The sequence below is a fragment of the Kitasatospora sp. NPDC048540 genome (assembly GCF_040651175.1).
Taxonomy (GTDB): domain Bacteria; phylum Actinomycetota; class Actinomycetes; order Streptomycetales; family Streptomycetaceae; genus Kitasatospora.
Genome location: NZ_JBEZIR010000076.1, coordinates 1 through 41,307 on the forward strand (window position 1 = coordinate 1; position 41,307 = coordinate 41,307).

Consider the following 41,307-nt stretch of genomic DNA (forward strand, 5'->3'; position numbering starts at 1 on the left):
CGCCGCCCCCGGCCCGCACCGGCCCACCTACAAGACGCTGCCCGGGGGCTAGACCGCCGGCCCGCCGGCCGTCGGGATCCGGACGGCCGGCGGCAACGCCGACGCAACAACGGCCCGGCATGCTGCCCGTGCGGCGCCCTGCCGGGCGGCCGCCCGTGAGCCGCGAGGCTGTGCGGACGGCAGACGGGGCCGGTCGCCGGCCCTTCGATCGGAGGAGATTCACCGTGGCCCGCCACATCTACGCCTGCCCCATGAGGTGGTCCGACATGGACGCCTTCGGCCACGTGAACAACGTGGTCTTCCTGCGCTACCTGGAGGAGGCGCGGATCGACTTCATGTTCCACCGGGCCGCCGAGGCCGGTGCGGGTGAGTTCGCGGGCGGCTCCGTGGTGGCCCGGCACGAGATCGACTACAAGCGGCCGCTGACCCACCGGGCCGCTCCGGTGACGGTGGAGACCTGGGTGACCCAGATCGGCGGTGCCTCGCTGACGGTCGCGTACGAGATCAAGGACGTCGCCGAGGACGGCGCCGAGACGGTGTACGTCAAGGCCTCGACCGTCGTCGTCCCGTACAACCTGGCCGAGGGCCGGCCGCGGCGGATCAGCGCGGTGGAGCGCGAGTTCCTCAGCCGCTACACCGACGACGCCGACCAGGGCGACAGCGCCGACAGCACCGGCAGCGCCGGTGATGCGCGGCAGGTCCGGGCCGGCGAGCGCGTCCCGGCCGGCCGGGGCGTCCAGGGCGAGGCGGCCGGTACCGCCAGGGCCGTCGCGGCCGTCTGATGCGCGTATCGGTGTGCGGGCCGGCTCCACGGCCGGAGCGTCGCACCGGTTCCGCGTCCGGCCGCCAGACCCCCGCGCGGACCGAGCACCCCGTGCGCACCGAGCACCCCGCGATCCGAGTGAGCTGACCTGCGTTGACCACCACCACCCGCCTGAGACTCGTCGACACCGGTGAGGCCGCCGACCTGGCCGCCTTCCTGGTCCGGCTGCTGCGCTTCGACCGGGCGGCCGCCGTCCGTCTGCAGGCGGTGGCCGCGGTGGGCGGGGCCGGCGGCGAGGGTGTGCTGGCGGTGTTCGGACGGCTGCCGCTGGGCGGCTCGGGCGTGCTCGCCATCCGTACGGCACGGCTGGCGGAGCTGGACACCCCGGTCGACGTGACGGTGTCGGCGGGCCTGCTGCTGGACCTGGTGGACGAGACGGACGGCTCGTTCGCCGTGCCGGCGCCGGTGACCGGCCCGGCCTGGGCGGGTCTGCTTCCGCCGCGGACCGGCTGGCAGCCGGCCGGGGAGCCGTCCGCGCACCTGGTGTACCCCGAACTGATGGCTGCGGTACGGGAGTTCAAGGAGCGCAGCGAGCAGGTTCCGGCGCACCACCGGACCCGGCAGGTGCTGGACCAGCTGGCCGACGAGATCTGGACCCGGCCGCTCGGTGCGGCGCCGGAGCTGCCGCTGCGGGCGGCGCACGCGGCCTATGTGATCGGTTTCCTGAAGCCCGGCGCACCGCTCACGGTGCACCGGGCGGGCAGCTGGCTGCGGTTGAGCGCCCCGGCGGGTTCGGTCGCGGTGCGGCGGGCGGCCGCACCCGGTGCCGGGCTGGGCCTCAGCCCGCTGATCTGAGCGCGGCCGCGGACGGCGGCCGCTCGCCGGCCTGGGTCAGCCGGCCGTGTTGATCATCGACGCGGCGGCGTAGGTCAGGTAGTCCCACAGCTGCCGCTCGGCCTCGGCGGGCAGCTCCAGCGAGTCGAGCGCCGTCCGCATGTGCCCCAGCCACGCGTCGTGGGCGGCCCGGTCGACGGCGAACGGTGCGTGGCGCATCCGCAGCCGCGGGTGGCCGCGCTGCTCGCTGTAGGTGCGCGGGCCGCCCCAGTACTGCATCAGGAACAGCGCGAAGCGCTCCTCGGCCGGCCCGAGGTCCTCCTCCGGGTACATCGGCCGCAGCAGTTCGTCCTGGGCGACGCCCTGGTAGAAGCGGTGGACCAGCAGCCGGAAGGTCTGCTCCCCGCCGACCGCCTGGTAGAAGGTCTCCTCGCTGAGCGTCTCGCGCCGGATCTCGTTCACCCGACCATGGTCCCAGACGGCCCCGGGGGCCGTACACCGGGACTTCCGGCGTACGACCCCCGGGCGGGGTCCCTCGGGAGGGAGCGGCGGGACGGCCCGTTACGCGTCGTCCCAGTTGAAGAAGCGCCACGCGATGGCGCACATCACGGCGGAGAAGGCGAGCAGTCCGCCCATCGACGGCAGGACGTCCATCACGCCGCCGCCCCGGCTGAGCACCGCCTGCGCGGAGGTCACCAGGTAGCGCAGCGGCAGGAAGTGGGACACGGTCGTGAGCCAGCCAGGGGCGCCGTCGAGCGGGATGAACGCGCCGCCGAGGAACGACATCGGCAGGATGATCATCTGGTTGATGCCGTTGGCCGCCTCCTCGCTCTTGGCGGCGGCGCCGGTGACCAGGCCGATCGACATGAAGGCGATGGTCGCGCACAGCACCAGCGGCACCACCAGCCACCAGTTGCCGGTGAGCTTCAGCCCGAAGAACGGCGTGGTGGCCACCGCGAGGAAGATCGCGGTCTGGGCGAGGGCGATCGCCAGGCTGACCGCCACCCGGGCGCCGACCACGGTGCCCGGCGAGACCGGGGCCAGCCGCAGCCGCCGCAGCACCCGCTTCTTGCGCCAGCTCACCAGGGTGAACGAGGCGCCGTAGACCGCGCCGGTGGCGATCGCCCAGCCGAGCAGGCCCGGCGTCAGGTACTGGATCGGCTTCAGCGACTCGTCCTCGACCTGGCTGGGCACCAGGGTGAAGACCGGAGCCTTCCCGGAGGCCGCCTGGTTGGCGCCCTGCACCAGCGAGTTGACGATGCCCTGGACGCTGCCGGCCTTGACCTGGTCGGTGGCGCTGTAGCGGAGGTTGACCGTGCCGTCGGCGCCCTCGCTGAGCACGCCGTCGAGGTCGCCCTTGCGGAGCTTCTCCAGTGCGGACTTCTCGTCGTCCGCCCGGCTGATGGTGAGGACCTTCTCGAGCTCGGCCCGGCCCTCGCCCTGTACCGAGTCGAGGACCCGGACCTGGCCGACCTCGGCCACCTTCACGTGCGGGGCGCCGGTGTTCTTGAACAGCGCGCCGAACATCAGCAGGAACATCAGCGGCATCAGCAGCACGAAGAACAGCGCGCCGCGGTCGCGGACGAAGCCGAGCAGCATCACCCGGGTCAGGCCGGCGAAGGCGCTGACCCGTTCGGTCCCGGCGCTCTCGCTGCCGGACTCCGGCCGGCGTACGGGGGTGGAGGTGGTGCTCATGCGCGGTACTCCCGTCCGGTCAGCTGGAGGAAGACGTCCTCCAGGGTGGCTCCGCGCACTTCCAGGCCGCGCAGGGCGTTCTGCTCGGCCAGCACCGAGAGCACCGGCGCGGGCAGCCGGGTGGAGAGCGAGAGGGTCGCGCCGTCGTCCTCCAGCCCGGTGATCTCGGCCCCGGCGGCGGCGAACAGTTCGCGCGCCCGCGCGGCGGTGAGCTGTCCGGACTCGACGCCGACCCGGACGGTGTCGTCGATCTCGCGCACCAGCGCGGCCGGGGTGCCGGTCTTCAGCACCTTGCCGTGGTCCATCACCGAGACCCGGTCGCAGAGCACCTCGGCCTCGTCCAGGTAGTGGGTGGTGAGCACCACGGTGCGGCCCTCGGCGTTGATGTCGCGCAGCAGGTCCCAGAGGTTGCGGCGGGCCTGCGGGTCGAGGCCGGTGGTGGGCTCGTCCAGGAACACCAGTTCGGGATCGTGGACGAGGGCGCAGGCGATGGACAGGCGCTGCGCCTGGCCGCCGGACATCTTGTCGGTGAGCACCCCGGCCGAGTCGGTCAGGCCGACCCGCTCCAGCATGGCGTCGGCGCGCTTGGGCCCGATGCCGTAGAAGGAGGCGAAGGTGCGGATGGTCTCACGGGCCGTCAGCTTCACGAAGAAGGCCGAGGCCTGGAACTGCACGCCGATCCTGGGCAGCAGCGCGGTGTTGCGCGGCCAGGGTGCGAGGCCTAGCAGCTCGACCCGTCCCTCGTCCGGCTCGCGGATCCCTTCCAGGATCTCCAGTGTGGTGGTCTTGCCGGCCCCGTTCGGGCCGAGAATGCCGTAGAACTCGCCAGTCGCGACGGAGAGTGACACTCCGTCGACGGCCTGGACATCCCCGTACCGCTTCCGGATCCCGTCAGCGGATATTGCTTCAGTCATGACTCCAGACCCTAGGGCCAGGTGTGGAGATCTTGACAGGTGCTTGAGCAAAGCATGAGAAAAACCCGCGGCCCCGGTGGAGCCGGAGGGCTCCGCCGGGGCCGGGACAGCCGGTTCAGGCGCTGCGGTGCACCGTGATGGTGGTCCAGGCGCCGATGTGGATCCGGTCGCCGTCGTTCAGCGGGATCGCGGTGTGCGGGGGCACCGGGTCGGGACTGCCGTTGACGGTGGTGCCGTTGGTGGAGTCCTGGTCGACCAGCACCCAGCTGCCGTCCGCCTGCTCGGCGAGCATGGCGTGGTTGTGCGAGGCGCCCGGGTCCTCCGGGGCGACCGACAGGTCGATCTCCGGGACGGTGCCGCGGTGCTGGCTGCGCCGGCCGATCCGCAGCTGGCCGCGGCCGGTCAGCGGGATCCGCCGGTCGGGGCAGTACGGCGGGAAGAACAGCCCGGCCGCCTCGGGGCCGCTGCGGATCATCATGTCGGTGAAGTACTCGCGGTCGGCGCTCACCACCGCGATCCAGTTGGTGCGCACCGGCGCCGCGGGCGGGGCCTGGCCCGGCGTCCGGCCCGGAGCGCCGTCGCCGGGCGGGGCGAGCCGGAACGAGGTGCCGAGGTCGTCACCGGGCTGGGCGTAGACCGGTCCGCTGCGCTCGTAGCCGTCCTGGTCCGGGAACGGCTGCGAGGGCTGGGCTGGCGCCGAGGGCCGGGAGGGTGCCGGGGGCGGCGGCGGGGCCTTCTCGAACGACTGCGGCTCGAACGACTGCGGCTCGAACGGCTGCGGCTCGTAGCCGCCCTGCTCGAAACCGCCCTGCTCGAAGCCACCGGGCTCGTAGCCGCCGGGCTCGGCGGGGCGCCCCGGCTCGTAGCCGCCGCGCTCGGGACCGCGGCGCTCGTAGCCGCCCCGCTCGTAGGGCTGCTCGTACGGCTGCTGGACCGGCTGCTGGAACGGCTGCTCGTAGGGCTGCTGTCCGTAGGCCGGCGGCGGGTAGCCGTAGCCCGGACGGCTGCCCGGCTCCGCCGGGTGCTGCGGGGGCTGGGGAGCCTGCTGCTGGGAGTGCTGTGAGTGCTGTGCCTGCTGGGAGTGCTGAGGCGGCTGGTGCAGGTGGTGCGGCGGTGCGGGCGGGGACGGCGGCGGGGGAGCGGCGGGCCCGGCCTGCGGGTGCGACGGGGCCTGCGGCCGGCCGGCGGCGGGCAGCTGGTAGTCGTAGCCGCACTCCTCGCAGTACCGCCCGGTCTGCGGGGTCCGGCAGATCGGGCAGGTCACCAGGTCCGCGGTGAAGTCGGGCCCGGCCGGGGACGGCGAGACCATGGTCGGCGAGCCGTACGGCTGCCCGGGCGGCGGTGGCGGCGGCGGTGGCGGGGCGCCGTACGGGCCCGCGGGGGCGGCCGGGGCCGGCGGCGGGCCGGGCGGGCCGGCGAACGACCCGGACCCGGCCGGGCTGCCGGGGACGGCCAGGCCGGGCGGCGGAGTCATCGGGAAGCCGCAGAAGTCGCACCAGTCCTCGGCCTGCGACTCATGGCCCCTAGGGCAGATCGGCATCAGTTCCCCCACTTGTCCAGCTGGTCGGCCCCGGGCGGTGGCCGGTCAGGTCTCGGTCGGTCGATTATTTCTTCACCCGGACGGTCTTGGTCGACCGGGTCTCGAGTGTCATCGAATCGGCCTCGCTCACATCCTTGCGGAACCGAACGGTACCTTCCTTCGCGTCGACGACGTCGACGACCTTCTGGAGCAGCTTCAGGGTTCCCTCGTTCCCCGTCCGGTGCGCCAGCCGGACGGCGGCGCCCAGCTTGGCGGTGGCCCGGTCGACGTCCCCGGCGCGGTGGGCGGCCAGGCCCTCCTGGATGGAGTCGGCCAGCTCGGCCTGGCCGGTGTAGTGCGCGACCTGGGAGTTGATCCGGGTGGAGGAGGCCAGGTCGTCCGTCCAGACGGCCTTGACCAGGCCCTGGGACAGCACCTCGGGCGTGGCCTCGCCGGGCCGGGGCAGGACCAGGCTGATCCGGGCGGCGAGCATCTCGTTGCCGACCGCGGCGGCCGGGACCTCGATGCAGACGTGGTAGTCGCGGCTCTCGTCGCCCCAGGAGCCGGTCGGGTAGTCGCCGGCCCGCGGGCCCGCCTCGGTCCGCCGGCCGGTGAGGTCCTCCACGCTGGGGGCGACCTGCTTGACGTACTTGAGCACCGCGTTGGCGGGGGTCCAGACCCGCAGGGCGACGTCGGCGACCTGCTTGCCCATGGCGGTGGACATCATCGCCCGGAAGTCGTCGGCCAGGCCGTTCGGCTCCGCGACGATGTCCACCGTGCCGAGCAGCGCGGAGGAGATCCGGCGCAGCTCGGCGACCTCCCAGTCGGTGCCGACGCCGCGGCAGTCGGCGGTGAAGTACCCGGTGGCGAGGTCGAGGGCGCGCTGCAGTTCGGCGGGCTTCTCGTGCTCGTTGCGGCCGTCGGTGAGCAGGATGGCGTGCCGGATGGCGAGGTCGGGGCGGCTGGTGAAGAGCGCGTGGGCCTTGGTCAGCCAGGTGCCGATGGCGGTGCCGCCGGCCGCCTTGAGCTTGCGCAGTGCCAGCTTGGCCTCCTGCCGGGTGTGCGGTCCGGCCTCCGCTAGGGTGCCGTCGCCGGGGTAGACCTCGGTGGCCTCGTGGGTGCCGGCGACCACCGCGAAGGCGACGCCGTCGCGCAGGGTGTCGATCGCGGCGGCGGTGGCCTCGCGGGCGTTCTTGGCCTTGGCCGCCGGGTAGTCCATCGAGCCGGAGCAGTCGACCATCAGCACCACGCCGGCGGCGGGTCCGTCGCCGGGCGTCAGCGGGCGCCCGCCCGAGGTGCCGCCGCCGGTGGCGGTCACCGTGACGATCGCGTTGACCTCCCGGGCGCCCTCGGCGAGGTACTCGTTCTGGAAGATGTCGACGTCGAACCGGGGTGCGGTGGGCCTGGACAGACTTGCCATGACTGAGAGCTCCTGTCGAGCGGTCAGATGAGTGGTGGTCAGTCGGTGCTGGGTGCGTAGGCGGGCATCGGCGGGGCGGCCGGGGCCGGCGGGGCGAGCGGTGCGCCCGGGGGCGGCGGGGCGGCGGATGCGGTGGCGGCCGGGGCGGCGGCCGTCACCCTCGGCAGGTCCGGGAGGGTGTCGTCGTGCCGCGGCAGCTGGACCGGCAGGTCGAGCATGGTGGCCTCGTACTCCTCGGCCTCCTCCGGGCGGGCCTTCGGGGTGATCGGCAGCACCGCGACGGTGATGTTGTCGTGGCCGCCCGCCGCGACCGCGAAGTCCACCAGCGACCGGGCGGTGGCCAGCGGCTCGGTCCGGGCGTCGCGGCGGACGAAGGTGGCCAGGTCGGTGGCGGCCTCGGCGTAGTTCCACAGGCCGTCGGTGCAGATCAGCACCACCCCGGGGACGTGCGGGGTGAAGCTGACGGTGTGCGGGTCCAGGTCCTCGGCGTCGGCGCCGAGCCAGCCGGTGATGGCGTGCGCCCGCGGGTCGGCGTACGCCTCGGCCTCGGCCATCAGCCCGGCGGAGACCATCCGGGCGGCCCAGGAGTCGTCCTCGGTGAGCCGGTAGGGCTCGGCGGCGTCGCGGTCGTCCGGGATCCAGTAGGCGCGGGTGTCGCCGACCCAGCCGATGGTGACCACGCCGGCCGCCGAGACGGCGCTGACGTAGGTGCAGGCGGGTGCGTTGAGGTGGCCGCCGGGCCGCTCCGGCGGGGTGCCGTCGTAGGCCAGGTCGGTCACGGCGCGGGCCGCGGCGGCGATGGCGCCGCGCATCGCCAGGGTCGGGTCCTGGCCGTGCTCCAGCGCGGTCAGCAGGGACTCGGAGGCGGCGTCGACGGCGGTGGCGGAGGCCTCGTCGGGGCGCGCCGAGGAGGAGACGCCGTCGCAGACCACGGCGATCACGGCGGGTGCGCCGTCGGGCAGCGCGGTGCCGGCCACCGCGAACGCGTCCTCGTTGCGGTGGTGGCGCAGGCCGCGGTCGGAGACCCCGGCGACGCCGGTCAGCGCCCGTTCCTGGTGGTCGCGGGGGCGCGGCTGGACCTTGCCGCAGGCCTCGCAGTAGCCGTCGGCGGCGAGTTCGGCGGCGCCGCAGTGGACGCACCCGTGGGCCGCCGGTGCGGCGGCGGGAGCGTCGAGCACGGTCGGCGGTCCGTTCAGGTTCGCGCCGCAGGCCCCGCAGAACGCGTCCTGAGGGTCCATCGGTTCGGCACAGCTGGGGCACCTGGTCTGCTGCGGCATTGCGTCACACCCACGTCCGGGGGCGGGCCCGGTTCGCCCGCTCCACCATCTCGATCCTCGTTTCGGCCCGGTCGGACAACCGCGCCAACACCCGGTAGGAGTGTTCCAGAGCGAAGCGCAGTTCCCGTTCCGCGGGGGCATGTCCGAGGACCTCGGGTCCGCCCTCCGGTCCGTCGCCCGCCTTTCCGGCCAGTACCCACTGCAGGGCGGTGTCCAGCACCTCGACCGCGAGTTCGGCGCGGCGCCGGGCGTCCAGGGTGAGCGCGCCCAGCTGGTCGGAGCAGCGGCCCAGTTCGGGGCCGAGGTGCTCGGCGGCCGTGCGGCCGCGCAGCCTGGCCCGGACGGTGCCGATCCGGGCCGCGGTGAAGTGCGCGGAGGACTCCGGGACGGTCTCCAGGGCGTGCACCGCGCCGTCCCGGTCGCCGGCCGCGAGCCGGACCCGGGCCAGGCCGAAGGCGGCGCTGACGTAGCTGCGGTCGGTGGCGCCGACCAGCCGGTAGAACTCGGCGGCGTCCTCGCCGTGGCCGAGCAGTTCGGCGCAGACGGCGAGGGCCAGCTTGGGCGCGCTCTCGCCGGGGAAGGCGTCGTAGAGCGCGTCGAAGGACTCGGCGGCCGCCTCGGTGCGGCCGGCGGCCAGGTCGGTCAGGCCGCGGTACCAGACCACCCGCCAGTCGTCGGGGTACTCGGTGGCCAGGGCGTCCAGGGTCCGGCCGGCGGCGGCCGGGTCGCCGAGTTCGAGTTCGGCGCGCAGGGCCCGCAGCCGCAGTTCGACCGAGGGGGCGGGGGCGGCGAGCAGCGTGGTGAGCACCTCTGCGGGGCCGCCGGCGGTCAGCGCGGCGAGGAACCCGGCGCCGGGGTCGGCGGGGTCGACCCGGGGTACCGGCAGGGTCAGCGCGGCCTGCACCGCATCGAGCGGCTGCTCGGTCAGCTCGCTGTCCAGCAGGCGCAGTTCCGGGCCGAACAGGGTGGAGGCGGCGGGCCGCGGGCGGCCGTCCTTGAGGCTGAGCACCTCGCGCAGGACGCCGGTCAGCTGGTCGGCCATCTCGGTGGCGGAGCCGAACCGGCGGGCCGGGTCCGGGTCGGTGGCGCGGACCAGCAGGCGGTAGAAGGACTCGTACTCGGCGAGGACGGCCACCTCCTCCGGGCCGGGCAGCTCGTACCGGTGGGTGGTGGCGTAGTGCGGGAAGTCGAAGGTGAGCACGGCCAGCGTGCGGGCCACCGTGTAGAGGTCGGAGGCGGGGGTCGGGCCGTCGGTGCCGATCTCCGGGGCCTGGTAGCCGACGGTGCCGTAGATCGGGCCGTCGTCGTCGGAGCGGCGGACCGCACCCATGTCGATGATCTTGAGCGAGTCCTCGCTCTGGATCACGTTGTCGACCTTGAAGTCGCAGTAGACCAGGCCGCGGCTGTGCAGGTAGCCGAGTGCGGGCAGCGCCTCCAGCGCGTACGCGATGGCCTGCTCGACCGGGAGCGGGTCGCGCCGTCCGTCCGGGGTGCGGCGCTCGTTGGCGATGTCCTTGAGGGACTTGCCGCCGACGTACTCCATCACGATGTAGCCGTCGGTGGAGCCGGTGCGGGTGTCCGGGTGCTCGACGAAGTTGATGATGCGCACGATGTTCGGGTGGTCCACCTCGGCGAGGAAGCGCCGTTCGGCGACCGCGACCGCCAGCGCGTCCTCGTCGCCGGTGTCCAGCAGGCCCTTGAGCACGACCCACTTGTCGTTCACCCGGCGGTCGACCGCCAGGTAGATCCAGCCCAGGCCGCCGTGTGCGAGGCAGCCGAGCACCTCGTACTGGCCGCCGACGAGGTCGCCGCGGACCAGTTTGGGCGTGAACGAGTAGGCCGTGCCGCACTTGGTGCAGAAGCCGTCCGGGCGGCCGGGCCGGCCGTCCTTCTCCCGGCCGACCGGGCTCTCGCACTTGCTGCAGTAGCGCTTGCGCTCGGGCACCCCGGGGTCGGCCAGCACCGCGGAGGCCGGGTCCGGCGCGGGCACCGGCGGGACGGCCACCAGGCCGGCGCCGAGGTTGCCGCGCCGGGCGGTGCCGCCGGTGCCGCCGGAGCTGCGCACCGAGATGGCGGAGCCGCGGCCGGTGCGGGCCGAGGAGCGGTGCGAACGGGAGCGGCCGGACATCGTGCGCACCGAGCCGGAGCGGGACACCCCGGAGCCGGACCGGGCGGCGGGTACCGCGACGGGCCCGGCCGTGGCGGCCCGCGCGGCCAGGCCGCACTCGTCGCAGTAGCCGTCCGGGTCGATCGTGCCGGCGCAGCCGTCCCGCCCGCACGCCCCGTCCGGTGCGGCGGCCGGGCGCGGGCTGAGCCCGCACTCGGTGCAGTACCCGTCGGCGTCGATCTCGCCGGTGCCGGAGCACTCCGGCCGTGTGCACACCTCAGCAGCCATCAGAACCGTTCCCCCTGACCGTGTCTCATCCCTGTCCACCGGGCCGTGCGTCCTGCGGCCCGCCCGCCGGGCCGGCGGCCTCCGGCGGCCGCAGCGCCTGCTGGAACCGCGCCACCGCCTCCGCGCCCGCCCGCAGGTCGCAGGGCGCGCTCCACAGCAGCCACCTGGCCTTCTCGAAGCGCTCCACCACCTCCGGGTCCTCGGCGAGGCCCAGCCGGGCGGCCATCGCCTTGTACGCCTCCAGCCGGCCGCGCAGCTCGGCCCGGACCGCCAGCGGCTGGGCGACCTCGGTGAGTGCCTGCCGGGCCCGGTTCAGCTCCTTGGCGGCGGCGTCCTCCAGGGCGTCCAGCAGCGGACCGAGCCGGTACCACTGGCCGGTCTGCTGGCACTCCACCGCGTGCCGGATCCGTTCGCGCAGCGCCGAGGTCGGCCCGGGCACGGCCGGCACCTCGGTGGCCGCGATCTTGGCCAGCACCTCCCCGCGGGCCCGCCGGGCCTCGGTCAGCGTGGCGTCCGCGCGCTGCAGCAGGTCGGCGATCTGCTGCAGCCGCTCGTGCGACTCGTCGCGCAGCCGCAACAGCCCCTCCAGCTCGACCCGGACGTCGTCCAGTGCCCGCCCGGCCCGGTCGAAGCGCCCGGTGTCCACCGTGCCGCCGGGGGCGGCGAACGCCGTCCCGTCGGGCACCGTGCCGCGCTGGGCCGGGACCCGGACCGGCCGCCACAGCGCCAGCGGGTCGGCCCGTACCTCGTCGCGCAGCGCGGTCAGGTCGGTGGCCAGGGCGTCCAGGTCGTCGGCGAGCGGGTGGCCGCCGGGGCGGACGCCGACCGAGACGGCGAGCATCTGCACCCGGCGCAGCTCGGCCAGCAGCAGGTCGATCCGGGCGGGCAGTGCGGACCACACCGCGTCGGCGGCGTCGACCACCTCCAGCACCGTCTCGTACCAGCCGTTCATCCGGGTCATCAGCTCGGCCAGGGTGACCTGTTCGGCCAGGCGCACCGGGCCGCCGAGCAGGCCGGCCGGCTCGGGCAGCCGGCCGCCGGAGACGGTCACCGCGGGGCCGGTGAGCAGTTCGGTGAGCTGCGCCAGTTCGGCGCCGCCGGGCCGGTTGCGGCGGGCCCGGACCGCGCGGGCCGAGGCCAGCGCCTCCGAGTAACGGTCGAACAGGGCCCACAGCTGTCCGAGGCCCTGTCCGGCGACCGACCAGCGCTCGGCGGTGCGCCCGCTCAGCTCGGCGCCCTCCAGCAGCCGGCGGCCCGGGTGGTCCTGGAGGGCGAGCAGCGCGGACTCGACCGCGTCGCGCTCGGCGCCCAGCCGGGCCAGCGCACGGTCCACCTCCTCCCGGCTCATCGCCGGGCCGGCCGATCCTGCCACGCGGGGTCCTTCCTCTCTGCCTCGTCGGGCAGCGCAGTTGACGGGGCGGCCGGCTGTCCGTCGCTCCGGCAGGTGCCGGCGGTGGGCCGCCCGGCGGCCAGTCTTCCGGATGGCGCCGCTCCGGTCGACGCCGGTGCCGTCACCGGCGCCGGCCGGGCGGGTGCCGGCTACTGCTTGAACTCGTACGGGTCGGGCGACGTGCCCATCGATCCGGCCAGCCAGTGGTCGTAGCTGCGCCGCCAGCCGCCGTCGGCCCTGTAGTCGAGCAGCGCCTGGTTGACCCAGGCGACCAGGTCGGTGTCGGCCTGGTTGACCACCACGCCCATCCAGCCGGCCAGCAGGGTCTCGCCGACCACCTCGACGGTCGGGTCCTGGGCGGCCTGGGCGGCGGCCAGCACGGCGTCGGTCAAGGTCGCGTCCACCTTGCCGAGCTGCATCAGCACCAGGCAGTCCAGCTGGTTCTCCACCACGGTGACCTCCGAGGCGCCGTGCCGGTTGGTCTTGAGCTCGGTGTCGGAGGAGGACGAGGCCGCGGTGCAGACCCGCTTGCCCTTCAGCCCCTGGTCCACCGAGGTGGCCTTGGCGGACTTCGGGACCACCAGCCGCTGTCCGGCGGCGAAGTACGGCCTGGAGAAGGCGACCTCCTGCATCCGGGCGCAGGTGATGGTGGTGGTCCGGACGACCAGGTCCACCTCGCCGGCCTTGACCGCGTCGATCCGGCGGGCGGTCGGGACGGCCTTGAACGTGATCTTGTCGGGGTCGCCCAGCAGGGACTTGGCGATGGCGTGCGCCAGGTCGATGTCGAAGCCCTCGATGGTGCCGGTCTGCGGGTTGCGGTAGCCCCAGTGGTAGCTGTTCTGGTCGATGCCGACCACCAGGGTGCCGCGCTCCCGGATCTTCTTGATCTTCGGGCCGCCGGGGTCCTTGGCCGGGGGCACGCTCCTGGTCGTGTCGCAGGTGTCCGCCGCGGGAGCCAACTCCGGCGCCCGGGCGGCGCTCACCGGTCCGGCGCCGCCACCGGCGGCCCCCGCCGAACCGCCCGCGCCGAGCACCCCGGCCGCCAGCGCGACCGCGGCCACCAGGGCCCTGGCCCGTACCTTGCGCATCATCGTCCCCACCCCCTAGCGGTAGTCGGCCAGTCGGCGGCCGATGCCCCGGAACACGCCCGCGGCGCAGGCGACCGCGAGCACCGCGGCCCCCACCGCCAGTGCGGCGAGTCCGGTGTCGACCCCGTCGACCGCCGTCCTGAACGCGGCCTGTTCGACCGCCGCGGCCTGTCCCAGCTGCTGTTCCAGCGCCTCGAACGCGGCCTGCGCCGAGTCGCCGCGGCCCGCCCCCACGGTGCCCTGCAGGGCGGCGTCGTAGTCGCCCGCGGCCTCCGTGTCGGCCGCCTGCCCGTGCCGGGCCTGCCAGGCGTCGAGCTGCCTGCGGGCCTCGTCCAGCGGCCCCGCCGCGCCGGCCGGGGCGAGCTGCCGGGCGCGGCCGAGGGCGCCCCCGGTCCGGTCCGGCTCCTCGCGCCGGCCGGCCAGGTCGGCCAGGACGGTGTCCCACTGCGCGGTGTACTTGTCGCTGGACCCGCGGGAGACCAGGTTGAGGTTCTCGGCGGCGCGGGCCTGGAGCACCTCGGTCCTGGCCTGGTCGAGGGCGCGCAGCGGCTGCGCGCCCGCGGTGCGGCTGTCGGCCAGCGAGGAGGATGCCGACAGGCCGCCGGCCAGCAGCCAGACCGTGGCGGCCAGCATCGCGCTGGTCGCCGCGACCAGCCCGGGGTTGAACACCCGGTTGGTGCGCCGCAGCAGCAGCACCTGGTGGCGCAGCAGCGCCGCGAGCGTCAGCACGGCGAGGGCGAACGCCGCCCACGGCACCGACCCGGCGTCGTCGTAGTCGGCGTCCAGCCGGGCGGATTCGGCGGCCACCAGCTTCTGCGCGTTCGGCAGCATGGTGTCCTGCATCAGGCCCGAGGCGTACCGCAGGTAGGCGCCGCCGAGCGGCAGGCCCTGCCGGTCGTTGGCCCGGGCGGTCTCCACCAGCCCCGCGTACTGCGGGAGTTGCTGGTTCAGTTCGGAGATCCAGCGCTGGGTGTCGGCCGAGTCGCCGCCGTGGGCGGCGGCCTGGGCGAGCAGCCGGGCGGCGGTGGCCAGGTCGTCCTGGTAGCGCTGGCGGACGGCCGGCGGCTCGTTGCCGGCCAGCAGGAAGCCGGTGGCCGCGGTGGTGTCCGCGTCCGCCAGCGACCGGTAGATCTCGGCCGTGTCCTGGCTCAACGGCCCGCTGCGGTGGGCCACCCGGCCCGCGGCGGTGGAACGGTCGGCGACCTGCCAGGCGGCCACCAGGCCGAACAGCAGGGCCAGCGTGGCCAGGACCGCACCGGCCAGCCGCAGCCGCCCCGGCGGGTTGTCCACCGCCTGCCGCAGGAACCCGAGCCGGCCCGGCCCGCGTTCCGTCGTGCCGGCTTCCGTCGTGCCGGGCTCCGCCACCTGCACGGACGCCCGTTCCCCCGCGATCACTGGTGTCGCCACCGCCCCGCCCTCCCCTGTGGCCGCCCCGCGCGCGGGGCCGGACCCGATGCCAGCAGTATGTCTGCGGGCACCGACGAGTACACGTGAGTTGTGCCGGACTTGAGCTTCGGGCCGGTCCGCCCGCCGCTCGGGCCGCCGGGCCGGGGCCGTTGCCGCTCCGCCTGCTGTCGACGCGGTGCCACCCCCCGGTGGTTCCGCCCCCTGGCCATCGCCCCTCCCTCGGCGCCCTGCGTAGCATGGGGCGCATGCAACTGATCGGTACCGTCGCCGCTGACCGCCCGCTGCTCGTCGTCGCAGTCCAGGAGGAGGCGGCCCACCTCGACGGCCGCTTCCCGGTCCTGCTCACCGGGATGGGGAAGATCAACGCGACCGCCGCGCTGGCGACCGTGCTGGCTCGCGGCGACCGCCCGTCCGAGATCGTCAACCTCGGGACCGCCGGTGCGCTGAAGTCCGGCTGGGCGGGCACCCACCAGGTGACCCGGGTGCTGCAGCACGACCTCGACGCCCGGGTGCTGCGGCAGCTGACCGGCCGCAGCTTCGGCGGCCCGATCGAGCTCGGCGACGGTCCGGGTCCGGTGCTCGCCACCGGTGACCTGTTCGTCTCCGACCCCGAGGCCCGCGACCGGCTGGCGCAGAGCGCCGACCTGGTCGACATGGAGGGTTACGCACTGGCCAACGTGGCCGAGCGGGCCGGGGTGCCGATCCGGCTGATCAAGCACGTCAGCGACGAGGCCGGCGCGGGCGCCGACCGGACCTGGCGCGAGTCGGTGGACGACTGCGCGAAGATCCTCGCCGACTGGGCCCGCACCCGGCTCTGACCGGTGGCCGGCCCGGCACCCCGGCGCCCTCGGCCGCGTCCGGCTCAGGCCGCGATCTGCTCGCCGGTCAGGGCCGGGACGAACTGGTCCAGTTCGGCCCGCCAGTAGCGGGCGACGTTGAGCCGGGTCGGCTTCTGGTCGCCCGGGAAGCTGAACCGCAGCGAGCTCCACAGGGTCCGCCGCCGTACGTTGCCGACCAGGCCGCGGGCCTGCTCCAGCGGGATGACGTGGACCAGTTCCTTGGGCTTGTTGGCCAGCCGGCCGGCCCGGTGCACCACGACCACGCGCTCGGTCAGCGTGACGAAGTAGTACTTCACGAAGAACTGGCCGATCAGGCCCAGCTCGTTCATGATCCACGGGCTGGGCCCGGTGATGGTGTGGAAGGTGACCACGGGGCGGTCGTTCGGCTCGATCGCTGCGATCGCCTGGGCGACCTGCTCCTGCATGGTGGACTTGCGGATCGCCATCTGGCGTGTGCTCCTGGGCTGTTCGGGCACCGGAGGCGGTGCTGCTCGGAGCGGGGACAGTACCGGTGGTCGAACACCTGCCTCAATGGCCAAAGCGGGCATCTTGCCGGAACATCCAAAATTCATCCGGCCGCAACCGGGCGGTGGGGTGTCACCCACCGTCCCGGGTGCGGCCGGACGGACCCTCGCGGCACTTCCGGCGGACCGTCAGCCGACGGTGACCGGCCGCGCGGCGGCCGCCAGCACCGCCTCGGTGGTGACCACCTTGGCGAAGCGCATGGTGTGCAGGGCGGCCGCGGTGGCCCGGGAGAGCTCGGCGGCCGGGATCAACTCGCCGTCCGGGCCGGCCATCGCGAAGGTGTGCATCGCGTCGATCGGGAAGATCACGTCGTAGCCGAGGTTGCCGCCCATCCGCGCGGTGGTCTCGTTGCACACGTTGGTCATGATCCCGACCGTCACCAGCTGGGAGGCGCCCCGCGCCCGGAGCCAGGCGTCCAGGTCCGGGGTGCCGTAGAAGGCGCTGTTGACGGTCTTGGTGACGTGCAGGTCCGGGGTGACGGCGGCCGCCACCGGCTTCAGCTCGTAGCCCGGCGTGCCGGGGGTCAGCGGGCCGCTCGCGGAACGGTGCTGCACCGTCACCACCGGACGTCCGGTCGCCTGCCAGACCTCGATCAGCTCGCCGATCCGCTGCTCGGCGCCGGGGTTGTCCCGCTCGCCCCAGTACTCGTGGTCCTCGAAGCCCTGCTGGACGTCGATCACCACCAGGACGGCGTCGGCGGCGAGTTCGAGCGGGGCGTTGAATGCGCTGGTGTTCGTCATGGCTCCATCCTGCGGGCGGCGCCCGCCCCGCCGTGATGGGCAGAAATGACTACCATCGATATGATCCTGCCATGCGCACCGTGGGCTGTCCGATCTTCGACGGGGTACGGGCCTTCGACTACGCCGTGATCGGCGAGGTCTGGTCCAACCGGCTCTCCCCGACCGGCCTGCCCGTCTTCGACCTGCGGGTCTGCGGGCCCGACCGGCAGCCGGTCCGGCTCGGCGGCGGCCTCGAACGCCGGCCCGACGACGAGTTCCCCGGCCTGCTCGACTGCGACCTGATCGTCGTCCCCGGCGTCACCGACCCGTTCGCACCCGCCGACCCCCGGCTGCTCGACGTGCTGCGCGAGGCCCACACCCGGGGCATCCCGGTCGCCTCGCTGTGCGCCGGCGCGTTCGTCCTCGCCGAGGCCGGCCTGCTGGACGGCCGCAGGGCCACCACCCACTGGTGGCTCACCGACGACCTGGCCCGGCTCCACCCGGCGGTGAGTGTCGACCCCGAGGTGCTGTTCACCGGCGACGGCGAGGTCTGGACCTCGGCCGGCGTCGCCGCCGGCATCGACCTGTGCCTGCACCTGGTGCGCACCGCCCACGGCCAGCAGACCGCCGCCGCCATCGCCCGCTCGATGGTCACGGCCCCGTTCCGCTCCGGCGGACAGGCCCAGTTCATCCCCTCCCCGGTCCCGGTGGCCGACGCCGACGACCCGCTCGGCGCCGTGCGCACCACCGTGCTCGGCGAACTCGACACCCCCTGGACGGTGGCCCGGATGGCCCGCCTCGCGGTGATGTCGGAACGCACCTTCGCCCGCCGCTTCGCCGCCGCCACCGGCAGCCCGCCACTGCGCTGGCTGCTGGAACAGCGGGTACTGGCCGCCCAGCGGCTGCTGGAAGAGAGCGACCTGCCGGTCGACGAGATCGCCGTCCGCTGCGGCTTCGGCTCCGCCGTCTCGCTGCGCCCGGTGTTCACCCGCCGGGTCGGCCTCGCCCCGCGGGAGTACCGGCGCTCCTTCCGGGGCCGCGATCAGGCCTGACCGGGGACGGCCCCGCCGTGGCCCCTGGAGACGGGTACCCGCCGCCGGCGCCGGGGGTGTGCGGACCCCGGTGGCGCCGGCGGCGGGTGGTTCGGGCGGGTGGTCCGGGCGGGGCCGCGGACCACCCGGGTTCAGGCGGCGACCGGGGTGGTGGTCGGGTACGCGGCCCGCAGGCGGTGCTGGATCTCGGGGCCCGCGCCGAGGTGGTCGAGGCCGAGCAGGGCGGCGCCGAGCACCGGCGGGGCGACCACGATCCGGGTCTCGGCGACCGGGGCGGCCGCGGCCAGCCGGGCCGTGAGGTTGTCGATCAGCAGCGGGTGGCGGGCCGCCAGCACACCGCCGCCGAGCACCACGGGGGTGGGTTCGCCCAGCAGGCCGAGCCGGGTGAGGGCGACGACGGCCAGCCGGGCGATCTCGTCGGCCTGCCGGTCGACCAGGTCGAGCGAGGTCCGGTCGCCGGCCTCCGCGGCGGCGAACAGCACCCGGACGATCTCGTGCAGCCGCCCCCGGTCCAGCCCGCCGAGGTGCATGGTCTCGGCGACGGCGGTGGCGCTCGGCAGTCCGAAATGCCGGGCGATGGCGCCGGCGAGCGCGGTGGGCCCGCCGCGGCCGTCCTCGGCGCGGGTGGCGTGCCACATCGCCTCGGCGGCCAGCCCGCCGCCGCCGCCCCAGTCGCCGGTGAGGTGGCCGAGCGCGGGGAAGCGGGCGGTGCGCCCGTCCGGCAGCAGGCCGACGCAGTTGATGCCGGCGCCGCAGACCACGGCGACCCCGCGCGGGCCGTCGGTGCCGGCCCGCAGCAGACCGAAGGTGTCGTTGGCGACGTGGCCGGTCAGCCCCCAGCGCCGGGCCTCGATGGCGGCCTGCAGCCGCTGTTCCTCGATCGGCAGGTCGGCGTTGGCCAGGCACGCGCTGACGTGCGTGGTGAACGGGGTGCCCGGTCTCAGCCCGGCCTGCAGGGCGGCCTCCTCGACCAGCGGGCCGAGCCCGTCGACGGCCTGTTCGGCGCCGTCGAGCTGGGGCTGGAAGCCGCCGCCGCGGGCCGAGCCGAGGACGGTGCCGTCCGCGGAGACCAGGGCGACGTCCGTCTTGCTGTTCCCGGCGTCGATGGCGAGGACGCCGGGGAGCTGTTCCTCCTGACGGTGGTTCATCGGTTCCCCCCAGGGTGGTGCGCGGTGGTCATCTGCCCTCACGCCCAGCTCAGGTGGGGGCGGTTGTGGGCGATCAGCCGGTCGGTGAGCCGCTCGGCCAGGTCGAACTGCCCCACCAGCGGGTGGGCGAGCAGCGCGTCGAAGACCCGGTCGCGGCCGCCTTCCAGCGCGGCGTCCAGGGCGAGCCGCTCGTACGCGGTGACGCCCGCGATCAGGCCGGCGTACAGCGGTTCGACCGGCCGCTGGGGGAGCGGGCGCACGCCCGCGGGGTCGACCTCGGCGGGGACCTCGATCACCGCGTCGTCGGGCAGGAACGGCAGGATGCCGTCGTTGCGGGTGTTGACGACCTGGACGCTGGTGCCGCCGCCGGTGCCGAGCAGGGCGGAGATCAGCTGGACGGCGGCCTCGGAGTAGAACGCGCCGCCGCGCTTGCCGAGCAGTTCGGGCTTGGTGTCAAGGGCCGGGTCGGCGTACATCTCCAGCAGCTGCCGTTCGATGGCCGCGACCTCGGCCGCGCGCGAGCCGGTGGCCTTGAGCTCCTCCACCACCTGGTCGTGCTGGTAGAAGTAGCGCAGGTAGTAGGAGGGCACCACGCCGAGGCGGCGGATCACCGGCAGCGGCAGGTGCAGGTCCTCGGCGATCTGCCCGCCGAAGCCGGCCAGCAGGTCGGGCAGCACCTCGCGGCCGCCGGTGGCGCCGGGCGCGTCCAGCAGGGTGACGCCGCGCTCCCAGGTGAGGTGGTTGAGCCCGACGTGGTCCAGGCGCACCAGCTCCGGGTCCACGCCCAGGTGGGCGGCGAACTTCCGCTGGAAGCCGATGGCGACGTTGCACAGGCCGACGGCCTTGTGGCCGGCCTGCTGCAGGGCCCGGGTGACGATGCCGACCGGGTTGGTGAAGTCGACGATCCAGGCGCCGGGGCTGGCCCGGCGGACCTGCTCGGCGATGTCGAGCACCACCGGGACGGTGCGCAGCGCCTTGGCGAGGCCGCCGGCGCCGGTGGTCTCCTGGCCGACGCAGCCGCACTCCAGCGGCCAGGTCTCGTCCTCGTTCCTGGCGGCCTGCCCGCCGACCCGCAGTTGCAGCAGGACGGCGTCGGCGCCCTGGACCCCGTCGGCGACCCGGGTGGCGGTGGTGACGGTGGCGGGGTGGCCCTGCTTGGCGAAGATCCGGCGGGCCAGGCCCGCGATCAGCTCCAGCCGGTCGGCGGCCGGGTCGATCAGGACGAGTTCGCCGACCGGGAGGGTGTCCCTCAGCCGGGCGAAGCCGTCGATCAGCTCCGGGGTGTACGTGGAACCGCCGCCGACGATTGCCAACTTCAGTGCGGACATCAGCCCTTGACCCCTGTCAGTGTGACGCCTTCGATGAAGGCCTTCTGCGCGAAGAAGAACAGCACGAGCACCGGGGCCGTCACGAGCAGCGTGGCGGCCATGGTGAGGTTCCAGTTGGTGTGGTGGGCGCCCTTGAACGACTCCAGGCCGTAGCTGAGCGTCCAGGCGCCGGCGTTCTCGCTGGCGTAGATCTGCGGGCCGAAGTAGTCGTTCCAGCAGTAGAAGAACTGGAACAGCGCGACCGCCGCGATGGCGGGCTTCGCCATCGGCAGCACCACCCGCAGCAGGGTCCGCAGGTCGCCGCAGCCGTCGATCCGGGCGGCCTCCAGGTACTCCCTGGGGATGGTCAGCAGGAACTGCCGGAGCAGGAAGATGGAGAACGCGTCGCCGAAGGCCATCGGGATGATCAGTGGCCAGAGCGAGCCGGTCAGGTGCAGCTGCTTGGCCCAGAACAGGTACATCGGGATGACGGTGACCTGCGGGGGCAGCATCATCATCGAGATGACCGCCATCAGGGCCAGGTTGCGGCCGCGGAAGCGGAACTTGGCCAGCGCGTAGGCGACCGGGAGGCTGGAGACCACGGTCAGCGCGGTGCCGGCGGCGGCGTACAGCAGGGTGTTGCGCCACCAGCTGAGGAAGCCCGGGGTCTGCCAGACCTTGCTGTAGTTGCCCCAGTGCCACTCGGTGGGCCACAGGTCGGCGGTGAGCGCCTGCCGGTCCGACATCACCGAGGTGAGCAGCACGAAGACGAAGGGCAGCAGGAAGAACAGCGCGGCGGCGATGGCCAGCGAGTGCACGGCCACCCAGTGCAGGGCGGCGCGGCGCCGGGCCACCTTGGCGGCGGCGGACCCGGCCCGTACGGGCAGGCGTACGGCGGAAGTGAGGGTCATGGCTCAGTCCTCGTCGATGAAGCCGGACTTGCGGCGCAGCAGCAGCGACGTGAAGGCCATCGAGATGGCGAACAGGATCACGGCGACCACGCAGGCCGAGCCGGTGTCGAAGCGCTGGAAGCCGAGGTTGTAGACCATCTGCGGCAGGGTCCAGGTGGATCCGTGCGGGTAGCCGGGTTCGAACTGCTGGCCGGAGCCGCCGATCACGCCGCTGGCGACCTTCCCGGCGACGATCGCCTGGGTGTAGTACTGCATGGTCTGGATGACGCCGGTGACCACGGCGAACATGACGATCGGCGAGATGTTCGGGAAGGTCACGTAGCGGAACTTCTGCAGCGGCCCGGCGCCGTCGAGCTCGGCGGCCTCGTACTGCTCCCTGGGGACGTCCAGCAGCGCGGCCATGAAGATCACCATCAGGTCGCCGATGCCCCACATGGCGAGCATGGTCAGGGCGGGCTTGGACCAGTCGGGATCGGTGAACCAGCCCGGCTGCGGCAGTCCGAGTTCGCCGAGCAGGTGGTCGACCGGCCCGGTGCCGGGGTTGAGCAGGAAGGCGAAGGCCATCGTGGCGGCCACCGGCGGGGCCAGGTACGGCAGGTAGAAGGCGGTCCGGAAGAAGCCGGCGCCGGTCTTCACCTTGGTGATCAGCAGGCCGATGCCGAGGCCGAAGGCGACCCGCAGGGTGACCATCACCAGGACCAGCCAGAGCGTGTTGCCCAGGCCCGTCCAGAACGACGGGTAGTGGTTCAGGACGTAGTCCCAGTTCTTCAGGCCGTTGAAGGTCGGGGCCGTGAAGCCGTCGTACTTCATGAAGGAGAAGTAGACGGTGGAGACCAGCGGGTAGGCGAAGAAGACGCCGAAGCCGATCAGCCAGGGGGAGAGGAAGGCGGCGGTACGGGCCGCCTCCCGGCGGCGCTTGGTGCGCAGCGCCGCCGGGACGGGGGTGCTAGCGGTGGCCATCGCGGGTCACTTCGCCTGGTCGATCGCGGCGTCGATCTCCTTGGCCGTGGCGGTCAGGCCGGCCTTCAGGTCGGTCTGCCTGCCGGCCTCGAACTCGTAGCCGAGGTTCTGCATGGACACCTGGTAGGCGCCGCCGTTGACGCTGGCGGGGGTGGTGCTGGAGTTCGGGTTCTTGGCGATGTCGATGAAGGTGCGGAAGTTGGCGTCGGCGTCCAGCTTCGGCGAGTTCAGTGCCTCGAGGGTGCTGGGCACGTTGTGGATGGCGTTGGCGAAGGAGACCACCGCGTCGGTGTCGGTGGTCAGGTACTTCACCAGCTCCCAGGAGGCGGTCTGCTTCTTGCTGCCCTTGGCGATGCCGATGATGGTGCCGGTCTGGTAGCCGCGGCCGTAGCCGGCGGCCTGGTCGTCCGGCACCGGGAACGGCGCGGTGGCCCACTCGAAGTCCGGCTTGTCCTCGGCGAGGGAGGCGGTGCGCCACTCCCCGTCGATGGCCATCGCGACCTGGCCGGTGGTGAAGGGGTTCTTGGCGCTGAACTCGTCGCCGAAGCCGGTGCGGTACTTCTCCAGCTTGTCGAAGCCGCCCAGCCTGTCGACCAGGCCCTTCTGCCAGGTGTACATCGCGGCGACCTTGGGGTCGGTGGCGATGTCGGACCTGCCGTCCGCGCCGAAGTAGCCGGGGCCGTACTGGCCGAGGAAGTGGCTGGGGGTGGACTCGTAGCCGTGGTAGTTCGGCATGAAGCCGAGCTGCTTGAAGCCGTCGCCGTCGGCCACGGTCAGCTTGACGGCGTCGGCCTCGAACTCGCTGAAGGTCTTCGGCGGCGCGGTGATCCCGGCCGCGGCGAAGGCGGTCTTGTTGTAGTACAGGCCGTAGGCGTCGCCGAGCAGCGGCAGCGAGCACTGGTTGCCCTGGAACCGGCTGTACTGGAGCATCGCGGGCGGGAAGGTCTTGGCCGGGTCGATGCCGTCCTTCTGGAGCATCGGCCCCAGGTCCGCCCAGACCCCGGCCGAGCAGAACTTGCCGACGTTGTCGGTGGTGAACGAGGAGACCACGTCGGGGGCGGCGTCGCCGCCGGCCCGCAGTGCCTGCTCGCTCTTGTCGTCGGCGATGTTGCCGACCACCTTGACGTGGATGTTCGGGTGCAGCTTCTCGAAGGCGGCCACGTTGTCGGCGATCGCCTTGACCTCGTTGTCCTGGCTCCAGCCGTGCCAGAAGGTGATGGTGACGTCCTGGCCGGCGGCCGAACCGTCCTGGCCGCCGCCGGAGTTGGTACCGGTGCAGGCGGTGGCGAGCAGGGCCAGGCAGGCGGTGGAGGTCAGGGCGGCGAGCGCGCGGCGCGTTCTGCGGGTGATGTCCACTGGTGGGTTCTCCTGGAGGTACGGGGGCAGGCGGCATGGCCCGTCGGCCCGTGCGTGGGGGTGCCTTCGGTGGTGTTCGGGTGGGCCGCGGCCCCGAGGGGGAGCCGCGGCGGCTGCGGCTTCATGACTGGTCGGCGGTGGCCCGGGGTCAGTGCGTCGAGAAGGCGGCGTCCCGGGCGGTGGCGAGGGCGAGTTGCAGGGCGCCGTGCAGGACGGGGGAGCCGGGCACGCTGCTGGAACGCACCTCCGGCCGGGGGATGGAGATCCGGGCGAGCGACTCCTGGACCAGCTCGCGCAGCCGTTCGCCGCCGGCCGTGGGGATGCCGCCGGCCAGTACCAGCAGCTCGGGGTCGACCACGGAGACGATGGCGGCGAGGCCGACCGCGAGCCGGTCGGCGAGGACGGCCAGGAAGTCCTCGCCGCCGCCGGGTGTCCCCAGCGCCAGGGCGACCGCCGCCTCGGCGGTCGGTGCGCCCAGTCCGTGCTCGCGGGCCAGTGCCAGGACGGCGGGGGCGCCGGCCAGCTCCTGGAAGCCGCCGGAGTTCTTGCGGCGGACGTCGTGGACGACCGGGGAGCCGGGCACCGGCATGTAGCCGACCTCGCCGGCGCCGCCGGTGAAGCCGCGGTGCAGCCGGCCGGCGATCACGATCGCGGCGCCGATGCCCTCCTCGGCCCACAGCAGCACGAAGTCCTCGCTGCCCCGGGCGGCGCCGGCGGCCTGTTCGGCGATGGCGGCCAGGTTGACGTCGTTCTCGATGGTGACCGGCGCGCCGATCGCCCCGGCGAGTTCCGCGACCAGCCGCGGTGAGTGCCAGCCGGGCAGGTGGGAGGCGTACCGCAGCTTGCCGGTGACCGGGTCGAGCGCACCGCCGATGCCGAGCACCACCTGGTGCAGGCTGCCCTCGGCGAGCCCGGCCGCGGCCACGCTGCGGGCGAGCGCCGCGGCGACCCGCGGCACGGTGTCGGCGGCGGGCCAGCCCTTGGTGGGCACCTGCTGCTCGGCGAGCGTGTTGCCGGTGATGTCGGCGACCGCGATCCGGATGTGGGTGGTGGTCACGTCCAGTCCGGCGACGTGCCCGGCGGCCGGGTTGACCTGGTACAGCTGCGCGTTCGGCCCGGGGCCGCCGGCGGTGGTGCCGACCGGGACGACCAGCCCGGCGGTCTCCAGCCGGGCCAGCAGCTGGGAGGCGGTGGGCTTGGACAGGCCGGTCAGGGTGCCGATCTGGGTGCGCGAGAGGGGGCCGTTGGCCAGCAGCAGTTCGAGCGCGGCGCGGTCGTTGATGGCGCGCAGCAGGCTTGGGGTGCCGGCCAGCGGCGAGCGGGAGCGGGTGTTGTCGGTCACGGCCCGATCCTCCTCTGCCGACGGGGGGCTGTGCTGCCCGGGGTTGGTTGCCAGGTGAACTGTTAGGAAAGTTTCCAATTCCTTGGGAGGACCGTAGATCCCGGCCCGGCCGGGTGTCAATGGCCCCGCCGCGCCCGGATCCGCGAGCCTGCCCGGAAAAGCCCGGAGCCCCGCTTCCCACCAGGGGAACGGGGCTCCGGGCCGGCAACCCGCGGCGCTCAGCCGCCCGCGGGCGCGGCGCCCTCCGGGGCCTGCGGCGGGATCGGCTTGGCCGCCAGCGACCGCAGCGAACCCGGATCGGCCAGCACCGACGGCGGCAGGATGTCCACGGCCGGCGCGGCAGCGGCCGCGGCCACCGGCGCCGGCTCCTCCTTCAGCTTCACGCCCGCGAGGTCGAACGCCGCCTTCAGCCGCAGCCGCAGCGTGCGCGAGATCAGCGCGGCGTTCCCCGGCGAGCAGCGCGCCTCCAGCCGCAGCACCACCGAGTCCGCCGCCACCGACTCCACGCCCAGCACCTTCACCCGGCCCCAGATCAGCTCGTCGAACGGGGACTCCTTGGTCAGCTGCGCCGCGGTCTCGGTGATCAGCGCCTCGACCCGCTCCAGGTCCTCCCGGTAGCCGACCTGGACGTCCACGGCGGCGGTCGCCCAGCCCTGGCTCATGTTGGCGATCCGCTTGACCTCACCGTTGCGGATGTACCAGATCTCGCCGCCGGTGCCGCGCAGCTTGGTCACCCGCAGGCCGACCTCCAGCACCGTGCCGGTGGCCACCCCGGTGTCGATCTCGTCGCCGACGCCGTACTGGTCCTCCATGATCATGAAGACCCCGGACAGGAAGTCCGTCACCAGGTTCCGGGCGCCGAAGCCGATCGCCACACCGGCGACACCGGCACTGGCCAGCAGTGGTGCCAGGTTCACCCCGAGGGCGGAGAGCACCATCAGCGCGGCGGTCCCCAGGATGGTGAACGAGGCCACGCTGCGCAGCACCGAGCCGATCGCCTCCGAGCGCTGCTGGCGGCGCTCGGTGTTGACCATGCCGCTGTTGGCCAGCAGCCCGCCCAGCCGGCCGAGCTCGGCCTCGGCCTCCGAGGGGCGGCCCATCCGGGCGATCAGCTTGTCGATCAGCTTGCGGACCATCGCCCGCAGCACCAGGGCCAGCAGCACGATGAACAGGATCCGCAGCGCACCCTCGACCCAGCCCTGCCAGTTCGCGTCCAGCCAGCTCGCGGCCTGTTTGGTCGAGCTGCTCACCTCGTCCGCGCTGGTCGGCAGGGTGAACGTCAGCGACGGCGAGGCGGGGGCGGGCGAGGGGGTGGCGTCAGCGAGCAGGCTGACCGGGGCGGACCGAACCACGTGCAGGGCTTCCTTCCGGGCGGGAGCATGAACGGGCCGCCCGGCCGGGGCGGACCGTCACCGCAACCCTAGCGGCCAATCCTCACCCGGGCGGACGCGCCGTCAGCCGGCCGGACTCCCGCACACCTGCTCCCACCAGGCATCCCGGGTGCAGCGGAGGCGACGGTTGGGCATACCGGGTATGACGGAACGCACACCGGCGTGCGTGGATAGCAGCACTGTCCGTTACCGAACGATCTGTTAGGAAGGAAATGGTGGCGCCACACGAAGACGTAAGGCGACACTGGGGGAGATCGCGCTCAAAATGCGCGGTCGCCCGCTCGTCCCGGCGCGAGCCACGCGCCGCAGGCGTCCAAGGAGGCCTCCGTGCCGCATGTCCTGGTCCTCAACGCGTCGTACGAGCCACTCGGCGTCGTATCGATGCGCCGCGCACTCATCCTGGTCCTCAGTCACAAGGCGGTCTGCCTGGAGGACTCCGGAATCACTCTGCACAGCGCCACCAGCGCCGTCCCGGCGCCGTCCGTCGTCCGACTGACCCGTTTCGTCCGGGTCCCCTACCGCGGGCCCGTCCCGCTCACCCGCCGCGCACTGTTCGCCCGTGACCACGGGCGCTGCGTCTACTGCGGGGCCGCCGCCACCAGCGTCGACCACGTCATCCCGCGCAGCCGGGGCGGCCAGCACCGGTGGGACAACGTGGTCGCGGCCTGCCGCCGCTGCAACCACACCAAGGCCGATCGGCACCTCACCGAACTCGGCTGGCGGATGAAGCACCCCCCGGCCGCGCCGAGCGGCCTCGCCTGGCGGGTGATCGGCACCGGGATCAAGGACCCGCGCTGGCGCCCCTACCTGGAGCCGTACGGCGGTCTCGACCAGCTGCACCAGCAGCTGAGCGGCTTCGAGCACCACGACCATACCGACACCGGGGGCGTCCTGCCGGGCCCGCACGGCCGGTCCCGCCCCATCCGCCGCGGTGAGCAGCCCGAGCCGCTCTCCGCCTGACAGACAAGGGCCTGCCCGACACGTCAATCGGTACGCCTCATGGGCCGCCTGTGCACCCCCAGCGGGAGCGCAGGCGGCCCGCCGTCTGTCCCGGGGACCCTGACGCGGCGGTCGGGCACAGCGCCCGGAAGCTCACCGGGGCGCGCGGAACCTCCCACGCGCCGCAGCCGGCCCGCCGACGGCCCGCCGGAGGGCCGCCCGGGTGTCACGGCGTGACCGCGTAGGCCTCCACGCCCCAGAGCGAGTAGCCGTAGGCGGTCGCCCTCGACACCCCCTGGACCCGCAGGTACTGGGTGTCCGGGGCGTCGAAGCGCACCGTCTCGGTGCCGCCGGTGCTGTCGTCCACCGCGGCCACGGTGGTCCAGGTGACGCCGTCCGGCGAGGTCTCCAGCCGGTACGCGGAGGCGTACGCCTCCTGCCAGTGCAGCACCGCCGAGCCCAGCCGGACCTTCTGCGGCAGCTTGATCTGCACCCAGGCGTCGTCCGCCGCCTTGGCGGACCAGCGGGTCTTCGGGTCGCCGTCGGTGACCGCCGAGGCGGGCTGGGACGCGGACGCGTCGCCGGAGGAGCTGGCGGTGGCGGTCCTGGCCAGGTCCGGGCCGCCGGTCGGCGGCACCACGTGCACCTGGAGCACCTGGCGTACGGTCAGCGTCCCGACGGTGAAGGTGATCGGCACCTGGTAGGTGCCCGAGGGCGTGGTCGCCGCCGCGGTGACCAGCACCGGGGACCCGACCTTCGCGCCGCGCGGCACCGTGACGGCCCCCGCCGGGGTCACCGTCAGCCCCTGGGCGACGGCCGGCACCTCGGCCTTCAGCTGGCCGGCCGCGCCCTCCGGGCGGCCCGCCTCCAGCACGGCCTTGGTCTGCGCCGGGGCCGCCTGGCCGGCCACCACGTCGAGGGTGGCGGCGGACAGGCTGAGCCGGGCGGCCGGCACGTCGGCGTACCAGGGGATGATCTGGTTGACCACGGGGGCCTCGCCGCCCGGCTCCCAGACCAGCCGGATCGCCTCGGCCGGGCCGCCCCCGCCCGGCAGCTCGTTGTAGCCGGGCTTCACCGCGCCGATCGCGACCCAGCTGCCGTCCGGGCGCCGCACCTCGGCGGTGGCCGCGGCCCGTACCGTCGGGTCGGTGAGCACGGTCACCCGGTCCAGCGGGCGCGCCGCGCCCAGCTCCACGGTCAGCGGTGTGGTGGCGCTGTTCGGTGCGCCGGCCGCCCGCCAGGCGGTGTCCGGGTCGCCGTCCAGCACGGCCGCCGGGGAGGAGCCCGGTGCGGCGGGCGGCGCGCTGACGCTCGCCGGGCTGTCGCCGGGCGCGGCCACGGTGAACTCGCGGATCGCCACCGCGGTCTTCTGCCCGGCGGTGGCCCGCAGCCGGACGGCCTTGGCGACCGTGCCCGCCGGGGCGTCCACCGAGATGCTCTGCTGGTTGTGCACCCGGGCCAGCTGCCGCCAGCCGCCCGACCCGGTGGAGTACTCCAGCACCGCGTCGTGCAGGTAGTCCCCGGCCGCGGCGGCCGCGTCCGGGCCGTCGCCCCACGACCCCATCAGCACGGTGACCCGCCCGACCGGCCGGGCGGTGCCCAGGTCCAGGCCGACGGTGTCGCCCGCGGTCGGCGGACCGGCGCTCCAGTAGAAGGTGGCGGCGTCGCCGTCGGTCATCAGCCCCGGCACGTGGTCGTGCGCGCTGCCGAAGGTGGTGGTGGCGGTCGCGCCGCCGGCCGTGATCCCGGACCAGGTGTCGGCGGACAGCACCGCCCGTTCGAGGAAGCCGTCCAGCACGCTGCCGCCGATCGTCACCGGGCTGGCGTCCAGCTGCTCGCGCAGGCTGCGCAGCCGGATCCGGTCGTCCCAGGCGGCGTTGCCGTCACCGCCGCGCTGGGCCACCAGCATGTCGACGGCGGCCTGCCCGGCCTGCCCGTACGCGGAGAGCTTGGCCAGCCACGGGCCGGTCTCGGGGCCGATCGCGTCGCCCGACAGCACCTGCGGGGCCGAGGTCATGGTGGCGAACGCGTCCCGCAGCGGGCCGGCCGCCTCGGTCAGCTTGGCCAGGTCGGGCGGGGTGCCACCGGTCGGCTCCAGGACCGCCCAGAACCGTTCCAGCAGGGGTGCCAGGTAACCGGACTCCTCCCGGGACAGCGGGGAGGAGGAGCTGTTGCCGGCCAGCGCGGTGAGCGCCGCCAGCTCGGCCGGGTCGGCGGCCAGCGCGTGCAGCGCGGCGCGCCAGGAGTCCAGCGGCTGGTAGCCGTCCGGCTGCCAGCCGAAGTCCGCGGCGGTCGCCAGCGGGAGCCGGGAGGCGACCGGCTGGCTCATCGCGGCCGTCAGCAGCACCGCCGAACGCTTGGCCACCGCGGCGTCCCGCCCGGTGTAGGCGCCCAGGTAGAGCCGCTCGGGGGTGGAGTCGTTCACCGGGTAGTTGTCCATCGTCACCAGCGGCCGGCTGAACAGCGCCGCGGTGTCGTCGAGCTGGCTGCCCGCCACCTTCGCCGGGATCGCCGCCCCGCCGCTCCACGCCACCAGTACGTCCACCGGCAGCGCCGCCGCCAGCGCGCTGCGGTACGGGGTGGCGCCCTGCTTCTGGTACTCCGTCGGCATCACCGACAGCGGCGCCATCTCCGGCTGCTTGGACAGCCGCTCGCGGACCTTGCCGACCAGCCCTGCCTGCGCCTTGGCGGCGGCGGCCGGGCCGGTGCCGAAGAGCTTGCGGTCCGCCCCGCAGTGCCACTCGTCGTAGCTGGCGTCCAGGAACTGCAGCTGGAAGGAGCGGAAGCCGAGCCGGCGCAGCGACTCCAGCTTGGCCAGCAGCGCGTCGACGTCCTTGCCGGAGCTGTAGCAGAACGACTGTCCGGGGTCGATCGCGTAGCCGAGGGTGACGTGGTTGGCCCGGGCCCGGGCGGCCAGCTCGGCCAGCTCCTGGGCCTGCGCCGCGGGGTAGGCCTCGCGCCAGCGCGACAGCCGGTACGGGTCGCCGCCCGGCGCGTACAGGAAGAAGTTCTGCTTGGTGCGGCCGAGGAAGTCGATCTGCGCCAGCCGCTCCGCGGCGGTCCACGGGGTGCCGTAGAAGCTCTCGGCGGTGCCGCGCACGGGGGCGCCGCTCGGCCAGTCCCGGACCGCGATGCCGGGGAAGCCCTTGGCGCCCTCGCCCTGCCCCTGGCCCGGGGCGAGCGGGGAGAGCAGCTGGCGCAGGCTCTGCGCGGCGTAGAAGGTGCCGGGGCCGTCCGCGCCCGCCAGCACCACCGCGCCGTACGTGCCGCCCCCGGCGGCGGGCAGCTGCCCGGCCGCCAGGACGTAACCGCCGGCCGGCAGGCCCGAGCTGTCCTGGCCGGCGCCGCCGGCGGCGGCCAGGTCGTGCAGGATCCGGTCCGCCTGGGCGCCCGCACCGCCCACGTACACCACCAGCGAACCGGCGGCGGGCGACGGTGCCTCCGGCATCGGCGTCACGTCGGCGGCCCCGGCGGTGCCCAGTACCTGCCGGACCACGTCGAGCGCCGCCGGGTCCGCGCCGTCACCGGTCACCAGACTGACGGCCTGCGGTACCGAGACGGGCCGGCCGGCGGACTTGAGCTGCTGCGGGCGCGGGTACACCTGCGGGTCGGCGATCGAGCCGAGCGGGGTGACCTCGGCGGGCGCGCTGGCCACCCGCTGGTCGCCGGGCGGGGCGGCGTACCCGGGCGGCGCGGTGATCAGCAGGCCGCCGACCACGGCGGCGGCCGAGAGCGTCGCGGCCAGCTGCAGGGTGCTGCTGCGGCGGCCGGCCCGGCGCTCCGCGCGCACCGAGGCGAGCAGCGGGGCGGTGCCCTTGATGTCGGCGATGAACCGGTCGGCGGCCCTGGGGGCCAGCTGGCGGGCGGTCCGGGCGGCCGTCCTGCGGGCGGCCAGCGCGGCCGGGTGCCACAGCACCTCGCGCAGGGCCGGGCTGTGCTCGATCCGGTGCCTCAGCCGCCGTCCCGCCGCCTCAGAAACGCGCGCCTGCACAGGAGCCTCCTCGCACCGAAAGCGCAGCTCACCGACCGCCGCCGCGGATCACCGAACTGCCGCACCACTCTGACCCGCCTCGGCGGCCCAGCCCACCAGCTACCTCGTCCGGTGTCAACGCCGTTGGCTCCATTGCGAGGAATGTCGGGATTGTCGTCGACCCGGCCCTGACGAACCCGCTGACGGACCCGTGTCCGAGGGGCCATAGTTACCGTCACTGACGGATGTTCACGACCGGCGTGGACACCGGACCTCCCGGTGGACGGTGCAACGCGATGGGTCGACGGGTCCACCGGGCCGCCTACGCGCGCAGCCGCGCCCTGCCGGGCGTCCCGTCCGGCTCCGCCGGGCCGGCGCTCGCCGCCCTGGTCCCCGCGCCCGTCTGGTTCGGCCGGATCTCCGTCGTACTGGCGGCCGTACTCGGCGCGGCGACGGCCGCCCTGCTGGTGCGGGCCCGCACGGCGCTGCGGATCGGTCCGGCCGGTCTGGTGCTCGCCCTCCCGGGCGCCCGCTCGGCCGCCGGTCGGATGACACTGCCGTGGCGGTACATCAGGTCGCTGTCCTTCCAGGAGATTGGGCTCTCGGGCGTCCGGGTCCCGTTCCTGACCGTCGGGTTCGCGGCCGGGGACGCCACCGCCCCGCCCGACCTCGACCTCGGCTCCGCGGACGGGATCGCTCTGGCCGGCCTCCCGGTGCGGGGCTGGGCGCCCGACCTCGGCCGTGTCTCGGCCCTGCTGGCCGTGTACGCGCCCCGGGCTGGAGCTCCGCGGGCCGGTACCGGCGGAGGTTCGCCGCCAGGAGGAGCGGCGGGCGGTCGACGCGAGCGACCGGGCGTCCCACCCCTTGGGGGCCGACGTCGCGGGGGTCGCCCGGTTCGGCTGGGAGTACCTCGGCGGAGCCGTCGCGTGGGTCCTGCTGGCCCTGGTGTTCTTCGGCCTGGCCCGGCCGGACCTCTCGGCCCGCTTCGGCCAGGGGCGGCCGGGCATCTGGACGGTCACCGGCAGCCGCTGCGGTGCCAACGGGAGCTGCCACACCTGGGGCGACTTCGCGAGCACCGACGGCGGGCCGACCCGCGGCCACCTCGCCCTGCGGGGCGCGCCCGGTCCGCTACCCCCGGGGCAGCGGTACGCGGCCGTCGACGTCGGCGCGCCCGAGCAGGTCTACCCGCCCGGGGGCGGTGACGGCTGGCTGAGGAGCGGCGGGCTGACGGTCCTGCTCGCCGCCGTCCTCACCGCCTGGCTGTGGACGGTCCCCGTCCGGGCGGCGAAGCGTTTCCCGGCCGGCACCCCGTCCGGCTGACCCGTCGATCACAAGGAGCAGGTCCGGTGGATTCCGGCGCATTGGTGTTCACGCAGTCCTGCGGCCACCGGCTGCGGATCCTCGGTCTCTCACTCGCGGCCGGAGCCGTCGTGGCCCTGATCGGGTACGCGGTCCCGGCCGGTCGGGGAGCCGCCGCCGCGGCCGTGGCACTGCTGTGCGGCGTGGCCGCCCAGGCCGGGGTGTGGATGTACAACACGGGTTCGACGTCGCTCGATCCGGGTGGCGTCCGGATGAGCCAGGGAGGCCTGGTGCGGCGCTCCGTGGCCTGGGACCAGGTCGGGTCGATCGACGTGCAGGAGTCCGCCCATCCGGGCTTCGGCGTCATCAGGACGGTACGGCTGCGCACCCTCGACGGACGCGACCTGCGGCTGCCGCCGCTGGAGGACGGGATCCGGCGCAGCGATCCCTCCTTCGACGACAAGTACGCCGCGATGGTGCGGTACTGGCAGTCGGTCAGGCCGGGATCCTGACCGCGGAAGGAGAGGGAACATGATGTCCGAACCTGGGTCGGGCTCCGGGCGGCTGCTGGTGTTCCTCGGCCGGGTGCTGCCCGCCCGCAGGGCCACCGTGCGCACGCTCAGGCTGGTGGGTGCCGGCTGGACGGTCATCGGCGTGGTGTTCACCGTGCCTGCCCCGCTGGGCTGCTGACGACGGGTCACCTTTCTTCGGGGCGCCGTCGCCCCGTGTCGGTCGGGGTCGCGGGCCCCCGGTGCGGGTAGGACTGTGGCTGTCCGCAGCATCGGGTGCCCTTCAGACCTGTGGGAGCCGCAGAGTGGCAGCATTCCTGGACCGTGACGAGACCGGTGGCAACGGGCAGCAGGTGCCCGCCGAGGACAGTCCGGCGCCGCCGCCGGAGCTGGTCGCGCTGGCGCACGCGTACGGGGTGGACAGTACCTACGACCCGGGCAGCGGGCCGGTCCCGGTGGCGCCGGACACCCTGGTCGCGGTGCTGGCCGCGCTCGGCGTGGACGCCGCCACCCCCGAGTCGGTCGGGGCGGAGCTGGAGCGGCACCGGGCCGCGCAGGCCGCCCGCCTGCTGCCGCCGTGCATCGTGGCGCGGGCCGGCCGCCGTACCGCGCTGGACGTGCCGGCCGGCGTCCGCCTGAGCATCGAGCTGGAGGACGGCGGCACCTGGACCCTGCCCACCGGCCACTCGCACTGGCTGCCGGCCGACCTCCCGCTCGGCCGCCACCGGCTGACCGCCCGGCTGGGGGAGCGCGAGGGCGCCGCCGCGCTGATCGTGGCGCCGCAGAAGGTCCCGGAGCCGTCCGGCCGCAGCTGGGGCTTCCTGGCCCAGCTCTACTCGGTGCTGTCCGAGCGCTCCTGGGGGATGGGCGACCTGGGCGACCTGGCCGAGCTCGCCCAGTGGGCGGGCAACGAGCTGGGCGCCGGCTTCGTCCAGATCAACCCGCTGCACGCGGGCCTGCCCGGGGCCCCTTCGGACCCGTCGCCGTACCGCCCGTCCTCGCGCCGCTTCGCCGACCCGGTGCACCTGCGGATCGAGGCGGTGCCCGAGTACGCGTACGCCGAGCTCGGCGACCTCCCGCGCCGGGCGGCCGCGCTGCGCGGGGAGGTGCTGCGGCACGACGGCCTGATCGACCGGGACGCGGTCTGGGCGCTCAAGCGCCAGGCGCTGGAGATCCTGCACACCGTCCCGCGGGGCGTCGGCCGTGAGGCGGCGTACCGGGCGTTCGTCGCCCGCGAGGGCGAGTGGCTGGAGCAGTACGCTACCTGGTGCGCGCTGGCCGAGGTGCACGGCAGCGACCGGCACCGCTGGCCGAAGGGCCTGCGCCACCCCGGCAGCCCCCAGGTGGTCAGGGCCGGACAGGAGTTGGCGCCGTCGGTGGAGTTCCACCGCTGGCTGGCCTGGCTGGTGGACGAGCAGCTCGGCCTGGCCCAGCAGGCGGCCGAGCGGGCCGGGATGGCGGTCGGCCTGATCCACGACCTGGCGGTCGGCGTGCACCCGGACGGCGCGGACGCCTGGGCGCTGCAGGACGTGCTGGCCGAGGGCATCTCGGTGGGCGCCCCGCCGGACGCCTTCAACGCGCACGGTCAGGACTGGGGCCTGCCGCCCTGGCGCCCGGACGCGCTCGCGGAGGCCGGCTACGCCCCGTACGCCGAACTGCTGCGGGCGGCGGCCCGGCACGCGGGGGCGATCCGGATCGACCACGTGATGGGCCTGTTCCGGCTCTGGTGGGTGCCGGCCGGGCACCCGCCGACCCGGGGCGCGTACGTGCGCTACGACGCGGAGGCGATGCTCGGCGTGCTGGCGCTGGAGGCGCACCGCGCGGGGACGGCGGTGATCGGCGAGGACCTGGGCACGGTCGAGCTGGGGGTGCGCGAGGAGCTGACGGCCCGCGGCATCCTCGGGACCTCCGTCCTGTGGTTCGAGCGCGACTGGCAGGACAAGGGCGCGATCCTGCCGCCGGAGCGCTGGCGGTCGGGCTGCCTGGCCACCCTGACCACCCATGACCTGCCGAGCACCGCCGCCCGGCTGACCGGCGAGCACGTCGAGCTGCGGCACCGGCTCGGGCTGCTGGCCCGTCCGCTCGGCGAGGAACAGGCCGAGGCGGCGGCCGAGCTGACCGAGTGGCACGCCGAGCTGATCCGGGCCGGGCTGATCGGCGCCGGCGAGGACCTGACCCCGGAGGCGCTGTACGGCTTCCTGCTCGCCACCCCGGCCGACCTGGTCGGGGTGTGGCTGCCGGACACGGTCGGCGACCCGCGCCCGCAGAACCTGCCCGGCACCTGGGACCAGTACCCGAACTGGCGGCTGCCGGTGGCGGACGCCTCCGGCTGCCCGGTCACCCTGGAACAGCTGGCCGCCGCGCCCGGTACCGCGCGGCTGGCGGCGCTGGCGCCCCGGCACTCCGGAAGGCGGACCCCGGCGCGCGGGGCCCGGTAGGCGGCCGGTACCTTGGGAAACGTGGACAAGAGGAACGCAATGCGCGCTGGTGCGGTCTCCGCAGCGGCCACGCTGATGATGCTGATGTCGTCGCCCGCCATGGCGCTGGTCCGGGACGACGGTGACGACCCCGGCCAGAGCCTGAGCGTCGCCCAGACGCTCGGTCTGTTCGTGGCGCTCCCGATCGTGCTCTTCGCGGTGATCGCCGGCCTGTGCCTGCTGCCCACGCTCGGCAAGAACAAGAAGTAACGGCAGCCGGTACCGACGACCCCCGTCGCCTCCTCGGAGGCGGCGGGGGTCGTCGTGTCGTACCGGGCAGGTTCGGGCGGTGTCCCGGATGCTGACCGGGGTGGGGCCGGACGGTCGTCCGGCCCCACCCCGGTCACTGCTGCGGGGTTCGGCCCCGGGTCAGCGGGCGCCCGCCGCGCGGTCCGCCGCCTGGGCCTTCAGCGCGCGCTCGATGCCCGCGCGGGCCTCCACGACCTGCCGGCGCAGCGCCGGCGCCGGGTCGGCCGAGGCCAGCCAGGCGTCGGTGGCGTCCAGGGTGGCCTGCTCGACCTGCGAGGACGGGTACAGGCCGACGATGATCTGCTGGGAGATCTCGTGGCTGCGGGTCTCGTAGATCCCCTTGACCGCCGCGAAGTACTTGGCGGTGTAGGGGGCGAGCAGCTCGCGCTGGTCGGACTGCTGGAAGCCGCCGATGACGGCCTCCTGGACGTAGTTGGTGAGCTCGTCCGACTCCACCACCGAGGCCCAGGCCTCGGCCTTGGCGGCCGCGGTCGGGCGCGAGGCCCGGCAGCTGGCGGCGTGCTCCTGGCCGGCCGCGGTGTGGTCGCGGGCCAGCTCGTCGTCGATCGCCTTGTCGTCGGCGCGGCCGGTGGCGACCAGGCGTCCGAGCAGGCTCCAGCGCAGTTCGGTGTCGACGGCCAGGCCGTCCAGCACGGTGGAGCCGTCCAGCAGGCCGTCCAGCAGGGCGAGCTGCTCGTCGGTGCGGGCGACGCCGGCCAGCGTCCGGGCCCAGGCCAGCTGGTGGTCGCTGCCGGGGGCGGCGGCGCGCAGCTGCTCCTCGGCGGCGGCGGCCCAGCGGGCCAGGCCCTGCTCGCGCCAGGCCGGGTCGGTGTAGGCGTCCAGGGCCAGCTTGACCTGGCGCTGCACCGACTGGACCACGCCGATGTCGGACTCCCGGCCGAGGCCGGACAGCGCCAGCGACAGGTAGTCGCGGGCGGCCAGTTCGCCGTCGCGGGTCATGTCCCAGGCCGAGGCCCAGCACAGGGCGCGCGGCAGCGACTCGGTGAAGCCGCCGAGGTGCTCGGTGACGACGGCCAGCGAGCCCTCGTCCAGGCGGACCTTGGCGTAGGACAGGTCGTCGTCGTTGAGCAGCAGCACGGCGGGCTTGGCGCGGCCGGCCAGCTGCGGGACGTCGGTGCGCGCGCCGTCGACGTCGAGCTCGATCCGGTCGGTGCGCACCAGCGCGCCGTCCTGCAGCTCGTAGACGCCGATGGCGATCCGGTGCGGGCGCAGCACGGCCTCGCCCTTGGCGCCGGCCGGGAGGGCCGGGGCCTCCTGGAGGACCGCGAAGGAGGAGATGGTGCCGTCGGCGGCGACCTCGAGGGCCGGGCGCAGGACGTTGATGCCGGCCGTCTCCAGCCAGGCCTTGGACCAGGTCTTCAGGTCCCGGCCGCTGGCCTTCTCCAGGGCGCCGAGCAGGTCGCTGAGGCGGGTGTTGCCCCAGGCGTGCTGCTTGAAGTAGGCGCGCACGCCCTCGAAGAAGGCGTCCTGGCCGACGTAGGCCACCAGCTGCTTGAGCACCGAGGCGCCCTTGGCGTAGGTGATGCCGTCGAAGTTGACCTGGACGTCCTCCAGGTCGTTGATCTCCGCCATGATCGGGTGGGTGGACGGCAGCTGGTCCTGCCGGTACGCCCAGGTCTTCATCTGGTTGGCGAAGGTGGTCCAGGAGTTCGGCCACTTGGAGCCCGGCGCCTCGGCCTGGCAGACCGCCTCGGCGAAGGTCGCGAACGACTCGTTCAGCCACAGGTCGTTCCACCACTCCATGGTGACCAGGTCGCCGAACCACATGTGGGCGAGCTCGTGCAGGATGGTGGCGGCGCGGCCCTCGTAGGCGGCGTCGGTGACCTTGGAGCGGAAGACGTACTGGTCGCGCAGGGTGACCGCGCCCGCGTTCTCCATCGCGCCGGCGTTGAACTCCGGGACGAAGAGCTGGTCGTACTTGGCGAACGGGTAGGGGAAGTCGAACTTCTCCTGGAAGTAGTCGAAGCCCTGCCGGGTGACCTCGAAGACCGCGTCGGCGTCGAGGAACTCGCGCAGCGACGGGCGGCAGTAGACGCCGAGCGGCACCCGCTGGTCGCCGTCGGCGTACTCGTCGAAGACGCCCACGTACGGGCCGGCCACCAGCGCCGTGATGTACGAGGAGATCCGCGGGGTGGGCTCGAAGGACCACACCTGGGTGTCGCCCTCGCCCGCCGGGACGGGGGTGGGGGAGTTGGAGACCACGACCCAGCCGGTCGGGGCGGTCACGGTGAACCGGAAGGTGGCCTTCAGGTCGGGCTGCTCGAAGCTGGCGAACACCCGGCGGGCGTCCGGCACCTCGAACTGGGTGTACAGGTAGGTCTCGCCGTCGACCGGGTCGACGAAGCGGTGCAGGCCCTCGCCGGTGTTGGTGTACGCGCAGTCGGCGACCACGCGCAGTTCGTTCTGCGCCTTCAGGCCCGGAAGGGCGATCCGGCTGTCGGCGAACAGGGCGAGGTCGAGCGACTCGCCGTTGAGCACGATCTCGGAGACGCTCGGCGCCACCAGGTCGATGAAGCTGTCGGCGCCCGGCGTCGTGGCGGAGAACCGGACCACGGTGGTGGACCGGAACGTGCCCCCCGCCCGGGCGGTGCCCAGGTCGAGGTCGATCTCGTACGCGTCCACGTGCAGGAGCTGGGCCCGGGTGCGGGCCTCCTCACGGGTCAAGTTGGTGCCAGGCACTCGCAGGACTCCTTTGTCAGGCTCGGATGCAGAGGCATCCTCCCATGCCGGGTCCGGCGTGGACCTGCGTATATCCGGGGTCGTGCGGGGGCGCACGCAGGTTTCGGAACGGTCCCGGTTGGCGTTTGACCCGGCGCCGGGTGGGGGGCTGAGCTTAGAGTTCAGAAGTTGAAGCTGAACAGCTGGTTGAGGGATCAACACCACCGGGTGACGACCACCGAAGCCACGGAGCTCCGCCGCAATGGCGCGGCAGGGGCGGGGACGGTCGAGTCCCCGTGCCCTGGGAGGGTGAATCATGTCGATGGACACACCGGGATCGCAGTCGTCGCTGCACCGGGCCAACCTCGAAAGGGTCCTGCGTGCGGTGCGGATGGCCGGCTCGCTGACCCAGGCCGAGATCGCCCGTGGCACCGGACTGTCGGCCGCCACGGTGTCCAACATCGTCCGGGAGCTCAAGGAGAGCGGGACCGTCGTGGTCGCCGACACCTCCTCGGGCGGCCGCCGGGCGCGCAGCGTCTCGCTCAGCGGGGACGCCGGGATCGTGGTGGGTGTCGACTTCGGCCACACCCACCTGCGGGTCGCGGTCGGCAACCTGGCCCACCGGGTGCTGGCCGAGGAGAGCGAGCCGATCGACGTCGACGTCTCGGCCCAGCAGGGCTTCGACCGGGCCGAGGCCATGGTCGAGCGGCTGCTGACGCAGGCGGGCTTCCGGCCGGACAAGGTGATCGGCGTCGGCCTGGGCGTGCCCGGGCCGATCGACCTGGAGACCGGCGCGCTCGGCTCCACCGCGATCCTGCCCGGCTGGACCGGCATCGCCCCGGGCAAGGAGCTGGCCCAGCGCCTGGGCATGGAGGTGCACGTCGACAACGACGCCAACCTCGGCGCGCTGGGCGAGCTGGTCTGGGGCGCCGGGCGCGGGCTGGGCGACCTGGCGTACATCAAGGTGGCCAGCGGTGTCGGCTCCGGGCTGGTGATAAACGGCCAGATCTACCGGGGGCCCGGCGGTACGGCCGGCGAGATCGGGCACATCACGCTGGACGAGGCCGGACCGGTCTGCCGCTGCGGCAACCGCGGCTGCCTGGAGACCTTCGTCGGCTCCCGCTACCTGCTCAACCTCTTGAACGCCAACCACCCCGGGGAGTTGACCCTGACCAAGGTGGTGCAGCTGGCCCAGCAGGGTGACCTCGGCTGCCGCCGGGTGATCGCCGACGCGGGCCGGCAGATCGGGATGGGCGTGGCCACCCTGTGCAACCTGCTCAACCCGCGTCGGATCATCCTCGGCGGGGACCTCGCCGAGGCCGGTGAGCTGGTGCTTTCCCCGATCCGGGACTCCGTGGCGCGGTACGCGATCCCGAGCGCGGCGCGGCAGCTGTCGGTGGTCCCCGGCACTCTCGGGGGCCGCGCGGAGGTGCTCGGCGCGCTCGCCCTGGTGATGAGCGAGATGGGTGAATCCGGCGCAATCCGGCAGACCGGCCCGGCGGTGGCGGCCCAGGCCTGACCGGTCGGCAGAGGCGGCGCCGGGGCCGGTTGGTCTCGGCTTCGCCTTCAGGAAGATAACGAAAGGGTTCGAATCCCCGGAGTTCCGGTTTTACTTATTGACGACAAGCCGACGAGACGGGTTGACTCCCTTCCACCTCGCCGCAACGTTGCGGCTCTGTCAGGGAGGCACCCCCACCATGAACGCAATGATGCGTCGCGCTGTCATCGGTACCGCCGCGGTCTCGATGGCCCTCTCCATGGCCGCCTGTGGCAAGGCCGGCAGTGACAAGAAGGACAGCGCCGCGTCCGGCGACACCAAGTCGATCGGCCTGCTGCTCCCCGAGAACGCCTCGTCCACCCGTTACGAGTCCTTCGACAAGCCCTTCATCGAGGCCAAGGTCAAGGCGCTCTGCTCGGACTGCAACGTCAAGTACTCCAACGCCGAGGGTTCCGCGGCCAAGCAGAAGCAGCAGTTCGACACCCTGATCGCGCAGGGTGTGAAGGTGATCATCCTGGACGCCTTCGACGCCAAGTCGACCCAGTCCTGGGTCAAGGAGGCGGCCGACAAGGGCGTCAAGGTCATCGCGTACGACCGCCTGGCCACCGGCCCGGTCGCCGCGTACGTCTCGTTCGACAACGAGAAGGTCGGCGAGCTGCAGGGCCAGGCCCTGGTCGACGCCCTGGGTGCCAAGGCCGCCGACGCCAACATCGTCATGATCAACGGTGACGACGCCGACCCGAACGCCGGCAAGTTCAAGGCCGGTGCGCACAAGGTCCTCGACGGCAAGGTCAAGAAGGTCGTCTACGAGCAGTCCGGTGAGTGGAAGCCCACCGTCGCGGGCCAGAAGGTCGGCGCCGCCATCACCCAGCTCGGCAAGGACGGCTTCCAGGCCGTCTACTCCGCCAACGACGGCATGGCCGCCGCGATCATCACCCAGCTCAAGGGCGCGGGCATCACCGTCCCGGTCGGCGGTCAGGACGCCGGTCTCGACGCCATCCAGCGCCTGGTGTCGGGCGACCAGGCCTACACCATCTACAAGGCCTACCGGCCGCTGGCCGACTCGGCCGCCGAGCTCGCCGTCGACCTGCTGCAGGGCAAGGACATCAAGTCCGTCGCCTCCGCCAGCATCGACAGCGACACCGACAAGGGCATCCCGGCCAAGCTGCTCGACCCGAAGGTCGTCACCAAGGCCAACATCAAGGACACGGTGATCGCCGACGGCCTCTACAAGGCCTCGGACATCTGCACCGCGGACTTCGCCGCCGCCTGCACCGCGGCCGGCCTGCAGTAATCCCCCGAGCGGGCGGCGCCTTCCTCCCCGGGAGGCGCCGCCCCCCCCCCCGGGGCGGGGGCCCCCCCCCCCCCGCCGGCGGGGTGTGGGGGCCCCCCCCCCCCCCCCCGTTTGGGCCAACCCCGAGCCCCCCGGGCGCGG

At 74.0% G+C, this 41,307-nt stretch carries 33 protein-coding genes; 12 read left to right on the top strand and 21 right to left on the bottom strand.

What is annotated here, in order from left to right; translation table 11 throughout:
- The first annotated feature begins 224 nt into the window (after window positions 1-224).
- Window positions 225-782, top strand: a complete 558-nt coding sequence (locus AB0D08_RS26010) for a thioesterase family protein (RefSeq protein WP_082526350.1) — start codon at window positions 225-227, stop codon at window positions 780-782.
- Between the two features lie 134 nt (window positions 783-916).
- Window positions 917-1,618 carry a hypothetical protein gene (locus AB0D08_RS26015; RefSeq protein WP_051812013.1) on the top strand — a complete coding sequence of 234 codons (702 nt, stop codon included), beginning with the start codon at window positions 917-919 and terminating at the stop codon, window positions 1,616-1,618.
- 36 nt (window positions 1,619-1,654) lie between these two features.
- On the opposite strand, the gene AB0D08_RS26020 is transcribed toward AB0D08_RS26015, so the two are convergent.
- The 10 genes from AB0D08_RS26020 to AB0D08_RS26065 all read right to left on the bottom strand — a co-directional run bounded on the left by AB0D08_RS26020 (window position 1,655) and on the right by AB0D08_RS26065 (window position 14,702).
- Complete coding sequence (locus AB0D08_RS26020; protein ID WP_033819220.1) at window positions 1,655-2,059, bottom strand: globin; 405 nt, start codon at window positions 2,057-2,059, stop codon at window positions 1,655-1,657.
- Between the two features lie 99 nt (window positions 2,060-2,158).
- The gene (locus AB0D08_RS26025; RefSeq protein ID WP_359892036.1) at window positions 2,159-3,292 is read right to left on the bottom strand and encodes an ABC transporter permease; all 1,134 of its coding nucleotides are present in this window, start codon (window positions 3,290-3,292) and stop codon (window positions 2,159-2,161) included.
- Window positions 3,289-4,206, bottom strand: coding sequence for an ABC transporter ATP-binding protein (locus AB0D08_RS26030; RefSeq protein WP_359892039.1), 918 nt, complete (start codon window positions 4,204-4,206; stop codon window positions 3,289-3,291). Before AB0D08_RS26030 ends, AB0D08_RS26025 begins: the two co-directional genes overlap by 4 nt.
- Window positions 4,207-4,321: 115 nt before the next feature.
- On the bottom strand, window positions 4,322-5,746 hold the full coding sequence (locus AB0D08_RS26035; protein WP_359892042.1) for an FHA domain-containing protein: 1,425 nt from the start codon (window positions 5,744-5,746) through the stop codon (window positions 4,322-4,324).
- Between the two features lie 64 nt (window positions 5,747-5,810).
- Complete coding sequence (locus AB0D08_RS26040; RefSeq protein WP_359892044.1) at window positions 5,811-7,145, bottom strand: VWA domain-containing protein; 1,335 nt, start codon at window positions 7,143-7,145, stop codon at window positions 5,811-5,813.
- A gap of 38 nt (window positions 7,146-7,183) precedes the next feature.
- A complete protein-coding gene (locus AB0D08_RS26045; RefSeq protein ID WP_359892047.1) occupies window positions 7,184-8,383 on the bottom strand; it encodes a PP2C family serine/threonine-protein phosphatase in 1,200 nt (399 codons plus the stop codon).
- A gap of 43 nt (window positions 8,384-8,426) precedes the next feature.
- Window positions 8,427-10,817, bottom strand: a complete 2,391-nt coding sequence (locus AB0D08_RS26050; RefSeq protein ID WP_359892050.1) for a tetratricopeptide repeat protein — start codon at window positions 10,815-10,817, stop codon at window positions 8,427-8,429.
- 25 nt (window positions 10,818-10,842) lie between these two features.
- Entirely contained in the window at window positions 10,843-12,165 is a 1,323-nt protein-coding gene (locus AB0D08_RS26055) for a hypothetical protein (protein WP_033824407.1), read from the bottom strand.
- A gap of 191 nt (window positions 12,166-12,356) precedes the next feature.
- Complete coding sequence (locus AB0D08_RS26060) at window positions 12,357-13,298, bottom strand: glutamate ABC transporter substrate-binding protein (protein ID WP_033824408.1); 942 nt, start codon at window positions 13,296-13,298, stop codon at window positions 12,357-12,359.
- A 12-nt stretch (window positions 13,299-13,310) separates the two neighbouring features.
- Complete coding sequence (locus AB0D08_RS26065) at window positions 13,311-14,702, bottom strand: hypothetical protein (protein ID WP_359892053.1); 1,392 nt, start codon at window positions 14,700-14,702, stop codon at window positions 13,311-13,313.
- A gap of 245 nt (window positions 14,703-14,947) precedes the next feature.
- Between AB0D08_RS26065 and AB0D08_RS26070 the strand changes: the two genes are divergently transcribed.
- Window positions 14,948-15,520: a nucleosidase gene (locus AB0D08_RS26070; RefSeq protein WP_233289323.1), complete on the top strand. Its 573-nt coding sequence runs from the start codon at window positions 14,948-14,950 to the stop codon at window positions 15,518-15,520.
- A 44-nt stretch (window positions 15,521-15,564) separates the two neighbouring features.
- Here the strand turns inward: AB0D08_RS26070 and AB0D08_RS26075 are convergent, their stop codons facing one another.
- Both AB0D08_RS26075 and AB0D08_RS26080 read right to left on the bottom strand, forming a co-directional pair.
- The gene (locus tag AB0D08_RS26075; protein ID WP_359892056.1) at window positions 15,565-15,987 is read right to left on the bottom strand and encodes a hypothetical protein; all 423 of its coding nucleotides are present in this window, start codon (window positions 15,985-15,987) and stop codon (window positions 15,565-15,567) included.
- A 207-nt stretch (window positions 15,988-16,194) separates the two neighbouring features.
- Window positions 16,195-16,806, bottom strand: coding sequence for a cysteine hydrolase family protein (locus AB0D08_RS26080; protein WP_359892059.1), 612 nt, complete (start codon window positions 16,804-16,806; stop codon window positions 16,195-16,197).
- Window positions 16,807-16,877: 71 nt separating this feature from the next.
- Here AB0D08_RS26080 and AB0D08_RS26085 point away from each other — a divergent pair, with 71 nt between their 5' ends.
- Window positions 16,878-17,837: a helix-turn-helix domain-containing protein gene (locus AB0D08_RS26085; RefSeq protein WP_033824411.1), complete on the top strand. Its 960-nt coding sequence runs from the start codon at window positions 16,878-16,880 to the stop codon at window positions 17,835-17,837.
- 131 nt (window positions 17,838-17,968) lie between these two features.
- On the opposite strand, the gene AB0D08_RS26090 is transcribed toward AB0D08_RS26085, so the two are convergent.
- The 7 genes from AB0D08_RS26090 to AB0D08_RS26120 form a co-directional block, all read right to left on the bottom strand.
- Window positions 17,969-18,985 (bottom strand): BadF/BadG/BcrA/BcrD ATPase family protein, encoded by a 1,017-nt coding sequence (locus AB0D08_RS26090; RefSeq protein WP_359892062.1) that lies wholly within the window; start codon window positions 18,983-18,985, stop codon window positions 17,969-17,971.
- 38 nt (window positions 18,986-19,023) lie between these two features.
- The gene (locus tag AB0D08_RS26095; protein WP_033824431.1) at window positions 19,024-20,304 is read right to left on the bottom strand and encodes a 6-phospho-beta-glucosidase; all 1,281 of its coding nucleotides are present in this window, start codon (window positions 20,302-20,304) and stop codon (window positions 19,024-19,026) included.
- A gap of 8 nt (window positions 20,305-20,312) precedes the next feature.
- A complete protein-coding gene (locus tag AB0D08_RS26100) occupies window positions 20,313-21,203 on the bottom strand; it encodes a carbohydrate ABC transporter permease (RefSeq protein WP_033824413.1) in 891 nt (296 codons plus the stop codon).
- A 3-nt stretch (window positions 21,204-21,206) separates the two neighbouring features.
- Window positions 21,207-22,163 carry a sugar ABC transporter permease gene (locus AB0D08_RS26105; RefSeq protein ID WP_033824414.1) on the bottom strand — a complete coding sequence of 319 codons (957 nt, stop codon included), beginning with the start codon at window positions 22,161-22,163 and terminating at the stop codon, window positions 21,207-21,209.
- 6 nt (window positions 22,164-22,169) lie between these two features.
- Window positions 22,170-23,513, bottom strand: coding sequence for an ABC transporter substrate-binding protein (locus AB0D08_RS26110; protein ID WP_033824432.1), 1,344 nt, complete (start codon window positions 23,511-23,513; stop codon window positions 22,170-22,172).
- 154 nt (window positions 23,514-23,667) lie between these two features.
- The gene (locus AB0D08_RS26115; RefSeq protein WP_359892065.1) at window positions 23,668-24,861 is read right to left on the bottom strand and encodes an ROK family transcriptional regulator; all 1,194 of its coding nucleotides are present in this window, start codon (window positions 24,859-24,861) and stop codon (window positions 23,668-23,670) included.
- 218 nt (window positions 24,862-25,079) lie between these two features.
- Complete coding sequence (locus tag AB0D08_RS26120) at window positions 25,080-26,219, bottom strand: mechanosensitive ion channel family protein (RefSeq protein WP_199520486.1); 1,140 nt, start codon at window positions 26,217-26,219, stop codon at window positions 25,080-25,082.
- A 360-nt stretch (window positions 26,220-26,579) separates the two neighbouring features.
- Between AB0D08_RS26120 and AB0D08_RS26125 the strand changes: the two genes are divergently transcribed.
- A complete protein-coding gene (locus AB0D08_RS26125) occupies window positions 26,580-27,212 on the top strand; it encodes an HNH endonuclease (RefSeq protein ID WP_033824416.1) in 633 nt (210 codons plus the stop codon).
- A gap of 205 nt (window positions 27,213-27,417) precedes the next feature.
- Here AB0D08_RS26125 and AB0D08_RS26130 read toward each other — a convergent pair whose 3' ends face one another.
- On the bottom strand, window positions 27,418-31,182 hold the full coding sequence (locus AB0D08_RS26130) for a beta-N-acetylglucosaminidase domain-containing protein (RefSeq protein WP_359892068.1): 3,765 nt from the start codon (window positions 31,180-31,182) through the stop codon (window positions 27,418-27,420).
- Between the two features lie 843 nt (window positions 31,183-32,025).
- Here AB0D08_RS26130 and AB0D08_RS26135 point away from each other — a divergent pair.
- The 5 genes from AB0D08_RS26135 to AB0D08_RS26155 all read left to right on the top strand — a co-directional run bounded on the left by AB0D08_RS26135 (window position 32,026) and on the right by AB0D08_RS26155 (window position 35,656).
- Window positions 32,026-32,481, top strand: a complete 456-nt coding sequence (locus AB0D08_RS26135; protein WP_359892070.1) for a hypothetical protein — start codon at window positions 32,026-32,028, stop codon at window positions 32,479-32,481.
- Between the two features lie 26 nt (window positions 32,482-32,507).
- Entirely contained in the window at window positions 32,508-32,972 is a 465-nt protein-coding gene (locus AB0D08_RS26140; protein WP_149038564.1) for a hypothetical protein, read from the top strand.
- Between the two features lie 19 nt (window positions 32,973-32,991).
- Window positions 32,992-33,150 (top strand): hypothetical protein, encoded by a 159-nt coding sequence (locus AB0D08_RS26145; protein WP_359892072.1) that lies wholly within the window; start codon window positions 32,992-32,994, stop codon window positions 33,148-33,150.
- Between the two features lie 172 nt (window positions 33,151-33,322).
- Window positions 33,323-35,407, top strand: coding sequence for a 4-alpha-glucanotransferase (gene malQ, locus AB0D08_RS26150; protein WP_359892079.1), 2,085 nt, complete (start codon window positions 33,323-33,325; stop codon window positions 35,405-35,407).
- A gap of 21 nt (window positions 35,408-35,428) precedes the next feature.
- Window positions 35,429-35,656, top strand: coding sequence for a hypothetical protein (locus AB0D08_RS26155; RefSeq protein WP_082527060.1), 228 nt, complete (start codon window positions 35,429-35,431; stop codon window positions 35,654-35,656).
- Between the two features lie 159 nt (window positions 35,657-35,815).
- Here AB0D08_RS26155 and pepN read toward each other — a convergent pair whose 3' ends face one another.
- On the bottom strand, window positions 35,816-38,395 hold the full coding sequence (gene pepN, locus AB0D08_RS26160) for an aminopeptidase N (protein ID WP_033824420.1): 2,580 nt from the start codon (window positions 38,393-38,395) through the stop codon (window positions 35,816-35,818).
- 301 nt (window positions 38,396-38,696) lie between these two features.
- Here pepN and AB0D08_RS26165 point away from each other — a divergent pair, with 301 nt between their 5' ends.
- Window positions 38,697-39,893 carry an ROK family transcriptional regulator gene (locus AB0D08_RS26165; protein WP_033824436.1) on the top strand — a complete coding sequence of 399 codons (1,197 nt, stop codon included), beginning with the start codon at window positions 38,697-38,699 and terminating at the stop codon, window positions 39,891-39,893.
- A 178-nt stretch (window positions 39,894-40,071) separates the two neighbouring features.
- Window positions 40,072-41,166 (top strand): substrate-binding domain-containing protein, encoded by a 1,095-nt coding sequence (locus AB0D08_RS26170; RefSeq protein ID WP_033824421.1) that lies wholly within the window; start codon window positions 40,072-40,074, stop codon window positions 41,164-41,166.
- Window positions 41,167-41,307: the final 141 nt, after the last annotated feature.

What these genes read in the sequence shown, in the direction of transcription:
- AB0D08_RS26090 (WP_359892062.1), bottom strand. Translation starts at nt 18,985, where the DNA reads ATGAACCACCGTCAGGAGGAACAGCTCCCCGGCGTCCTCGCCATCGAC.
- AB0D08_RS26055 (WP_033824407.1), bottom strand. Translation starts at nt 12,165, where the DNA reads ATGAGCCGGGAGGAGGTGGACCGTGCGCTGGCCCGGCTGGGCGCCGAG.
- AB0D08_RS26080 (WP_359892059.1), bottom strand. Translation starts at nt 16,806, where the DNA reads ATGACGAACACCAGCGCATTCAACGCCCCGCTCGAACTCGCCGCCGAC.
- AB0D08_RS26050 (WP_359892050.1), bottom strand. Translation starts at nt 10,817, where the DNA reads ATGGCTGCTGAGGTGTGCACACGGCCGGAGTGCTCCGGCACCGGCGAG.
- AB0D08_RS26100 (WP_033824413.1), bottom strand. Translation starts at nt 21,203, where the DNA reads ATGACCCTCACTTCCGCCGTACGCCTGCCCGTACGGGCCGGGTCCGCC.
- AB0D08_RS26075 (WP_359892056.1), bottom strand. Translation starts at nt 15,987, where the DNA reads ATGGCGATCCGCAAGTCCACCATGCAGGAGCAGGTCGCCCAGGCGATC.
- AB0D08_RS26070 (WP_233289323.1), top strand. Translation starts at nt 14,948, where the DNA reads ATGCAACTGATCGGTACCGTCGCCGCTGACCGCCCGCTGCTCGTCGTC.
- AB0D08_RS26105 (WP_033824414.1), bottom strand. Translation starts at nt 22,163, where the DNA reads ATGGCCACCGCTAGCACCCCCGTCCCGGCGGCGCTGCGCACCAAGCGC.
- AB0D08_RS26040 (WP_359892044.1), bottom strand. Translation starts at nt 7,145, where the DNA reads ATGGCAAGTCTGTCCAGGCCCACCGCACCCCGGTTCGACGTCGACATC.
- AB0D08_RS26165 (WP_033824436.1), top strand. Translation starts at nt 38,697, where the DNA reads ATGGACACACCGGGATCGCAGTCGTCGCTGCACCGGGCCAACCTCGAA.
- AB0D08_RS26085 (WP_033824411.1), top strand. Translation starts at nt 16,878, where the DNA reads ATGCGCACCGTGGGCTGTCCGATCTTCGACGGGGTACGGGCCTTCGAC.
- AB0D08_RS26060 (WP_033824408.1), bottom strand. Translation starts at nt 13,298, where the DNA reads ATGATGCGCAAGGTACGGGCCAGGGCCCTGGTGGCCGCGGTCGCGCTG.
- AB0D08_RS26145 (WP_359892072.1), top strand. Translation starts at nt 32,992, where the DNA reads ATGATGTCCGAACCTGGGTCGGGCTCCGGGCGGCTGCTGGTGTTCCTC.
- AB0D08_RS26030 (WP_359892039.1), bottom strand. Translation starts at nt 4,206, where the DNA reads ATGACTGAAGCAATATCCGCTGACGGGATCCGGAAGCGGTACGGGGAT.
- AB0D08_RS26045 (WP_359892047.1), bottom strand. Translation starts at nt 8,383, where the DNA reads ATGGACCCTCAGGACGCGTTCTGCGGGGCCTGCGGCGCGAACCTGAAC.
- AB0D08_RS26025 (WP_359892036.1), bottom strand. Translation starts at nt 3,292, where the DNA reads ATGAGCACCACCTCCACCCCCGTACGCCGGCCGGAGTCCGGCAGCGAG.
- AB0D08_RS26035 (WP_359892042.1), bottom strand. Translation starts at nt 5,746, where the DNA reads ATGCCGATCTGCCCTAGGGGCCATGAGTCGCAGGCCGAGGACTGGTGC.
- AB0D08_RS26170 (WP_033824421.1), top strand. Translation starts at nt 40,072, where the DNA reads ATGAACGCAATGATGCGTCGCGCTGTCATCGGTACCGCCGCGGTCTCG.